This is a genomic window from Xanthomonas sp. NCPPB 1062 (assembly GCF_041481705.2).
Classification (GTDB): Bacteria; Pseudomonadota; Gammaproteobacteria; order Xanthomonadales; family Xanthomonadaceae; genus Xanthomonas; species Xanthomonas euvesicatoria.
Map to the genome: position 1 here is coordinate 1,487,622 of NZ_CM192987.1, position 55,484 is coordinate 1,543,105.

Genomic DNA, 55,484 nt, shown 5'->3' on the forward strand with positions numbered 1-55,484 from the left:
TGGCACGGCCGGGGCTGCAGCCGGCACGCTGACCTTCATCGTCGGCGGCGCTGCCGATGCGCTGGAGCGCGCCCGCCCGGTGCTGCAGGCCATGGGCAAGAACATCTTCCATGTCGGCGACAACGGGGCAGGGCAGGTCGCCAAGCTATGCAACAACATGGCCCTGGGCGTGATCATGGCCGCCACCGGTGAAGCGCTGGCGCTTGGCGTCGCGCAGGGCCTGGACCCTGCGGTGCTGTCGCAGATGATGGCGGTCAGTACCGGGCGCAGTTGGGCCACCGAGGTGTGCAACCCGTGGCCCGGCGTGCTGCCCAATGCGCCGGCGTCGCGTGGGTATAGCGGCGGCTTCGGCAACGACCTGATGCTCAAGGATTTGGGCCTGGTTGCCGAATCGGCGGTGCAGGCCGGCGTCTCGATTCCGCTCGGTGAGCTGGCGCGCAACCTGTATGCGATGAACAGCCAGGCAGGCAACGGGGCGCTGGATTTTTCCAGCGTGGTCAAGCTGGTCGCCAAGATATAACAGGCGATCCGCTCGCGCCGCGGAGTGTTGGATTGGCGGTGCGAGGGGGCATGCTTCCAGAGCGTGACTTCTTTCGCCCCGCAAATAGCGCAACCACTGCGCCTTGTGCGGCCCGCCGCACGGCTCGCGTGATGTGATGTCATTACGCGCAGGTGTAATAGTCTCCGCCATCGCGTGCGCCTAAGGTGCGCGCATTGCAGCAGGCCACGACACCCATGGGACACGACCACAACCACGCACCCAGCGAAATCCGTCACGAAGCCCCCTTGTGGTGGGCACTGGGGTTGACCGCCACTTTCCTGCTGGCAGAGATCATCGGCGCATTCGTGACCAACAGCCTGGCGCTGCTGTCCGACGCTGCGCATATGGCCACCGACACCGTCGGCCTGATGATCGCGCTGGTCGCGGTGCGCTTGAGTCGTCGTCCGGCCGACGCGCGTCGCACCTATGGCTATGTGCGGCTCGAAGCGCTTGGCGCACTGGCCAATGGCGCGCTGTTGTTCGTAGTGGGTGGCTACATCCTGTGGGAGGCCGCGCAACGCTTCCGCGCTCCGCAGGACATCGCGTACAGCGGCATGCTGCTGATCGCCGGCTTCGGCCTGGTGATCAATCTGGTCGCCATGAAGCTGCTGCACGCCGGCAGCGGCGAAAGCCTTAACGTCAAGGGTGCCTATCTGGAGGTCTGGAGCGACATGCTCGGCTCGGTGGCAGTGATCATCGGTGCCCTGCTGATCCGCTGGACCGGCTGGCAATGGATCGACCCGGTGCTGGCCGTGCTGATCGGCCTGTGGGTATTGCCGCGCACCTGGGTGTTGCTGCGCGAGGCGATCAACGTGTTGCTCGAAGGCGTGCCCAAGGGGATCGACCTGGCCCAGGTGCAGCAGGCACTCACCAGCCATCCCGGCGTCGAAGACGTGCATGACCTACACGTCTGGGCGCTGGCCTCCAGCACGCCCGCGCTCACAGCGCACGTGGTGGTCAATGAGGCCACCGACCGCGACCGCCTGCGTGATGCGCTCGGCGCCCTGTTGCACGACCGCTTCGACATCGCCCACGTCACCTTGCAGGTGGAAAGCGGCCACTGCGGCACTGAACCCTGCGGCACACCAAAGCCGGCTGCAGACGCTGGCCATGACGCGCACCATGGGCACAGGCATGCGCATGGGCATTCCCATCATTAACCTCTGGTAGCAGCAGGTCGGCAGGTCATCGAATCAGCGCGTTTCGACCTGCGCAATCCACCGCACCTGTCCGGCCCTGGCGCGACATATCCAGATCGACTCCGACTGCCAGGTAATCGGTGCCAGCATCTGCACGCTGCGGCCCTGACGCAAAAAGAAGGCTGCCAACGGCAGCCTTCTTGCAAATCAGACTTGTCGATAGATGCCTGCCGGCCTCAGGCCACCGCTTCCCGCAACAACGGCGAGTCCCAACCCGGGCGCGGCGCGAAGCGTTCGCCATAGCGTGCATGCAGCGCGTGCAGGCGCTCCAGCAGCGCGTCTGCGCCGACGCTGCGGATGTACTGGATCGGGCCGCCACGGAAAGGTGCGAAGCCTGTGCCGAAGATGACCCCGGCGTCCAGCAGGTCTGCGTCGGCCACCACGCCATCGTGCAGGCAGGCCACCGCTTCGTTGAGCAGCGGCAGGATCAGGCGGTCTTCCAGATCCGCCGGTGCGGTGTAGCCGCTGGCAACCTCGGGTTTGACGGCGCGTCCGTTCTCCCACTTGTACAGGCCCTGGCCGTCCTTCTTGCCGCGCTTGCCGGCTTCCACGGTCGCCAGTGCCGCCGGGATGGGCAAACGCAGGAACGGCGCCAGCTCCGCGCCTACGCCCGCCGCCACATCCAGGCCCACGGTGTCGATCAGTTCGATCGGCCCCATCGGCATGCCGAACTTCACCGCCGTCTTGTCCAGCACCGGGCCAGGAATGCCTTCGGCATACGCGGTGGCCGCCTCGAGCAGGTAGGGGAACAGCACCCGGTTGACCAGGAATCCCGGCGTGCCGGCCACCGGCACCGGGAACTTGTCCAAGGCCTTGCAGAACGCAGCCAGGCGCGCGACGTTGGCCGGATCCAGACCATCGTGCTGCACGATTTCCACCAGCGGCATCATCGCCACCGGGTTGAAGTAGTGCAGGCCGGCAAATTGCGCCGGGCGCTGGATGTGGCCACGCAATTCGGTCAGCGGAATCGACGAGGTATTGGTCGTCAGCAAGGCATCCGGCTTGAGTTGCGGCTCGATCGATTGGTACAGATCGCGCTTTGCCTGCGGGTTTTCGATGATCGCCTCGATCACCAGGTCGGCCTGCGTCACGCCCGCGCCGGCCAGGTCGCCGCGCAGCCGCGCGGCCACTGCCGGCCGCTTGGCATCGTCCTTGACGCGCTTGGCGAACAGCTCGCCACCACGTGTCAGCGCCGTATCGATAAAACGCTGCTCGCGGTCCTGCAACGTGACCTCGAAGCCCTTGTAAGCCGCCCAGGCCGCGATATCACCGCCCATGACGCCGGCGCCGATCACATGCACATGGCGAATCGGGGCCGCCGCACCGGCTGCGTCCTTGCCGCCCAGCGCTTTCAGGCGCTCGGTCAGGAAGAAGATGCGGATCAGGTTGCGTGCGGTCGGCGTGCTGGCAAGTTTGACCACCGCCTTGCGCTCGGCCGCCAGGCGCGCCTGGATGCCGCTGCCGCCCGCCCGCTCCCAGACGTTGATCAGGGCGTAGGGCGCCGGGTAATGCTCCTTGCGCGCCTTGCGCGCCACCTGCTTGCGCATCTGCGGCGCCAGTAGTTTGCGCGCGAGCAAGGTATTGGTGGCCCACGCAGTGGCGCGCTGCTTGAACGCACGCGTGGTGCCGGCGAGCGCCAGGCTGGCTGCCACATCCACCAGCACGGCAGGCGCGGCGACCTTGTCGACCAGCCCCATCGCGCGCGCAGCCTTGGCCGATACCGTGCGGCCGGTGAGCATCAGATCCATCGCGGCCGGCGCACCGATCAGGCGCGGCAAGCGGGCGCTGCCGCCCCAGCCGGGAAAGATGCCCAGCTTGGTCTCCGGCAGCCCGATGCGGGTGCTGCCGTCATCGGAGGCCACGCGGTAGCGGCAGGCCAGCGCGATTTCGGTACCGCCGCCCATGCAGAAGCCATGAATCGCCGCGACGGTCGGGCAGGGCAGTTCGGCCAGCTTCTGGAAGACCTGCTGCCCGCGGTGGATGGCATCGTTGACCGTCCCCTTGCGATCGAATTCCTGGAATTCCTTCAGATCGGCGCCGGCGATGAAGCCGTTGGGCTTGCCCGAGCGCAGCACCACGCCCTTTGGCGGATCCAGTGCCAGCCGCTCGACCACGGCGCCCAGCTCCAGCAGCACCTCCTGCGAAAATGCGTTGACCGGTGCGCCCTGCCGATCGAGGCTGAGCACCACCACGCCGTCCTCGCGCAGATCGGCCTGCCAATGGCTGAATCGGAGCCCGTCGAAACCTGGAAGCATGCGTCTGGCCGTCCGGCAATAGAAGGAAAGGTCGTTATCATCCAGAGGTTGTTTCCTTCACGTCAAATACCCATACCTGTCGACAGGGGAGATCCGCGCGTTGCGCGCGGCGTCGCCAGCGGTGCATCGCTGCCGCTACCCTGATGCGTGACGGTCGTACGGATCGGTATGAACTTTTCTTTTCAACGGCGGTCTCATTGCCCGACTTCGGTGGGCTGACAGGAGTGCGGCCCGACATGGCCGAAGTCGATACACCTCAGGAGCTGGACCTGGAACTGGTCCGGCGCGTGCAGCGCGGCGAAAGCGCGGCGTTCGATGTGCTGGTGCGCAAATACCAGCATCGGATCGTTGCCTTGATCGGGCGCTACATCGCCGACTGGAGCGAATGCCAGGACGTTGCCCAGGACACGTTCGTGCGCGCCTACCGCGCGATCAACAGTTTTCGTGGCGACGCCCAGTTCTACACCTGGCTGCACCGCATTGCCGTCAACACTGCCAAGAACCATCTGGTTGCGCACAACCGCCGCCCGCCCACCGACGACATCGAGATCAGCGATGCCGAGCAATTCGATGGAGCGACCCGGTTGCGCGACACCGATACCCCGGAGCGTGAATTGATGCGACAGGAGCTGGAACAAACGGTGATGCGCGCGGTCCAAGCGCTACCGGAAGAACTTCGGTTGGCCATCACCCTGCGCGAGGTGGAGGGCCTGAGCTACGACGAAATCGCGCAAAAGATGGATTGCCCGATCGGAACGGTGCGCTCGCGCATCTTCCGGGCGCGCGAGGCCATCGACATCGAGCTGCGGCCTCTGCTGGAGACCGAAAGCGCTACCCGTGAGCGACACCGCGTATGAACCAGAACCCTGCCATGTCCACCACCGACAAATTCGAGCTTCACTATCGCCAGCAGCTGTCTGCGCTGGTCGACGGCGAGTTGAGCGCCGACGAGTCGCGCTTCCTGCTGCGCCGTCTGGCCCACGACGAAGAATTGGCCGGCTGCCACGAGCGCTGGCAGTTGTGCGGCGATGTGCTGCGCGGTGCGGCCAGTGCGCCGGCGCCGCTGGATTTTGCGGCGCGTGTGCGCAGCGCCATTGCCGAGGAGCCGGCACCGCAAGCGCAACCGGCGACCCGCCCTGGTGCACGTTGGCGCTGGGGCGGCGGTGCAGCGATTGCCGCCTCGGTCGCGGCGATTGCCTTGTTCCTGGCGCGCGAGCGCCTGCCCGACACCACCGCGCCGGGTGCTGCAACAACCCCCGTCTATGCCACCGCTGCGCAGCTTCCGCCCGCCTCGCAAGCGCCGCAGGGACCTGAGGCACCGAAGGTGCCGGCCGCACCGGCTCCTGGGACGCCGGATGAGGTGGCCGCGCTTGCTGCAGCCGTGCCTGCCGCTGCGCTGGCGTCTACCCGGCGCGGCGCGGCAACCCGCAATCAGCAAGTCGCACGCAGTGCGGCTGCGCGTCAGCAGCAGGCGCCGACCCGTATGGTCGCTGCGGCAGCACCGGCATCCACGGGCACCGCATCTACGGTTGCGGCGACGCCGTCCCCGTCCAACCCGTTCACGCATCCGGATACCACGCTGCAGGCACGCCCGTGGCCGCGCGCGGCCTTGTCCGGGGCTGGCGAAAGCTCGCTCAATGCCAGTTTCCGCCAGAGCCAGCCCGGCACGGCGTTCTATCCGTTCGAACCCGCGCCACAGAGCGTTACCAGCCCGGCGCCGAACCGGCCGGCGCCGGCGCAGGCCCCGCAGGACTGACCCTGTCGCCGGCCTTCATCCGTTCGGCAATCTCCCTCCCGTTATCGTGCCGGGCCCGTGTTGCTACGCGGGTTCTGGCCCCTGTCGCCCTGCCATCGGAGGCAACCTGATGAACCATCGCATCCGCAACCAGATGTTCGGCCTGATCGCCATGACCCTGCCGCTGGCCGCCTGCGCGCAGCAGCCCGCACCTGCTGCCAAGGACCTCGCCCCGATTGCCGCCAACCGCAGTGCCACGCCGGCGCCGCAGCTGGTGGCGGGGCTGCCGGACTTCACCAATCTGGTCGAGCAGGTCGGCCCGGGCGTGGTCAATATCGAAACCACCATCACCCGCAAGGACGCCATGGCGCGTCAGCAGCGCAGCGGCCCGGGTGGTCGCGGTGGCGGTGCAATGCCGGATGACGATCAGATGCCGGAATTCTTCCGCCGCTTCTTCGGGCCGGATTTCCAGATGCCGGGCGGTCCGCGGCAGGGGCCGGGTGGCGGCGATGACGACGGCGGCATCGCCGGCAAGTCGATGGGCTCGGGCTTCATCATCTCGGCCGACGGCTATGTGCTGACCAATCACCACGTGGTCGATGGCGCCAGCGAGGTGACCGTCAAGCTCACCGACCGCCGCGAATTCAAGGCCAAGGTGGTGGGGAGCGACGAGCAATACGACGTGGCGCTGCTGAAGATCGAGGCCAAGGGCCTGCCGACCGTGCGCCTGGGCGATTCCAACACGCTCAAGCCGGGGCAGTGGGTGGTGGCGATCGGCTCGCCGTTCGGTCTGGATCACTCGGTCACCGCCGGCATCGTCAGCGCCACCGGCCGTAGCAATCCCTACGCCGACCAGCGCTACGTGCCCTTCATCCAGACCGACGTGGCGATCAACCAGGGCAATTCCGGCGGCCCGCTGCTCAATACGCGTGGCGAGGTGGTCGGCATCAATTCGCAGATCTTCTCCGCGTCGGGCGGCTACATGGGCATCAGTTTCGCGATCCCGATCGACCTGGCCTTCAGCGCGGCCGAGCAGATCAAGGCCACCGGCCACGTGAGTCGCGGCATGCTGGGTGTGCAGGTTGGCCCGATCGACTCGCTCAAGGCCCAGGGTCTGGGCTTGCCGGACAGCCGTGGTGCCTTGGTCAACGACATCCCGGCCGGCAGCCCGGCAGCCAAGGCCGGCATCGAGGTGGGCGACGTGATCCGTGCAGTGAACGGCAAGTCGATCGATGTCGCCAGCGATCTGCCGCCAATGATCGGGCTGATGGCGCCTGGCACCAAGGTAACCCTGGACGTCTTGCGCGACGGCAAACCGCGCAAGGTGACGGTCACCCTTGCACCGCTGCAGGACGGCGGCGAGAACGCCGCACCGCGCACCGCCGCCGATGAGGCCAAGCCCAGCGCTCCGGCCAGCGTGGAATTGCTCGGCCTGCAAGTTGCCGACCTGACCGCCGCCGAGCGCAGCCGCCTGGGCCTGGAGGCGGGCGAGGGCGTGCGCATTGCGGCGGTCACCGGCGCGGCGGCGCGCAGCACCCAGCCGCCGCTGTCGCCGGGCCTGATCATCGCCCGCGTCGGCCGGACCAAGGTCGGCAGCGTCGCCGAACTCAACCGCGCCCTGTCCAGCTACAAGAAGGGCGACGTGGTCATGCTGCTGGTGACTGACGGCAAGGCAACCAGCTACGTGGCCTTGAAGGCCGGCGGCTAAGGGCGGCCGGGATTGGGGATTTGGGATTGGCAGCAGCGGGTCCGCGCTACGCGGCCCCCCTGCTTTTGCGATTCCCGAATCCCGATTCCCCAATCCCCGGCCCCAGAGGGGTCGGCCGTGCGATAATGCTGCGTTACCCTGACGACGGCTGCGCCGGCGCCCACCTCAATGTCCTCTGATTCAATGCGGAATATCCGCAACTTCTCCATCATTGCCCACGTCGACCACGGCAAATCCACCCTGGCCGACCGCATCATCCAGCTGTGCGGCGGCCTGCAGGCGCGCGAGATGGAAGCCCAGGTGCTCGACTCCAACCCGATCGAGCGCGAACGCGGCATCACCATCAAGGCGCAGTCGGTGTCCCTGCCGTACACGGCAAAGGACGGGCAGACCTACCACCTGAATTTCATCGACACCCCCGGGCACGTCGACTTCTCCTACGAAGTCAGCCGCTCGCTGGCTGCATGCGAAGGTGCGCTGCTGGTGGTGGATGCCGCGCAGGGCGTGGAAGCGCAGTCGGTGGCCAACTGCTACACCGCGGTGGAGCAGGGGCTGGAAGTGGTGCCGGTGCTCAACAAGATCGACCTGCCCACCGCCGATGTCGACCGCGCCAAGGCCGAGATCGAAGCGGTGATCGGCATCGATGCCGAAGACGCGGTCGCTGTCAGCGCCAAGACCGGTCTGAACATCGATCTGGTGCTGGAAGCGATCGTGCATCGCATCCCGCCGCCGAAGCCGCGGGAGACCGACAAGCTGCAGGCGTTGATCATCGATTCCTGGTTCGACAACTACCTGGGCGTGGTCTCGCTGGTGCGCGTGATGCAGGGCGAAATCAAGCCCGGCAGCAAGATCCTGGTGATGTCTACCGGGCGCACCCATCTGGTCGACAAGGTTGGCGTGTTCACCCCCAAGCGTAAGGAACTGCCTGCGCTGGGCGCCGGTGAAGTGGGCTGGATCAACGCGTCCATCAAGGACGTGCACGGCGCCCCGGTCGGCGACACCCTGACCCTGGCGGCCGACCCGGCGCCGCACGCCTTGCCCGGTTTTCAGGAAATGCAGCCGCGCGTGTTCGCCGGCCTGTTTCCGGTCGATGCCGAGGATTACCCGGATCTGCGCGAAGCGTTGGACAAGCTGCGCTTGAACGATGCCGCGCTGCGCTTCGAGCCGGAAAGCTCCGAAGCGATGGGCTTCGGCTTCCGCTGCGGCTTTTTGGGCATGCTGCACATGGAAATCGTGCAGGAGCGCCTGGAGCGCGAGTACAACCTGGACCTGATCAGCACCGCCCCCACCGTGGTGTATGAGGTGCTCAAGACCGATGGCACGGTCATCAACATGGACAACCCGGCCAAGTTGCCGCAGTTGAACCTGGTGCAGGAAATCCGCGAGCCCATCATTCGCGCCAACGTCCTCACGCCCGAGGAGTACATCGGCAACATCATCAAGTTGTGCGAGGAAAAGCGCGGCACCCAGATCGGCATCAACTACCTGGGCAGCCAGGTACAGATCAGCTATGAGCTGCCGATGGCCGAAGTGGTGCTGGACTTCTTCGACAAGCTCAAGTCGGTCAGCCGTGGCTATGCCTCGCTGGATTACCACTTCGTGCGGTTCGATGCCGGCCCGTTCGTGCGCGTGGACGTGCTGATCAACGGCGACAAGGTCGACGCGTTGTCGTTGATCGTGCACCGCAGCCACGCCGATCGTCGCGGCCGCGAGCTGTGCGAAAAGATGAAAGACCTGATCCCCCGGCAGATGTTCGACGTGGCGATCCAGGCCGCGATCGGCTCGCAGATCATCTCGCGCTCCACGGTCAAGGCGATGCGCAAGAACGTGCTGGCCAAGTGCTATGGTGGCGACGTTTCGCGCAAGAAAAAGCTGCTGGAGAAGCAGAAGGAAGGCAAGAAACGCATGAAGCAGGTCGGCCGCGTGGAGATTCCACAGGAAGCCTTCCTGGCCGTCCTGCAGATGGACAAGTAGCAGGGATTCGGGATTCGTCATTCGGGATTGGCAACGGCTTGCCCATCCTCTTGCTCTTACTAATCCCCAATCTCAAATCTCGAATCCCGTTCCGAAGGAACATCAATGAAATGGTTTGAAATCATCCTGGTTGTCCTGACGCTGGGCAGCGGCTTCATCTGGCTGCTGGACAAGCTGTTTCTGGCCAAGCGCCGTGCGGCGCGTGCCGGGTTGCTGGACAGCGAGCCGGCGATCATCGATTACTCGCGCGCCTTTTTCCCGGTGCTGGCGGTGGTGCTGATCCTGCGCAGCTTCGTGGCCGAGCCGTACAAGATTCCGTCCAGTTCGATGATGCCCAACCTGCTGATCGGCGATTTCATCCTGGTCAACAAGTTCGCCTACGGCTTCCGTCTGCCGATCACCAATACCAAGTTCATTCCCACCGGCGAGCCCAAGCGCGGCGACGTGGTGGTGTTCAAGCCGCCGCACGCGCCGGACCAGAACTGGATCAAGCGCGTGGTTGGCCTGCCGGGCGACAAGATCGGCTTCCACGGCGATACGCTGTACATCAACGACAAGCCGATGCATTACACGGTCAAGGGCGAGTACATCGGCAAGGGCAAGGGCGCCGAGATGACCGGCACCACGCTGCTGGTCGAGGACCTGCCGGGCCGCACGCACACCGTGCTGGAATGGCTGGACCGCAACATGCCGGCCGGGCAGGGCGACTGGACCGTGCCGGCGGACAGCTATTTCGTGATGGGGGATAATCGCGACAACAGCGAGGACAGCCGGTTCTGGACCCAGACGCACTTTCTGCCGGAAGCCAATCTGCGCGGCAAGGCGTTCCTGATCTGGCTCAATTGCGAAGGGTGGTTCTGCAAGGGGAGTTTCGATCCATCGCGGATCGGGACTGGAATCCAGTAAATGCACGCACGGCGTGCCAGGGGAAGCACAATGAAGCGCAAGCAAAGCGGTATGACGTTGACGTCGTTCGTGGTGGTGCTGGCGGTAGTGGGGTTCGGTTTGTACATCGGGATGAAGCTGTTCCCGATGTATCAGGAATATTACGCAGTGCGTACGTCGATGAAGGGCCTTGCCAACGAGGCTGGCAGTGCAGACATGGATCCTTCCAAATTGCAGGACATGTTCTTCAAGCGGCTCGATATCAATGCGTCCGAAAGCGTGAAGCGCGAGAACGTCAAGTTCGAGCGGATCGAAGGTGGCTGGCGCATGAAGGTCAATTACGAAGTCCGCCGCGAGCTGGTTGGCAATCTGGATGTGGTCGGCAAGTTCGATACGGCACAGGATCTGACGAAGCGCGGTGTCGAATAGAACCTTCCAACGCGGTGATCTGATCGGGCACGCATTCGCCGATCCGGCTCTGCTCGCCCAGGCGCTGCGGCACCGCAGCGCCGGGACGCCGCATAACGAGCGACTGGAATTTCTCGGCGACGGCATCGTCAACCTGCTGATCGCCGAGGCGCTCTATCAACGGTGGCCCAAGGCCGACGAAGGCGCATTGACCCGTGCACGTGCCGAGCTCGTGCGCGAAGGTGCGCTGGCAGTGATCGGACGCACGTTAAACCTCGGCGAGCGCCTCACGCTGGGGCCAGGCGAGCTGAAGTCCGGAGGTCACCGGCGCGATTCGATCCTGGCCGATGCGGTCGAGGCGATCGTCGCAGCCATCTATCTGGACTGCGGTTTCGAGCGTTGCCGTGCAGTGGTGCTGCCGTGGTTCGAAGCGTCGCTGGCGGCATTGCCGGTGGGCAAGGCAGAAAAGGATCCCAAGACCCGGCTGCAGGAATGGCTGCAGGCACGGCAACTGCCGCTGCCCACCTACGCGCTGATCAGCGAGAGCGGCGACGAGCATGCCAAGCAGTTCCACGTCGCCTGCATTCTGGAGCAGCCCGTCGCCCGCGCCGAGGGCCAGGGCACTTCGCGTCGCCTCGCAGAGCAACAGGCGGCGACTCTTGTCATCGCACAACTGGATTCAAACACGTGAGCGAAACCTCTTCCCCCCACCGCAGCGGTAGCGTTGCGGTGATCGGCCGGCCCAATGTCGGCAAGTCCACCCTGACCAACGCCCTGGTCGGCGCGAAGGTCAGCATCGTCTCCAACCGGCCGCAGACCACGCGTCATCGGTTGCTGGGCATTGCCACCTTCCCGGAAGGGCAGCTGGTGCTGGTCGACACCCCGGGCCTGCACCGCGAGCAGAAGCGCGCAATGAACCGGGTGATGAATCGCGCTGCGCGCGGCTCGCTCGAGGGCGTGGACGCGGCGGTCCTGGTGATCGAAGCCGGCCGCTGGGACGAGGAAGACACGCTGGCGTTCCGCGTGCTCAGCGACGCCGGCGTGCCGGTGGTGCTGGTGGTCAACAAGGTCGACCGGCTCAAGGACAAGACCGCGCTGTTCCCGTTCCTGGCCCAGGTCAGCGAGGGGCGCACCTTCGCCGCCGTGCATCCGGTGTCCGCGCTCAAGCGCAAGGGCCTGGACGCGTTGGTCGGCGACCTGCTCAAGCTGGTGCCCGAAGCCGAGGCGATGTTTGGCGAAGACGAGATCACCGACCGCAGCCAGCGCTTTTTGGCTGGCGAACTGGTGCGGGAACAGCTGATGCGTCAGCTCGGCGAAGAGCTGCCGTACGCCACCACTGTCGAGATCGAGCGCTTCGCCGAAGATGGCGCGCTGCTGCGCATCGGTGCGGTGATCTGGGTCGAGCGCGAAGGCCAGAAGGCCATCGTGATCGGCAAGGGCGGCACCCGTTTGAAAGAAATCGGCGGCAAGGCGCGCCTGCAGATGGAGCGCCTGTTCGGTGCCAAGGTGTTCCTGGAAACCTGGGTGCGCGTGCGCGAAGGCTGGTCGGACGACGAGGCTGCGCTGAAGGCGTTCGGCTACGAATGAGGCCGGGAAGGCCGGGACCCGGGACCCGGGACCAGGGTCCCGGGAAGAGCTGGATCAGGCAGGTGGTCTGCATACTGCGGGGGAGGCGGCTTTTCGCATTTTTCAGATTCGCGTGCTGCGCTGACGGCATTGGCTCGGCCCCCCGTCGCTACCCCGCGCGGCCCTCCGATGGCCGATCCGGTGCTTTTCCCGGGTCCCGGGTCCCGTGTCCCCGGTCCCGGCTCTTCCCCCCATGCTGATCGAGCACGAGCGCGGGTTCGTCTTGCATGTACGGGCCTGGCGCGAGACCAGCCTGCTGGTGGAAGTGCTGACCGAGCAGCACGGGCGGGTGGGACTGCTGGCGCGCGGTGTGCAGGGGCCGCGCAAGCAGGCGCTGCGCGCGGCCTTGCAGCCCTTGCAGCTCATCCAGTTCAGTGCCGTGCAGCGCGGCGAGCTGGCCCAGCTGCGCCAGGCCGAAGCGCTGGACACCGCGCCGCGCCTGGTCGGCGACACCATGCTGGCCGGTTTCTATATCAGCGAATTGCTGCTGCGCCTGGCCCCGCGTAACGATCCGGTGCCTGAACTTTATACCTGTTATGCGCAGGCACGCACCTACCTGGCGTCCGATCTGCCGTTGGCGTGGGGGCTGCGCCGGTTCGAGCGCGACGTGCTGGACGGGCTGGGGTTCGCCTTCGATCTGCAGCATGACAGCGACGGGCAGCCGATCGACCCGGCGGCGCGGTATCGGCTGGATCCGCAGGAGGGCGCCTTGCGCGTGTTGAGCGAACGGCTAGCCCAGGACCGCCGCGAAACCGTCACCGGTGCGGCGCTGCTGGCGCTGGGCGAAGACGTCATGCCGGATGCCGACGACATGCCAGGCCTGCGGCGCAGCATGCGCGGGGTACTGCTGCACCATCTGGGCGGGCGTGGCCTGAAATCCTGGGAAATGCTCGAGGACCTGGCGCGCCGTCGTTGATGGCGCGGAGTGCTGGAGGCCCATGCGTGATAGCGCTGGACAAAAGTCCAGCAGCGACCGGCGATCCCACGAGCCAGCAGCGAATTGAGCGAAGCGGGCGCTCGGAAAACCGGCAGGCAGCACCCGTGCCCGTCGGTTTAGAAAGCCCTTCGCCTGCCCTCGACCACGAGCGCTACTCGCGTCACCGACATGGACCGGGCGAGCAGCAACTGCATATGCCCTGCGTCGAGCTGTAGATCATCCAGGCAGTCAAACGCCAGCAACTGGAGCCGGTGCTTCCTGCCATACGCAGCTTGATCGGCAGGACGACGATGCATCGACCTCGGCGGCGAGCCGGAAGCGCACCGGCACCGGCGTCCGGCACACCTCGCCTGGCAAGGAGGTGCTGCGCTCGATTCGCTCAATGCAGCAATGCAGCCACCGCCGCGTGGAATTGGGTGCGTGCGGTCCGCGAGTGCGGGTCGCCGCGCAGCAGGCGCACTGCGCCGGCAAGCCGCGCCGCGCCGACGAAGCCACAGCTGGCCTGCAACCGATGAAGATGGCTGCGCAGTGCCTGTTCGTCGCTGATCTGCAAGGCCGAATCCACCGCATCCCGGGTGCCCGGCAGCTCGGCCAGGAACAGCTCGCGCAGGGCATTGAGATGATGCTGCTGGCCGTTGAGCGCGCTCAGCGCAGCGGTCTCGTCCCAGTCGCTGGCGGCGATGTCCAGCACGCCCACCGGGGCCACGCTATAGCGACCGCGTGCCAGGCCGCGCCGCACCGCCTGCAGCAGGCGCTCGGAGGTCAGTGGTTTGACCAGCATTTCCAGGAACCCGTCGGACTGCAGGCTGTGCTGCATCGACATGGTCGCGTCGGCGGTGTGCGCCAGTGCCGGCACGTCCGGGTGCAGCAGGCGCAATGCACGCAGTAGCCCGCTACCGGTGCCATCGGGGAGGTTGACGTCGATCAGCCAGAGGTCGTGGCGACGTTCGCGCGCGCGGTCGAGTGCGGAAGAAAGGGAATCGGCACAGTCGACCGTGGCCGGAAGACTTTCAAGCACAGCCTGCAAGAACCCGCGGCTGATCGGGTCGTCTTCCACCAGCAGTAGGCGTGGGTGGGGTTCCTGGCGTGTGGCCATGTTCATGCTGCCTCCTTGTCAGCGATGCCGCGTCCTGATTTGTCGCGCGCAGCGGAAGTTTGCCTGTGTTTGCGGGGCGCGACAATTGTTGCGCTGACCGGCGCGGCCTCCGTCGGTCGCATCTGCGACAATACGCACCCTTTTTGCCCGCAGCTTGTCGCCACGTGGCCAGAACCAGAAACCGTCTCGACCGTACCCCCTTCCAGACCGCGGTCACCGACCTGAGCCATGACGGCCGCGGGGTCGCCCGCCGCGACGGCGAGGGCGGCAAGGTCACCTTCATCAGCGGCGCCTTGCCGGGCGAGTTGGTGCGCGCCGAACCCACCGCCCGTAGCCGGCATTTCGATGAGGCCAAGACCGTGGAGGTGCTGGAGGCCTCGCCGCAGCGGGTCACCCCGCGCTGCCCGCACTTTGGCGTCTGCGCGGGCTGCGTGTTGCAGCATCTGGAGGAGTCGCAGCAGATCGTGGCCAAACAGCGCGTGCTGATGGACAACCTGGAACGTATCGGTCACGTCACTCCGCAAGCCGTGCTGCCCGCGCTGACCGGCGACAACTGGGGGTATCGGCGCAAGGGCAGGTTCTCGGTGCGTCGCGTCGAGAAGAAGGACAAGACCTTGGTCGGCTTTCGTGAGCTGGACCCGCGGTTCGTGGCCGATCTGTCGATCTGCTACACGGTGATTCCGCAGATCGGCGAGAAGATCCCCTTGCTTGCCGCGCTGATCGAAGGCATGGACGGCAAGCGCGACATTCCGCAGATCGAATTCATCGCCGGCGACGATGCGGTGGCCTTGACCATTCGGCATATGCAGCCGCTTAGCGAGCGCGATCGCCAGGCCTGGGTCGCCTTTGCCCAGGAGCACGGCTTTGCGATTTTCCTGCAGCCCGGCGGGGTGGACAGCGTGCATCCGCTGTGGCCGCAGGACGTGCCGCTATCGTTCCGCTTGCCGCAGTGGGAGGTGGAACTGGCGTTCCGGCCGCTGGATTTCATTCAAGTCAACGCGTCGCTCAATCAGAAGATGATCGCCCATGCGGTTGCGCTGCTGGAGGCCAAGCCCGACGACCGCGTGCTGGACCTGTTCTGCGGCCTGGGCAACTTCACCCTGCCGCTGGCGCGCGTGGTGCGTGAGGTGGTGGGGGTGGAAGGCGACGCCGGACTTGTGGCACGGGCCAAAGAGAACGCCCAGCGCAATGGCCTGGACAATGCGCAGTTCCACGCCGCCGACCTGACCCAGGATCAGCGCAGCGCACCCTGGATGCGCCAGGGCTTTGACAAGCTGCTGCTGGACCCGCCGCGCTCCGGCGCCCTGGAAGTGCTGCAGCAGCTGCCGTTGAAAACGTTCGATCGCATCGTCTATGTGAGCTGCCACCCGGGCTCGCTGGCGCGCGACGCCGGCTATCTGGTCAACGAGCAGGGCTTCACGCTGGTTTCGGCAGGCGCGATGGACATGTTCCCGCACACCGCGCACGTGGAAAGCATCGCGGTGTTTGAGAGGCGGTGAATCGGGAGGAGGCAATCGGGAATCGTAACGGCGAACGGCTTATGCTTTTGCCATTCCCGACTCTCGATTCCCGATTCCCATGCCTGTAGAGATAGAACGCAAATTCCTGGTTACCGGCGATGGCTGGCGCGACGCCGCGCATGCGGTGATTCCGATGGCGCAGGGCTATATCAACGACCAGGCGGCGCTGCGCAGTGGCACGCAAAATGCCTCGGTACGGGTGCGGATTCAGGGCGAAAGCGCATTTCTCAATCTGAAATCGCGCGAGGTAGGGCATACGCGGCAGGAGTTTGAATATCCGATTCCACTGGCTGATGCACGCGCATTGCTGGCGCTGTGCATAGGCGGCCTGATCGACAAACGCCGGCATTTGGTCGCCTACCAGGGACATGTGTGGGAAGTGGACGAATTCATCGGCGACAACGCCGGCCTGATCGTGGCCGAGATCGAACTCGAACGCTCCGACGAAGCATTCGCCACGCCGGAATGGATTGGGGCCGAAGTCACCGACGACGTGCGCTATTACAACCTGGCCCTGGCCTCGCATCCATTCAAGCAGTGGAAAGAGGATTTGTGATGCGGGATCTGGACTCGCAAAGGCGGACACGCAGCCCGGTGCCTTGGAGGCCTGATGCGTGAGGTGGATCGCTGATGCGTAGAACAGATGAGTGCGCGGCGCCAGGCCGCCTTGCTTGATCATCGCTTCCCGGTTCGGCATTGGCAAACGCTTTGCGATTGCAGAATCCCGTCTATGCTCTGCCAATCCCAATCCCACAAACGAATCCCAGCTCATGCGCATCGACATCTGGTCCGACGTAGTGTGCCCCTGGTGCTGGATCGGCAAACGCCGTTTCCAGGCCGCCCTTGCGGCACTTGGCGCGCAGGCGCCGGCCTTGGACATTCATTACCACGCGTTCCAGCTTGATCCGGATGCCGGCCTGGAGCCCACGCCATTGCGCGCGGCCCTGGCGTCGAAGTTCGGCGGTACGGCACGCGTCGAACAGATCCTGGCGCAGACCCAGACCACCGCGCAGGCGGAAGGCTTGCCGCTGGATTTCGGCCGTGGGCAGGTGCAGGTCAGCACCCTGCGTGCGCATCGTTTGATCTGGCTGGCCAGCCACGAGGGCGATGTGGATGCGGTCATGGAAGCGCTGTTCCATGCGCATTTTGCCGAAGGCCAAAACGTGGGCGCGTCCGACACGCTGGTGCGTGCCGGTGAGGCCGGTGGCCTTACGGCGGCGCGTGTGCAGGCGATGCCGGAATCGGACGAAGGCACCGTCGAGGTGCAAGCGCAGCTAGCGCAGGCCGCCGCGTTGGGCATCCGTGCAGTGCCCAGTTTCGTGATCGACGGCCGTGCGCTGATCCAGGGCGCGCAACCGCCGGAAAGTTTTGCGCAGGCGCTGCTGCAGTTGGCGGCCGAATCGACGCCAGTCGGCGGGCCCGATGCCTGCGGGCCTGACGGCTGCGCGGTGTGACCCGCATGCCTGCCGCATGCCCCGGCACGTGCGCGATGGCATGACACTGCCCGACCGCGCACAGACGATCGCCGTGATCGGCGCCGGGCTGGCGGGGTTGGCCTGCGCGCAGCAACTGCAGATGGAAGGCCATGCAGTGACGGTGTTCGATCAGGCGCAGACCCCGGGCGGCCGCATGCGCCACTACAGCGCCGAGCAGTGGCAATGCGATCACGGAGCGCAGTATTTCACTGCGCGCGATCCTGCATTTGCAGCGGTCGTGGATGCCTGGATCGATGCCGGTATTGCCGCGCCCTGGCAGGCGCGCATCGCAAGCTGGGACGGCACGCAGTTGCGCCGATCCCAGAGCGCGCTGATGCGCTATGTGGGTGTGCCCGAGATGACCGCGCCGGCGCGTACGCTTGCCGCGCAGCTGGATGTGCGTCTGAGTGCCGAGGTGCGCGCGCTGCGGCGCAGCCGGCAGGGATGGCGCCTGTCGGTGTCGCAAGCCGCTGCAGAGCATCTGTTCGATACGGTGTTGCTGGCCGTCCCGGCGCCGAGTGCGGCTGGGTTACTCGCGCAGGCTGCGCCTGCGTTGGCGACGATTGCCGAGCAGGTGCGCATGCAGCCTGCGTGGGCGGTGATGGCGCACTTCGATGCGCCCATCGATCCGGGCTACGATGCGCTGTTCGTCAATGCCGGCGCGTTACGCTGGGTGGCGCGCAACTCCAGCAAGCCCGCGCGTGCGGGTGCGGAGACCTGGCTGGCGCATGCAACGGCCGAGTGGAGCCAGGCGCAGTGCGATGCCATGCCTGGGCACGTCAGCGCCAGCCTGGTGCCGGAGCTTGCAGCGCTCGGGTTGCCAGTGCCGCAGTCCTGCGATGCTTTTTTTTGGAAGGTTGCCAGCAGCGACCCGGCATTGCAGCTTGGCTGCGTCTGGGATGCGCAGCTGGGCTTGGGCATGTGCGGCGACTGGCTGGCCGGCGGCAAGGTGGAGGGCGCATGGCAGAGCGCAATGGCGTTGGCCCGGCGCGTGTCTGCCGGCGATGTGCTGTACAGCGCTGGCCACTGACGCTGTGCCAGGCAGCGCAGAACTAAAGGGCAGTGCGATGCAAGTCCATACCGCGGTCATGGCAGTCGTTGGTGCATGCGTTGCCGGTGATTCGAGTGTTTTTTTCGGGTCCAAGGCATGCCCATGCGCCGCGTCGGCACGGACGCGCCCATGCGCCCCGCATCATCGGGCGTCACTTTGATGCATGATTCCAGCGCACTTGTCGCGCAAACCACCCAACAAACGCCGGCCCATACGCTGCGTTTGGTTCTGGGCGACCAGCTCGATCCGCAACACAGCTGGTTCGCGACGCGCGATGCAGGCGTGGTCTATGTATTGATGGAAGTGCGGCAGGAAACCGACTACGTGCTGCATCACGCGCAGAAGGTCCTGGCGATCTTCGCGGCCATGCGCGCGTTCGCTGCCGGCCTGCGGCGTGCCGGGCATCGGGTGCGCTATGTGACGATCGACAATGCCAGCAACCGGCAGTCGATCCCGCACAACCTCGAGGCGTTGATGGCGCATTACCGCGCCGGCCATCTGGAGTACCAGGCCCCAGACGAATGGCGGCTGGACGAAGCACTACAGCACTGGAGCGCCGCGCAGCCCTTTGCCACGCGCATGCTCGGCAGCGAACATTTTTTGACCGCACGCAGTGAAGTCGCCGGCTGTTTTCGCGCCGGCAGCCCGTGGCGCATGGAAGTGTTTTATCGGCGCATGCGGCGCCAGCATGGCATCCTGCTCGATGCCGCGGGCGAGCCGGAAGGCGGGCGCTGGAACTTCGATCACGACAACCGTGCGCCGTGGCCGGGCGACCCGCCTGCCCCACAGGATTGGCGCACGACCCACGACCACAGCGCGCTGTGGCGCACGATCGAAGCCGCCGGGGTGCGCAGTTTTGGCGCACCGAATGCGCACGCCCTGCCATGGCCGCTGGATCGCGACGAAGCCTTGCAGCATCTGGACGCTTTCATCGCGCATGCATTGCCCAATTTCGGCCGCTACGAAGATGCGATGAGCACGCGTAGCCCGCGCCTGTTCCATTCGCTGCTTTCGTTCGCGCTCAACGTCAAGATGCTGCACCCGCGCGAAGTGATCGCGCGCGCCGAAGCGGCATGGCGGCAAGGGCATGCGCCGTTGGCGGCGGTGGAAGGCTTCATCCGGCAGATTCTGGGCTGGCGCGAGTACGTGCGCGGTGTGTATTGGTCGCAGATGCCCGGCTATGCGGACTCGAATCATCTCGATCAGCATGCAGCGCTGCCACACTGGTTCTGGGACGGGCAGATCGGCATGCGCTGCCTGGCAGATGCGATCGGCAATTCGTTGGCCAATGCGCATGCGCATCACATCCAGCGGCTGATGGTGATCGGTAATTTTGCGCTGCTGGCGGGGCTGGACCCGCAGGCGCTGCATCGCTGGTACCTGGGCGTGTATATCGACGCCTTCGAGTGGGTGGAGCTGCCCAATACGGTGGGCATGAGCCAGTTCGCCGATGGCGGCCTGCTCGGCAGCAAGCCGTATATCAGCGGTGCGGCCTATATCGATCGCATGAGCGATTACTGCGGTGGTTGCCGGTATCAGCGCAAGTTGCGGGTCGGGCCGAACGCCTGCCCGTACAACGCGTTGTACTGGGACTTTCTGCAGCGCCAGCGCCTGCTGTTGGGCGCCAACGAACGCCTGGCGCTGCCGTACCGCCAGCTCGACGGTATGGCCCCCGAAGTGCTGGCACAGGTGCAGGCCCAGGCCGCGCATTGGCGCGCCCACCTCGAGGTGCTGTAAGCCTGCCCGCCGCGCCCGCAGGGCACGCACCTGAATGCGCGATCTGACGCTGCCACGCGCATCTGCGACAATGCCGCGCTGCGCCACCGTGGCGCCTGGCCCGGGAGTCCCCAACATGCTTCTGATCGGCGTTGCCGGTACCGAACTCAGCGCGCAGGAACGCGATTGGCTGCAGCACGATGCGGTTGCCGGCGTGGTGCTGTTCAAGCGCAACTTCGCCTCGCGCACCCAGGTGGCCGAGCTGTCGGCTGCCATTCGCGCCGCCGCGCCACGCCCGGTGCTGGTCTGCGTGGACCAGGAAGGTGGGCGCGTGCAGCGGTTTCGCGAAGGATTCAGCGCGCTGGCGCCGCTGCAAAGCTTCGGTGCGCAGTACGCGCAAGACCCGGAGTCTGCACTGGCCGCCGCGCGCGCGCATGCGCAGTTGATGGCCAGCGAGGTCCGCGCCAGCGGCGTGGACCTGAGCTTTGCCCCGGTGGTGGACCTGGGGCGCGGCAACCGCGCCATCGGCGATCGCGCCTTCAGCGACGACCCGCAGATCGTGGCGACCTTCACGCGCGCCTATGTACAGGCGCTGCATGGCGCCGGCATGGCTGCCACGCTCAAGCATTTTCCCGGCCACGGCACGGTGCTGGAAGACACCCACGTCGATCACGCCAGCGACCCACGGCCGCTGGAGGTGCTGCAGGCCGAAGACCTGGTGCCGTTCGTGGCGGGGATCGAGGCCGGCGCCGACGCCGTGATGATGGCGCACGTGGTCTACCCGCAGGTCGCGCCGGAGCCGGCCGGCTATTCGCAGCGCTGGATCGAGCAGATCCTGCGCGGCCAGATGGGCTTCCGCGGCGTGGTCTTTTCCGATGACATCGGCATGGCTGCCTCGTTCAGTGCCGGCGGGGTGGCGGGCCGGGTGCATGCGCATCTGGATGCCGGCTGCGACGTGGTGCTGGTGTGCCATCCGGAGCTGGTCGCCGAATCGCTGCAGGCCGTGCAGGGCCGCAGGCTCAATACCGCTGCATTGATCGGCCTGATCGGCCGCGGCGCACTAGGCTGGGATGGCCTGCTTGCCGGCACCGACGCCTCATTTACCACTCCTCCTTCTGCCCATTTCGGAACAACTGCCTGATGTCCACGCTCACCATTTCCCAGGCCCTGGCCCAAGCCGATCTGCTGGTCGACCGTCCGGCCATCGATGCCGCCGTTGCCACCATCGCCGATGCGATCGCTCGCGACTATGCCGGCGAAGTGCCGGTGTATCTCACCATCATGCACGGTGCGCTGCCGTTCTCCGGCCAGCTGGCGCTGGAGCTGGGCGCACGTGGCCAGGACCTGCAGTTCGATTACCTGCATGCCACCCGTTACCGCGGCGAAACCACCGGCGGCGAACTGGTGTGGAAGCACCGCCCGGCCACCGCATTGTTCGGCCGCCGCGTGATCCTGGTCGACGACATTCTCGACGAGGGTTACACGCTGCAGGGCGTGCGCCAGTGGTGCCTGGAGCAGGGCGCCACTGACGTGCGCGTGGCGGTGTTGACCGTCAAGCGGCACGACCGGTGCGTGCCGGGCGTGACTGCCGACTACGTGGGCGTGGAAGTGCCCGACCGTTACGTATTCGGCTTCGGCATGGACGTCAACGAGCAGTTGCGCGGCATTCCTGCCATCTATGCGATGAAGCAGTAACGCTGCAAATCCATGCCCGCATCGTTGCGGGCAGCCCGGCGCGCACGCCTGCGCGCCCCATCATGTCTTTCGCTGCAGAGGTCGGTTGTGTCCGCAAATTCCATCGCATTGGCCGTCATCGGCGGCACTGGTGTCTACAAGCTCGCGCAGCTGGACGATGTGCAGTCGCACGACATCCAAACGCCTTACGGCGCGCCGTCCGGGCCGATCCGCGTCGGCATGCTGCTCGGCCACCGCGTCGCCTTCCTGGCACGCCATGGCGAAGGCCATTCGCTGCCGCCGCACAAGGTCAATTACCGCGCAAACATCGCTGCATTGCAGCAAATCGGCGCCTCGCGCGTGCTGGCGCTCAACACCGTGGGGGGTATCACCGAACAGTTTGGCCCGCGCGTGTTGGCGTGCCCGGATCAGTTGATCGATTACACCTGGGGCCGCGTGTCCACCTTCTGCGAAGAGCCCGGCAGCGAGGTACAGCATGTGGATTTCGGCCATCCGTATTCGCCGATGTTTCGCAGCAAGGTCATTGCGGCAGCCAAAGTGACCGGCGTCACGCTGGTGGCCGGCGGCTGCTATGGCGCAACGCAGGGGCCACGACTGGAAACGGTTGCAGAGATCGCCCGCATGCGTCGCGACGGCTGCGATCTGGTGGGCATGACCGGCATGCCCGAAGCGGGCCTGGCGCGCGAAAAAGGCCTGGAATATGCGTGTTTGGCGATCGTGGCCAACTGGGCGGCCGGCTGTGGCGACGCGCTGGAAATCACCATGGCCGAAGTCTTGGCCAACGTCGATGCGGCGTCGTCCGGGCTGCCCGAGCTGATTGGCGAACTTGCACGCGGGTGATTGTCATCGGGGCATAAGCTTTGCATACTCGGCGCGTACGCACCGCCGTACACCACCCATTAATTATTGCAAAGGTCTCGCATCACCATGCCGAACGGTACCGTCAAGTGGTTCAACGACGCCAAGGGATTTGGCTTCATCTCACCGGAGGACGGCAGCGCCGATGTCTTCGCGCACTTCTCCGCGATCAATTCCAAGGGCTTCCGCAGCCTGCAGGAAGGCCAGCGCGTCAGTTATGACGTGACCCAGGGCCCCAAGGGTGCCCAGGCTTCGAACATCACGCCGGTCGAGTAATCTGACTCGATTGTGCGGTTGAAAAACCCCGCCACGGCGGGGTTTTTTTTGCGCCGGTTGTGCGCGGGCAGCAATAGCCAAACAGAGCAGGGACGATGCAACGAGCATTACGTATTGCAGTGGTGGGCTACGGAACCGCAGGGCAGGCATTGGCCGTGCTGCTGGGCGCCGATGGGCATCAGCTGGAGGTATTCGAGCGCGCAGCTGCACCCGGGCCGGTGGGCGCCGGTTTTCTGCTGCAACCCAGCGGGTTGCAGGTGCTCTGGAACATGGGCTTGCTGCCGCAGGCGCTCGCGCATGGCGCGCCGGTGCGCCGCTTGTATGGCGACACGCCGTGCGGGCGCGCGGTGATGGACATGCAGTACCGCGATCTGGATACGCGCCTGATGGGTGTGGGCATGCAGCGCGGCGCGTTGTTTACGCTGCTGCGCGAGGCCTGGCCGCAGCACGCGCAACTGCATGTGGATACGCAGATCACCGCGATCGATCACGCGGGCGTGCGCGTGCAGGATCAACGTGGGCAGTGGCATGGCCCCTTCGATCTGATTATCGCCGCCGATGGCTCGGCTTCCACGTTGCGTGCGCAGGCACAGGGAACGCAGCTGGATCGGGTGTATCCATGGGGGGCGCTGTGGTGCCTGCTGCCGCGCGAAGACTGGCCGTTTGTAGACGAATTGCGCCAGCGCTATATCGGCGCACGCAAGATGATCGGTCTGTTGCCGGTGGGCACGCGCCCGGGCGACGACACGCCGCGGCTGAGTTTTTTCTGGAGCCTGCCATGCAGCGATTTCGTTGCGTGGGAACAGCGCGGCATTGCCGCCTGGCGCGATGAGGTGGCGCAGATGTGGCCAGAGGCGCATGCGCGGCTTGCTACGGTGCAGGTGCATGGAGCTCTGGCGCGCGCGAGCTATCGCGATGCGGTGGTGTCGCGCTGGCATCGCGGCCGTTTCGTGCTTGCAGGCGATGCCGCGCATGCGATGAGCCCGCAGTTGGGGCAGGGCGTGAACATGGCGCTGCTGGATGCGTTGGCGATGCGCGATGCCTTGCGCGCCGGCGCCGATCTGGACGCTGCCTTGCAGCGCTACCAGCGCGAACGCCAAGCGCACGTGGCGATCTATCACCGCTGGAGCCGCTGGCTGACGCCGCTGTTCCAGTCCGAACGCGATCTGTGGGCACATGGCCGCGACCTGCTGCTACGCCCGATGGGGCGCGTGCCGGGCGGGCGCGGGCACATGCTGCGCGTGCTCAGCGGCACCCAGCATGGTTGGTTCGGCAAGCTGGCGCTGGCGCCGGAATTCGTCGAGGCTTTGGCGCGACCAGTCGCGCGGCTGGCCGACGCTAACGCCGAAGCAGCTGCGCAGTCGTAGCATCGGCCGGTGCGTGCGTCATTGGCTACGCATCGGCAGTGCCAGCGCATCGCCTTCCACGCAGGCAACCAGGCGCTCGCCTTCGGCCAGCGTCGGCACGATGCCTGCGGTGAACTGCGAGAACGCCGGCAGGATGGTGACGCGCTCGCGCAACCAGAACGCCGGCCAGCGCCGTGACAGCCCCGGTAGCTTGACCAATGGATGCAGATGCCCGCACAGCACGTGGCCGCTGGGATGCGGCAACGGGTCGTGGCGCAGCACGAACGGGCCATCTTCGACCTGTTCGCCGGCCGCTTCGATGTGCAGCTCCGCACCGGCCAGGGCGCGGTCGTGATTGCCGCGAATGGCGATCACGCGTAACGCGCAATGCCGTTCGCGCCATGCGCTCCAGCGTCGGTGCCAGGCCGCGCGTGGGGCAGGGCCGTGCAAGAGGTCGCCCAAAATCCATAGCGCCTGGACATCGCGTTGATCGAGCAACGCATCCAGCCGCTCCAGATCGTGCGCGGTGCCGCCGGCCGGCAAGCCGATGCCGGCACGTCGGAACACATCGGCCTTGCCCAGATGCAGATCGGCGATCAACAGCGCACGTTGTGCCGGCCGATACAACGCGCGTTCGCCGAGCAATTCCACGGTTTCGCCGGCCAGCTGCAGCTGCACGCTATCGCCCATGCTTGCGCTCCAGTTGTTGGGCAGCGCGCAAGACGCGGGCCTTCCAGTCTTCGGTACTCAGTTGCCCACGCACGCGTTCTGCCCACAGCGGAAACGATAATGGTGTGAGGCTGCGCGGTTTGCACAGGCGCAACGCGCGGCGCGCGCAGTCTTCCAGCGCATGTGCAAGCCGCGCCAGTTCGAGCTGGCCTTCGAACACTTCGCGTTCGGCTTGCGCAAGCAGCAAATGATCGGGGTCGAAGCGCTGCAACACGTCGTACAGCAAGCCGCTGGAGGCCTGCAGCTGACGCAGGCTGCGCGGCGCACGCCCAGGCAACGAGGGCGACAACAATCCCGCCACGCGCGCGATCTCGCGAAATTGCCGGCGCGCCAACTCGCCCAGATTGAGGCTGTCGCGCAGATCGTCGAACAGGCCCACCGGCGAGAGCAGGGCTTGCAGTACATCGGCATCGATGTCGACATCCTGCGCCGGCGACAGCACAAATCCATAGTCATTGGCAGCGAAGCTGAAGGTATTGCGTTGGCGCCGGCCCCAGCGTGCCGCGAGCAACGCGGCTAGGCCTTCGTTGACTTGCCTGCCGGCGAACGGGTAGACGAAGACGTGGCGGCCGTCGCGCGCCTTGACGCTTTCCACCAGCAGATGGTCCGGCCCCGGCAGCGAAGAAAGCGAGCCTTGCAGGTGCAGCAACGGCGCCAGGGCCTGCATCTCCGGCGCATCGCCAGGGTCGGCGAACACCGCTTCCACCTCGCGGCCCAGCGCCGACGACAACGGCATGCGCCCGCCCATCCATTTCGGCACCACGCCACTGCCGCCCTTGGCCACGCGCACGTAGGCGGTCATGTCTTCCAGGCGCACCAGTTCCAGCAGGCGGCCGGCGAACTGGAAGCGGTCGCCGCGGCGCAGGCGGCCGATGAATTGTTCTTCCACCGCGCCCAGCCGCCCGCCGCGCAGGAACTGCACGCGCACGCTGCCGTCGCTGGTGATCGTGCCGATGGACAGCCGGTGCCGCAGCGCGACGCGTCGGTCGATCACGCGGTACAGACCCTCGTCGTCGCGTACCACCTTGTGGAAGTCCGGATAATGCGCCAGCGCGCTGCCGCCTTGCACGATGAAATCCAGCACCGCGTTCCAGGTGGTTTTCTCCAGCGCGGCGAAGGCATCGGTACCGCGCACTTCCTCGAACAACGCATCGGCGTGGAAGCCGCCGCCGAGGGCGAGGGTGACGCAGTGCTGCGCCAGTACGTCCAGCGACAACCGTGGCGGTGGACGCGCTTCGATATGTCCATGCACCAGCGCGCGACGTGCCGCGGCGTATTCGACCAATTCCAGCGCATGCGAAGGCACGCACACCACGTGCCCGGATTCGCCGGGGCGATGGCGTGCGCGCCCGGCGCGTTGCAGCAGGCGCGCGATGCCTTTCGGGCTGCCGACCTGCAGCACCTGATCCACGGCCGGGAAGTCGACGCCCAGATCCAGGCTGGAGGTGGCCACCACGCAGCGCAGGCTGCCGTCGGCCAGCCCGCGTTCGGCGGCCGCGCGTAGCGATGGATCCAGCGAGCCGTGATGCAGCGCCAGCGTGGCCAACTCCTCCGGCCACACCGCGCTCAAGGCCTGATGCCACAACTCGGCCTGCGCGCGCGTATTGGTAAACACCAGGCTGGTGCGCTGTTGCATGATCTTTTGCAGCACGCGCGCCAGTTGCGCCAGACCAAGGTGGCCTGCCCAGGGAAAGCGCTCGCCACTGTCCGGCAGCAAGGTTTCAAGCGTCATCGTGCGCGGTTTGACGCCGGAGACCAGCGCCGCCTCGGGGCGATGCGGCAACAGCACATCGCGTGCCTGCGATAAGTTCCCAAGCGTCGCCGACAGCCCCCAGATGCGCAGGTGCGGCGTCCATCCGCGCAAGCGCGCAAGACACAACTGCAGCAACACGCCGCGCTTGTTGCCCAGCAGCTCGTGCCATTCGTCGACGATCACACAGCGCAATGCCGACAGCTGCGGCGCGGTATCCGGATACGACAATAGCAATGCCAGCGATTCGGGCGTGGTGACCAGCACGTCGAGCTTGCCGCTGCGTGCCAGCCGCTTGTCGCGCGCGCTGGCATCGCCGGTACGCAGGCCCACCTGCCAATCCAGCCCCAATGCGTCCACCGGCTCGCGCAGCGCGCGTGCGGTGTCGGCGGCCAGTGCGCGCAGCGGCGTGATCCACAACACTTGCAGATTGCGTTGCGGCTGGCGGCGCGCAGGGGAGGTGGGTTTGCCCGGTTTGCGCGGGGATTTGCGCCCACGCGTGGCCAATGCCTCCAGTAACGGACCGCCAAATGCCGCCAGCGTCTTGCCGCTGCCGGTGGGCGTATGCAGCAGGCCCGATTCGCCGTCGAGATAGCGCTTCCACACATCGCGTTGGAACGGCAGTGGCGCCCAGCCGCGCTGCGCGAACCAGGCACGCCACTGTTGCAGTGGCGTGCCATACGTGTGCTGCGTGACGCTCACCGCGCCAGTGCCTGCAGGGTGCTCAGATGATCGGCTTCGGCCATCGGCTTGTCGTGACGCCAGCGCAGGATGCGCGGGAAGCGCACCGCGATGCCGGACTTATGCCGCGCGCTGCGGTTCACCGCTTCAAACCCAAGCTCGAACACGTGATGCGCGGTGACCGCGCGCACCGGGCCGAAGCGCTCGGTGGTGTTGGCACGGATCCAGCGATCCAGTTGAAGAATTTCCTTGTCGTCCAGGCCCGAATAGGCCTTGGCGATCGGCACCAGTTGGCCCTCGTGCCATAGCCCGAAGGTGTAGTCGGTGTAGAGCGTGCTGCGTCTGCCGTGGCCGGCCTGCGCGTACAGCAGCACCGCGTCGATGGTCAGTGGGTCGATCTTCCATTTCCACCAATCGCCGCGACGGCGACCGGATTGATACACCGAACTGGCGCGCTTGAGCATCAGCCCTTCCACGCCGCGTTCGCGCGCTTCCACGCGCACCTGCGCTGCGGCCTGCCAATCGCTGACCTGCACCAGCGGCGAGGCAACGATGCGCGGATCTGCCAGCGTGGCGAGCACGCCTTCCAGCAGTGCGCGCCGCTCCTGCAACGGGCGCTCGCGCAGGTCTTCGCCCGCCAGTTCCAGCAGGTCGTAGGCCACCACGCGCGCAGGTGCGGCGGCCAAGGTCTTGGGCCCGGGCTTGAGCCGCTGGATGCGCGTCTGCAACGCAGTAAACGGCATTGGCAGGGGCTGTTCGGGTTGCCAGGCCAGCAGCTCGCCATCGATGACGGTGCCGTCCGGCAATTGCAGTGCGGCGTGTTCGATTTCGGGGAAACGTCCATCCAGACGCTCTTCGCCGCGCGACCACAGCGCCGCTTCGCCGGCGCGGCGAATCAGCTGCAGGCGGATGCCGTCCCATTTCCATTCCAGCAGCCAGTCGTCGATGGGGCCCAGCGTGTCGACCTCCGCTTCCAGCGGCGATGCCAAAAAGAACGGATAGGGCTGCTGGCGGTCGCCGGGCAGTTCTTCGCTGGTCAACAGGTCTGCAAGATAGGTTGGATGCGGCCGCCAACTGCCGAGCATGCGCTGCGCAATGCGCGCGATATCCACGCCCGACAATTCGGCCAGCGCCTGCTGCACGAGCCGTTGCGACACCCCAACCCGCAATGCGCCGGTCAGCAGCTTGTTGAACACCAGCCGCTCGTCGAAGGCCAGGCTGCGCCACGCCTGCACGATGCAGGCCTTGCGGACTTCCACGTCCTGGTTGGCGATCGGCAGCAGCCGCTGTTCGATCCATTCTGCCAACGGCAGATCGGCCGCCTCGGTGACCGGGTCGTCCAGCAGCAAGGCCAGGGTTTCGGCCAGATCGCCGACATGGTCGTAGCTGTCGGCGACCAGCCAATCGGCAACGCCGGCGGTGTCGGTGATCCATTCACGCAGTTCGCCGCTGCTGGCAATGCGCATGCGCGCGCTGGCCACCTTGCCACCGGCCAGCAGATACAGCGCCCATGCCGCGTCCAGCGCGGGCGCATCGCGGAAATACGCAACCAGCGCAGCGCGCTTGTCGAGCGTGCCGGTGCTGCGGTCCAGGGTGCGGTACAACGCCGCGAAACGCTTCACGGCAGCGCCTGTGTCGCTGCGCGCCTGTCGGCAGCACGCAGCTCCAGTGCGCGTCGGGTAAACGCGGCAAGCACGCGTGGGCGCCGCAGCGGTCGCGGTGGGCCGATGGTGGCCGCTGGCGCGTTGCGATGCACGCAAAACGCCAAGGCATGACGGCGGAACGCGAGCGCACCGCTCAAGCGAATGCGCGGACGCGCGCGAACATAACGACGTGCGGGCAGCGGGTTCATTCCTCGGCTCCGAAATCGGTGCGGAAGGCTTCTGCTGCGACGCCGCGTTCCCGCAAGTGTTGGATCAATGCATCGGTATTGCCATGGGTGGCAATGACGCGCTGTGCGCCGGTTTCTTCGATGGTGCGCAGCAGGTCGGGCCAGTCGGCATGGTCGGAGACCACAAAGCCCCGATCGTAATTGCGCCTGCGGCGATTGCCGCGGATGCGCATCCAGCCCGAGGCAAAACCTTGCTGTGCGCTGCGAAAACGGCGGATCCAGGCGCTGCCGGCCGCCGATGGCGGCGCGATGACCAATTGCCCGGCATAGTCGGCGCCGCGCGCATGCTCGCTGACCGGCTGGGTATCCAGCATCGGGATGCCCGCCTGGCGATAGACCTCCACACCCACCGCGACCGCGCCATGCAGCAATGCCGGCTGCGTCTCCCACGCGCGCAATTCGGCCAATACGCGCTGCGCCTTGCCCAGCGCATAGCAGTACAGGATGGCCGCTTCGCCGCGTTCGGCGCATTCGCGGCGCCAGGCAGAAATGTCGGCCGCAACCTGGGAGGTGTCGGGCCAGCGGTACACCGGCAGGCCGAAGGTCGCCTCGGTGATGAAGGTGTCGCATGGCACCACTTCGAACGGCTTGCAGGTGGGGTCGGGTTGGCGCTTGTAGTCGCCGGAGGCGACCCAGACCTCGCCATCCACTTCGATGCGCACCTGCGCCGATCCCAGCACGTGTCCGGCCGGATGCAGCGACACGCGCGCACGCCCCAACTGAAACGCTTCACCGTCCGCATGCGTGTGATAGACCTGTTCGCCCAGACGCCATTGCAGGATGGACAGGCTCTCGCGCGTGCAGTGGTACTCGCCCATGCCGCTGCGGGCGTGGTCGCCGTGACCATGCGTAATCACCGCGCGCGGCACCGGCCGCCACGGGTCGATATGGAAATCGCCTTGCGGGCAATACAGGCCCTCCGGCCCGAGCACCACCAGATCGCCGCGTGTGTGAGATGTCTCATCGTTGCCGTTGCGCATGCGGCAACTCTGGCCAAGCCGGTGTGCAGATCCTGAGAATGGGAACCGCGTGCGGCGGTGCCTTCGCGCGACGCGCGCTTACCGGCAGGTGCCACTCCCTCGCGAGCAGCCGCCGGACAGGCGTGGACGGCGCACAGAGGCTACGGGTGCACGCACGGCACATGCCGATCAACTCACCGCCACGTTCGTCCGGCAGTGCGCGTTTAGTGTTGGCAGCCGCGTGGATCGTGGACGCCTCAGAGCGGCCAACAAAACGTAGCGAGCGGCCGTCAGGTGGCGTGGACGCTACGAAGGAACCGCGGTGTACGCGTGGGACATGCCGATTCTGAGCAACGGCCGCGCCCGCCTGGCGGTTGCGCAGTCGTTTTGTCAGCTGTTCTTAATGCCGCGTACGCCGCCCGGGCGAACGCACCGCGATCGCTTCCACCGCCAGGGTGAAGCCGCGTTCTTCGCCGCCGTGCATTGCGCCGACATCGACCACCTGGCGACGGATCTCCTCGCCCTTCCCGTTACGCACCACCACCACCACCGTGTATTCCCACGGATCGCCGTCGGCCGGGTGGCGGATGGTGCCGTCGACCTTGAGCGGCACGATCGGCGCCGGCTGCGCGTGTTGCGCAGCCGCCGAATCGAAGCGCAGGTGGTGCTTGCACGCAGGGCAGACGCTGGCGCTTTCCAGGATCGTCGCCTTGCAGTGCGGGCAGCTGCGCGTGGCGCCGGGCGTGCCCGGGCGAGGTGCACTCATGTGGCGTCGCTGTCTCCGCTGACCACCGGCTTGCTGGCAGTGACCGGCTTGCCGCCATCATCGCCCCAGCCGAAATCGGCCTGGCCGCGCATGCGCGCACCCGAGGCCACCGTGAGGCTGCCGGCCTTGACGTCGCCGACCAACACACCGGACGTCTGCAGTTCGACCTGCGCGGCAGATTCGATGTTGCCCTCCAGCTCGCCGGCGATGATCACCTTGTTGGCGCGCACGCCGCCATTGAGCTTGGCGCCGCGTTCGATGGTCAGATCGCCCTTGACGTTGACATCGCCCTTGAAGCGGCCGGCCAGACGCACATGGCCGGCGCCTTCGATCTTGCCTTCGATGCTGATGTCGGCAGCGATCAGCGACTCTTTCGCTTCGCTGTGACGCTGCGTGGCTACAGCTGCCGGCGCGACGCTGGGCGCTGCGGCGGCGGGCACCGGCGGCGCGGGGCTGGCCTCGGCGGTGAAGAGCCTGCCATCGGCCGCAGGAACCTCGGGGGTGACCGGAACGCCGTCTTTCTTATTGGGACCTTGATCGCGCCACATCGACATCGGACTGCCTCGCTTTAGGGGTCGAGGCCGACTATCGCTGCGCAACTGGATCTTTTGTGTGACGGACTCCGCAAACCGGGATGGGCGGCGCGCGTTACGAAGCTGTCGGCAAACGCTGCGAGCAGCCGTCAAGTGGGTGCGCGCGGCGCACCAGGGCCACAGTCTCCGCGTGCTACCTCCCGGCTTCGTGCGCAGCCGCGCCTGGCTGGCGGCCGCGCCGTGGCCTTGTCAGCTGCCTTCAGTCCGCACTGTCCGTAGCAGCACCGTATCGCTCGACCCGGTTGCGCCCAGCATGCTTGGCACGATACAGCGCTGCGTCGGCTTTCTGGATCAGGCTCGCACCCTGTTCGCCATCGGCAGGGAAGCTGGCCACGCCGATCGAGGCCGTCACCTTCGGCAAGGCGCGCGCACCGTCGCTGACCGCCAGCGCGGCGATGTAACTGCGAATCTGCTCGGCCACGCGCATGGCTTCTTCGCCATCGGCTTCGGGCAGAAGGACGGTGAATTCCTCACCGCCGTAGCGGCATGCCACGTCCTCGGCGCGCAGGCGGGTCAGCAGCAATTCGCCCACCGCTGCCAGCAACAGGTCGCCGCCGGCATGGCCCTGGCTGTCGTTGAACTGCTTGAAATGGTCCACGTCCAGCATCAAGACCGACAACGGCAGACCACGCCGTGCGCACCGCGCCAACTCGTGGCTCAGCGATTCTTCCAGATAGCGGCGGTTATACAGCCCCGTCAGCGCATCGCGGATCGACTGCCGGCGCAGCGACTCGCGCAGACGCAGGTTGCTCAGCGCCAACGACAACTGTTCGGCGGCCGCCTCGGCGATTTCCAGCCGCGGCATCGGCCCCGGGCCGGCGGCAGACAGGAACAGAAACCCGAGCTGGGTGCCTTGCGCCGACATCGGCAGGCACGCGGTGGTGACGGATGCATCGTGTGCGGGTTCTTCGATATGCGCACACAGCGCATCCCGGCCCAGGTCTTGGACGATATGCGGCTGGCCGCGGCGCAGCGCCCAGCACTGCTCGGGCGACAGATGCGGCGCGCTGCGCACCAGCGGCTCGCCCCAGTGGCTGATCGCCTCGGCGCGGTCCTGCGAGGCGCGCAGCAGGTACACGCTTCCCGCCACGCCCGGCAGCAGGCCGGCCAGGGTACGGCTGCTGACCATCAACGCTTCTTCGGCACTGATGCAGCTCTGCAGCAGGCCGGTGTAACGGCTGAGCAGGTTGAGATCGGCGGTACTGCGCTGCAGTGCCTCGATGCTCTCGCCCAACTCGCGATTGGCCTGCGCCGCCAGCTGTTCTGCCTGCGCGCGGTGGCGCAGTTCGCGCATCAACAGCGCATAGACCATGCCCACCACCAACAGCCCGAACGGAATGCCGGCCAATGCCAGTGCCAGCAACAGGTTGGCGCTTTGTTCGCTGCTTCGCGCGCGTTGTGCCAGCAGCTCCTGTTCGCGCTGCACCATCGTCAATGCCTGCTCGCGGATGGCGCTGGTAGTGCGGAATGCGCTCTGCCGGATGTCGGCACGTGCCGGCTCCAGCCCACCTTGCGCATAGAGGTCGAGCACGTGCTGAATCTGCCGCAGGCGGGTTTCCACCAGCCGTTGCAACTGCGCCAGGTGCTGCTCCTGTGCGGGGTTGTCGACGATCAGGCGGCGCAGGTTGTCCAGCAGGATCGGCAGACGTTCGACACTGGTCTGGTAGTCCAGCAGGTAGGCGTCGTTGCCGGTGAGCAGGAAGCCGCGCTGCGCCGATTCGGCATCGAGCACGCGCGCCTGGATCTCGTCCACCCGCCCGATCACCTCGTGGGTGTGCGACACCAGCGCAGCGTCGGCCAGCGAACGGCGGGCACCGACGAAGATGCCGATTCCGATGACGACGAAGATCAGCGCAGAAAAAATCAGCGCCAGCTGGTTGCGCCGGCGCGACGTAAAAGAAGAGGACATATGCGAATGCTAGCCTGCCGGCCTCGACAACACGAGCCACCCGTCGGCCGAGACAAGCGCGCCGGCACATGGCCGGCGCGTTGCGGGTGCTGCGAGAGGGGAGCGACTCAGTGCTGCGCGTGGTCGGCGTCGTGCTTGTCGGCGTTCTGTTCGGCCTTGTTGGCCATTTCGCGCGTCTTGTCGGCAGTGGCATCGGCCGCATTGGCGGTGGCGCGGCTGGCGTCTGCGGCCAACTCGCGCGCAGCCACGCGTGCATCGGCAGTTGCGGCCTTCGCTTCCACTGCCGCACGGTCGGCGGCCTGTTCGGTCGCGGCGGCGGCGTGCTTGGCGGCAGAAGCGGCATCGCGGCGCGCCTGCTCGGCATCCGGGCCCTGACAGGCAGCAAGGGTGAGGGCGGCGATGGTGCTCAACGACAGCATGCGGATCGTCTTCATGGGTGGTCCTGTTCCTGTTCCGGTGTTGGAAGCCGGAGCTTATGCAGGAGGCGATGCAGTCTGCGTCAATGCGTCGCTGGCCATTCAGCCGCCGGGGAGACAGACGCAATCGTGCAGGTTGTTCGTGTCCTTGCTGCTGTCACGGTGTGCGAGGCTTTGATTGGCAGACAAAGAAAAAGCCGCTGGAAACCAGCGGCTTTTTCCGAACTCGCTTGGAGTCAAGAAGTGATTACTTCTTGGCTTCTTCTGCGGTGTCCTTAGCAGCCTTGGCGGTGTCTTCAGCCGTCTTGGCAGCGTCGGCAGCCTGGTCAGCAGCAGCGTCGGTTGCGGCGCCGGAAGCAGCCTGAGCAGCGTCAGCAGCGGTGTCGGCCGAAGCAGCAGCGGTGTTGGCAGCAGCCTGAGCGGCGTCAGCCGACTGCGAGCCCGAGGCAGCAGCCTGGTCGGCAGCGGTCTGAGCGTCGGCAGCAGCTTCGTTAGCCGAAGCAGCAGCGTCCTGAGCCTGTTCCGGCTTCGAGCAAGCGGTCAGGGCCAGGCCCAGAGCCATTGCGATCAGCAGCTTGTTGATGGTCATTGTTTCAATCCTCGTCGTTAGATTAGGCAACGCGCTATTGCGCGCCCCCGACATGATGACGGCCACAAGACGAGTGTCAAGCGCGCGCGCATTCAGTTTTGCAAAATCGCCGTTAAATATAATTAAATCAATTCGATAGCGATGGCGGTCGCTTCGCCGCCGCCGATGCATAGCGTTGCGATTCCGCGCTTGCCTCCGCGGCTGCGCAACGCGTTCACCAATGTCACCACCAAACGCGCGCCGGATGCGCCGATCGGATGGCCCAGTGCGCAGGCGCCGCCATGCACATTGACCTTGTCGTGCGCGATGCCAAGTTGCTTGATTGGCGCCATCGCCACGACGGCGAAGGCTTCGTTGATTTCGAACAGATCCACATCGTCCAATCGCCAGCCGAGCTTGCTGACCAGCGACTGGATCGCAGCGACCGGTGCGGTGGTGAACCACTCCGGTTCCTGAGCGTGGGTGACGTGGCCAACGATGCGTGCCAGCGGCGTCACGCCACGGCGTTGCGCGTCGTCCGCGCTCATTAGCACGGTGATTGCCGCTCCATCGGAAATACTCGAGGAACTGGCCGCGGTCACGCTGCCGTCTTTCTTGAAGGCTGGCTTCAGCGTCGGAATCTTGGCCACGTCGGACTTGCCCGGCTGCTCATCGCTGTCGACGACGACGTCGCCCTTGCGCGTGGTCACCGTCACCGGCACGATTTCGTCGGCAAACGCGCCGCTGCGCTGCGCCGCCTGCGCGCGTTCCACCGAGGCGATGGCGAACGCATCCTGGTCGGCGCGGCTGAAGCCGAACTTCTCCGCAGTGGCTTCGCCGAACACGCCCATGGCCTGGCCGTCATACGGATTGGTCAGACCGTCCCAGGCCATGTGATCGACCGCCTGAAAATTGCCGTAGCGGTTGCCGGTGCGCGAGTTGGGCAGCAGATGCGGGGCATTGCTCATCGACTCCATGCCGCCGGCCACCACGATGCTGGCCGAGCCGGCCTTGATCAGGTCGTGCCCCAACATGATCGCCTTCATGCCCGAGCCGCACACCTTGTTGATGGTGGTGGCGCCGGTCGAGGTTGGAATGCCTGCGGCAATCGCGGCCTGGCGCGCAGGTGCCTGGCCGAGATTGGCCGGCAGCACACAGCCGACGATGACTTCGGAAATATCGGCAGGCGCGATACCCGATTGCGCGAGCGCCCCCCGGATGGCAGCCGCGGCAAGCGTGGGTGCCGGCACCGCGTTGAATTGGCCGAGGAACGAGCCGATGGCAGTACGTTTGGCAGCAACGATGACGATGTCGGACATGAGCAGATACCGTTTAAAGTGAAACGATTATCTGCCTCATGGCGGCGCCGCGCCAGCACGCGCCCCACGCGCACGCTTTCCGATTAAAGTAAGCAAAGCGTTATTCGGGCCCGATTGGGCCCCATCCATGGAATGGGTTCGGGGAGAACACCAATGAAGAAGCAAGACGTCGCCAGGACCGTGCTGGCCTCGGCGCTGGCTGTTGCGTTGACCGCGTGTGGCGGTGGTGGTGGCGGAGGTGGTATCCGTCCAAGCACCCCGGCCGCACCGCCGGTGACCTCGCCACCACCGCCTCCGCCGCCAACATCACCGCCGCCACCGGTGACAACGCCAACGACGCCGGAGCCGGCGATCGATGCGCATCTGGCGCTGACCAACGCGCGTGCGGCTCAGGCGCTTGGCTTTACCGGCGCGGGGTACCGCATCGGTGTCATCGATACCGGCATCAATGCCAATCATCCGGCGTTGCAGGGACGCGTCAGCGACAGCTTCATCTATGTGGATCCACGCACCAACAACACCGCAGTGGGCGATGTGGTCGGGCACGGGACCGTGGTGGCCGAGCTGGCCGCCGGGCGTGCGGTCGGGCAATGGCCCGGCGGCATCGCGCCGGGTGCGGGCCTGGTGTCTGCGCGCATCATCAGCGACCGTGCGCCGGACGATGACGGCAGCGGCGACGGCAACGAGGTCGATGGACCGCTCGGTCTGGGGCCGGTGCATGCCGATCTGATCAGTGCCGGTGTGCGCATCATGAACAATTCGTGGGGCGGCCTGTATTGGAACGACCCGACGGTGACCAATCAGATTGCCCAGGAATACCGCCCTTTCATCCTCAGCAACGATGGGCTGGTGGTGTTCGCGTCGGGCAATGAATCGCGCTCGCAGCCCTCCGATACGGCGGCGCTGCCCAGTCAGCCTGGCCCGAACGGGACGCTACCGGCGGCCGATCTGGAGCGCGGTTGGTTGGTGGTCGGCGCGCTGGATACCGCCAACCCGACGCAACTGGCGTCGTACTCCAACGCCTGTGGTGTGGCGATGCGCTACTGCCTGGTCGCGCCAGGCACTTCGCTGTTCATCGACCCGGACGCCACTGCCGGCAACATCCGTTATTTCTACGGCAGCGGCACCTCGTTCGCAGCGCCGCTGGTCTCCGGTGCGGCTGCGCTGGTGTGGCAGGCATTTCCGTATTTCAACAATGATCTGGTGCGCCAGACCTTGCTGGGAACCGCCACCGACTTGGGGGCTGCTGGCGTGGATCCGGTCTTCGGCTACGGCCTGCTCAACGTCGGCAAGGCAGTATTGGGGCCGGCACGCTTTGATTGGGGCACGGTGGATGTCAATGTCACGACCTTGCGTTCGACTTGGGCCAACGACATCAGTGGCACCGGCGGCCTGACCAAGCGCGGCACCGGCACCTTGGTATTGAGCAGCACGGCCAATACCTTTAGCGGCGACACCCAGGTCCTTGGCGGCACCTTGCAGACCGCCAGTTTGCAGAGTGCGCGGGTGAGCGTCGCCAATGGCGCGCGCCTGGTTGGCGCGGGCAACATCGGTGGTCGGGTCGACAACGCCGGAACCTTGCAGGTCAACGGCGCGACCGCCTCCATTGCCGGCAACTACACGCAGGCCAGCAATGGTCGCCTGGCACTGAATGTGGGTGACCGGTTGAATGTCGCGGGCACGGCGACCATCGCCGGCGACCTGCAATTGCTCGGTCGGCGCGACTATGTCGCCAACAACACGACCTACGCGGTGCTGCAGGCGACCAATGGCTTGCAAGGCACATTCGACACGCTGAGCAGCGGGCCGGCGGTGACCTTTCTGAGCGCCACGCGCAGTTACGACGCCAACACCGCGTATGTGTCGCTGCAGCGCATGGATGTCACCGCGGTCGCTGCGTCGCTGGGCGCGATCGGCACCGCGTCGATGGATTCGGCCATCCGCGTCGAGCAGGCGTTCCAGCAGGTCGATGCGCAGCAGTTCCAGGGCAATGGTGCGCTCAGCGGCGGCTTCATTCGCGCTGCAGCTGCCTTGCAACAATCGCCAACCGCCAAGGTCGCGGCGGATTCGCTGCGCAGCCTGTCCGGCCGTGCGCATGCCGACTCTGCGGCGATGACCTTCGACACCATCGATCTGGGTCGCCGCGCGCTGGCAGCGCATTTCGATGGGCTCTCGCAACAGCCGCGTCTGTTGGGCAACTGGCAACGGGCACTCGGCGGGCCGGGCGAGGGCGGTGCAACCACTTCGGGCTTTGCCACCTCCGGCTGGATGATGGGCAACGATGTGCGTCTGGCTTCCGGTGCGGCCACCGGTTTTGCGTTCGGCGAAACGCGCTCCAGCAGCCTGGGCGACCTGGATGGGGCACGCGGGCGCGATCGTCAGGTGCAGGCGCAGCTGTATTGGGGCACGACATTGGGCGCTGCGTACACGCTGGGCCAAGTGGGCTTTGGCAACGTCAATCGGCAGATCGAGCGCATCCTGCAGCTGGGCGAAGACCGCAGCAGCGCCTTCAGCGACTACAGCGGCAGTTACCTCAGCAGCAATCTGGAAACCGGGTACCGCCTGGGTGGCGCGCATGCAAGCCTGACGCCGTATATGGGCCTGGATTACGTGCGTTTGCGCAGCGACGGTTTCCGCGAAAGCGGCGGCGATGGCTTCGGCTTGCGTGCCGACGCGAGTACGTCATCGCGCACGCAGGCGCTCGCCGGTGTGCGATCGGCGTATCGCTGGCGCGGTATCCAGCTGGGCGGCTATGCGGAATGGCAGCAGGCGCTGAGCAGCGATGGCTTGACGCTGGATGCCAGCTTCGTGGGGGTGGATGCGTGGGCACCGCTGCGTGGCATGCAACCGGCACGTTCGGGTGGTCTGTTCGGCATCACCGCTGCAGCACCGCTTGGCCAGCAGAGCCAGCTGCGTTTCGGTTACGACCAGCGGGTGGGCGAGCGCGGCGACGACCGTGCGTTTAGCCTGAAGTACAGCGCCGATTTCTGATCGGCGTGCATGACGCCCGGGCGCAATGCCCGGGCGTGGCGTTTTCAGCGGCAATCTCGTACTGCGCTGATCGCTACGCCCAATCTATCTGTTGCCAGTTACTCGCCGCGTAGTTTGTGCAGGAAGCGCGGCGCAGTACGACCCAGCGGCAGCTTGAGTTTGCTGATGGCCTCAATGCGCGCTTCGGCAATCTGATCGGCCGCCTGCTGCGGCGAAACGTCCAGCTGCGTGGATAGATCGAAGACCTTTTCCAGGTTGTGATAGATGCTGCGGATCAGCCGCATCGCACGCTCACGGTTGTAGCCGTCGATCTCCAGCGACACATTCATCACCCCACCGGCATTCACCACGTAATCGGGTGCATACAAAATGCCGCGCCGGTGCAGCTCTTCGCCGATGGCGGCGCTGGCAAGCTGGTTGTTGGCGGTGCCGCAGATGATCTTGGCCTTGAGCTGCGGCAGCGTGTCTTCGTTGATGGCGCCTTCCAGCGCGCAGGGAGCAAATACGTCGGCCGATACCTGATGGATTTCATCCGGGCGCACCGCTTCTGCGCCGTATTCGGCCACTGCGCGGTCCACCAGCGCCTGATTCAGGTCGGCCACATAGAGTTTTGCGCCGCGCTCCTTGAGCAGCTTCACCAACTCCATGCCGATATGGCCCAGCCCCTGGATCGCAATGCTGGCCTTGCCGACTTCTTCGTGGCCGAGCTTGCGGTTGAGCGAGGCCATCAGTGCCTGCAGGGCGCCGTAGGCCGTGAACGGGGCAGGGTCGCCGGAGCCGCGGTGCACCTGGTGCACACCGGTGACGTACTCGCTTTCCAGGTAGATCTGCTCCATGTCATTGACGTCCGTGCCGACGTCCTCGGAGGTGATGTAGCGCCCGCCGAGGGTATCGACGAACCGGCCGAACGCGCGGAACAGCGCTTCGGTCTTGTCGGTCCGAGGGTCGCCGATGATGACCGCCTTGCCGCCGCCGACATTCAGGCCGGCCAGGGCGTTCTTGTAGGTCATGGTGCGGCTCAGCCGCAGCGCGTCGTTGAGTGCCGCCTCGCTACTGGCATAGGGGCGCATCCGCACGCCACCCAACGCTGGCCCAAGGCGCGTGCTGTGCAGGGCGATGATCGCCTTGAGCCCGGCGTCGCGGTTGTGACAGAAAATCACCTGCTCGTGGCCGGTGGTATCGAGGGTTTCGAAAAGCATCGAAGGCTCCGCGGGGCTGCGTGATGTGCCTTCCCTGAAGCCGGGCGTGCACCCGTGCCGTGGGAAACAAAAAACGCGACGTTTGCAGATCCTGTCCGATCACGTCGCGCTGCAACATTTTAAACCACGTCGGCAGGGGGGTGTGTATGAATCTGTTCACCAATCCCGGTAGCGTTGCTGGCGGAACCACAGCGTCCCCAACCATTTGCTGCCTGCCGTGACCGGCAGGCCGGCGTGCAGCGAATCGGCGTCCGGGCGGCCATCGGCATGCAGGTTGTCGAAGCAGACCAGTGTGCCGGGACGTGGCCGCACGCGAACGCCGGCGACCGGGAATTCGGTCTCGCCACCGGCGCCGACGTCGTTGAGATAGACGCAGACGGTGCGCTGGCGGTTGCCGGCGGTGGGGCGGTCGGCGGCGATCGTTCCGGGCGGCAGGTAGTCACGGTGCGCGCGGTACTGCTCGCCCGGTGCGTAACACAACACCGAGAGTGGTTCTGCGTGGGCGAGCGGGAGCTGCGCGCAGGCCGCCAACCGCGACTGTGCGGCACGCGCGGCGAAGTCTTCGATGATGGGGTCCAATGTCGCGCCGTGGCTGGTGCGGACCGGCGCGCGCCCGGTGCTGGCATCGTTGGGATCGATCACCTTCGAGGCACGCAGATGCGGTCGCGCCAGCAGCATGAGCAAGCGGCATTCGTCGGCCGACAGGACTGCGGCATATTCTTCGATGCGTGGGGCTGTGTGGCGTCGCACCGGGCCAACACGCGGCGCGAATGCGATGCGGTAACCGGCGGTGTCGTCTGCGGGGTCCGGCGGCGCGACGTCCACCGGCGGTAGCGCGGTCATGCCCAGGGGCTGCAACTGCTGCAAGAGCTGTGCAGCGGCATCGGGCTGGGGCGGCACGCCTTCGCCGCGCAGCAGGCGCTCGGCCAACAGGGCGGCCGACACGGCATCGCCGCCGGCCGCCGCGCGTTCCAGCAAGGCGACGCACTGCCGTTGCCGCTCCGGATGCGCCACACGTCCGTGCTGGATGGCGATGGCGCGTAGTGCTGGCGGGTAGTCGGCATTGGCTGCCGACTGCAGTCGATCCTGCGCAGTGCCGGCCAGGGTCAGCGGCTGCTCTCCCACAGCCAGGGTCGCCAGCAAATAGCGTGCTGCTGCCGCGCCCTGCCGCTCGGCCAGCTCCCAGTGCGCACGCGCCTGACCGACGTCCACCTCGCAACCGACGCCATAGGCCCGCATGCGCCCGGCTTCGATCTGCGCCAGGGCATCGCCGGCGGCCGCGCTGCGCAAATACCAGGCAAGCGCTTCTTCCGGTTGGCCGGCACGCACCAGCGCCTGGGCCAGCGCGTTGATCGCGCCGGGTTGCTGGCGTTGCGCCGCGCGGGTGAGGTCTGCAAGAGAGGAGGGCTGCATGCGCGCATCCTAAAGTGGTCAACACCACGTGGCGAGCGGTCGTCAGGTGGAGGTGGGCGGCGCGCTCGGAACTGCAGTGTACGAGAGTGTGCGAAGGAGACTTGCCGATTCCGGGCACCGGCGGCGTGCGCGCCCGCCTGTCGGTGAGCGCAGTGGTTCGGTCAGCCGCGCCAAGTCCTGCGCGTGTCCTGCACGCTCAGCGATCGGCAGACAGGGCTAATTGCGTCAGATACAGGCGCAGATCGAATTCCAGCTGATGGTAGTCCGGGGTTATGTGGTTGCAGAGCTGGTAGAAGGCCTTGTTGTGATCGGCCTCCTTCAGGTGCGCCAGTTCGTGCGCCACGATCATCTGCAAGAACGGCTCCGGCGCGTCGCGAAACACCGATGCGATGCGGATCTCGCGGCTGGCCTTCAGGCGGCCGCCGTGCACGCGGGAGATCGCCGTATGCGTGCCCAGGGCGTGCTTGACCACGTGCAGATGATTGTCGTACGTCGCCTTGTGCAGGGTCGGCGATGAGCGCATGTAGCGCTCCTTCATCGCCTTGACGTACTCGTAGAGATGGCGATCGGTGCGGATCGCGTGCCGGTCGGGGTAGCGTCGCGCCAGTACGGTGGCGAGTTTGTCCTGGGCGATCAGCTCGCGCACCTGATCCAGGACGGCGGGCGGGTAGCCGGTGAGGTAGCGAAGAGTGTCCATGGCGATCTGTCGCGGGCAGGCGCGCATGATCGCCGATGTGTCGGCCACTGACCAATCCATCCGTGCAGATGCGTGACTACGAACCAGTCGCGCATGCGCGCTGAGAGTCGACGTGGCAAGCGCGTGCATCTGTTGCGCCCAGTGCGGCTTGCACGATGCCATGCGCATGTGGTGTTTCGTCGTGCAAGGACGGCCCCGCGCGCAGCTGCGATGATCCCTCCAGGGGCGCGTGCGCTCGCGTGGACACGGCGCTTCCTCTCTGAATGCAACGCGTGTATTGCAGTGTGTGTCAGGCGTATTCACGAGTGCGGCACATTCGAATCGGTAGCGTGCGGTGCATGTTCTGCGGCGCTGCGCCGCAAGCACACGATCGAACAACGGCACGGTGCCGATGAGGAGACAACATCATGATCAAGTGGGCCATTATTTTCGCAATTATCGGCTTGATCGCCGGTGCGCTGGGCTTCGGCGGCATGGCCGGCGCGGCGATGGGTATCGCCAAGTTCCTGTTCTGGGCGGGCATCATCATCGCCATCGTGCTGTTCGTGCTGGGCATGACGATTGCCAAGAAAGTGACCTGACGCAGGTTGCACGGCCGGGCACGCGCGTGGCTGCCCGCTGTCCTGCCTGCGATGCAAAGGAGCGGCCCATTGGCCGCTCCTTTTTTTCACCAATGCGCTGGCAAGCATGTCAGCTGCAGGCGATCTCAAGCGTGGCGCACGCGAGCGCGCGCCTGGCTCAAACGCCGGTATCGTCGGCAGTGGTATGCAGGGCGATATTGAGCTGATCGATGGTCACGATCCAGTCGGCATCGTCGAGGCGTTCTTCACGCAATAGCTGGGATTGGGCAGGCGTCCAGAACGGCGCTTCTTCCAGGCGCATATCGCCCGGCAGCGGGGAGTGCTCGGCAATGAAGCTGCGAATGCTGGCTTCGTCGGACGGCAGGCCAAGCTGGGCGAAGAGTTCGGAAAACGGGTGGACGGGCTGTTCCATTGCTGTTCCTTCGTGGGTGCGGATGGCGGAGTACTGGTCACTGCCGCGCGCGGCGGCCGGCGGTGTTGATTTGATGCTAGTTCAACCAGCTTGAGCGTACTGTGCACACGCGGCTTGGATTTGCCTGCGCGAGTGACCATATATGTGTCCAGACCAGCGAGGTATGGCGATCATGGCGACCGGATGGGCGGGTGATGGAGCGGTACAGGACCAGATCGATGCCACTGTCGACGATGCGATCAAGCGCGCGCGGAGTCAGTTGCATCACGGCCCGAGCCTGACGCACTGCGAAGAGTGCGAGGCACCGATTCCCGAGGCGCGCCGCAAGGCAGTGCCCGGCGTGCACTTGTGCGTGCACTGCCAAGAGGCGCATGACCTGGAGCAGGCTGGGCAAAGCGGCTACAACCGTCGCGGCAGCAAGGACAGTCAGCTGCGTTGAGTGGCTGATGGTTCATGCCCGCGATGCGACCGCGACTGCAATCCCCGCAGACGGCGCCGCTATCGCAAGCGTGCGCCGCAGTGGAGCCTGCTGCGGTCGTCGAAGGTTGCCGCTTGCCGATATCGCCGTGTATGGGTTCTGCCACTGGCGAACTCGCCGCAGTACCGCGTCTTGGCCTTGCGCCTAGTTGGCGTTGAAGCTGCCGGTCTCGCGCCAGCGACGCGTCGTGCGCTGGAAAAACAGGCTGTTGGGAACTTGCAGTACGCTGCCGGCACGCTCGCCGGTTTCTTCCAGCGTGGTGTAGATCACGTTGATATCGATCACACGTCCCTTCAAGCCGGGCTTGTCGCCGCCTTCGAGAACCTCGATGTGATCGTGCAGGCGAAATGGCCGCGTGGTGATGATCAGGAATGTGCAGAAGATATTGGACAGCACGCTCCATGCAGCGAAGAACGCCACTGCGCCGACGGCTGCGAACCCGGTGAATGCGGTCCACAACGTGCCGCCCGAGACGCCGATGACCCGTAGCACCATCAGCAAGGCACTGACCGAAATGACGAAGCTGCCGACGCGGCGGATGCCGATCATCATTTCGGCGGGCACGCTGTAACGCGTGCACAGCCGCCGCAGCAACTGCCGGAGCAGCAGGCGGACCAACGCGGCAACTGCCAGGATCAGCACGATCTTGACCGTCGGTACCGCAATCGCCAGCCATTCGGGATTCCAATGGGGCAACAGGCTGCGGATCATGGCGGGCAACGCATCGGAGGCAGACATCACGGCGTGCAGAATCAAAGGGGAATCCATTGTAACGGGCCAACTCTGCGCTGTCGGTGTGCAAAGTGAATGCATGCTCGTCTGCGAATGCAGAAGTGCGGCACGTTGCATGCGTTCAATGCATGCCTACGCGCGCATGCAGATGGAGTCGTGGGTACACGCCTGGAGTTTTGCGCGGATGCAGCGCAAGGCGCCGACGCGTCCGCAGCGTTCGGTTGCCACGCATCGGCGGCCTGTGCGAAGTCATTGTGCGGGTCATCGCCAGAAGCGACACGAGGTCGCATTGGAGTTGCAGTCCTGCGCGATGCGTATGAATGACATCGGCGGACGCCAGACACAAACATGCCACCTTGCGGTGGCACGTTGATACAACAATCCAACTTCGCGGCAACATGCATTGCAACCTGCCGCGGTGTTGGTGGCGTTAGGCGCTCTTGTCGCCGTCGTTGCGCGCCGGGCCGAAGTTGGTGGTGAGCACTTCGATCCGGCCGCCGGTCTTGCGGAACGCGGCGATGTCGGCAGCGATGCGCTCACGACTGAGCGGCTGCGACTTACCTTCGCTGCGAGCGATGCTGGGCTGGGATTTCTGCTTGGTCGCGGGACGTGCCATGTGGCCTCCTGTAGCGGGGAAGTGCGGTGACACCGCGTGCGGCTAGGGTGGCGCGCGCGGAAGCGGTGTCGAGAGTGCGGCGGCGTTCGGTGCGCCGTCGCGGCGGCACGGTGTACGTGCCGTTGCAGGCAAGACGGCTGAGCGTCGAGCAGCAACCGCCCATTATAGGGGATGACGTTGCAGTGCGTGTTAATCGTCCGACGAGTGGGCTACCTGCGCGGCAGCCCAGGCCAGTCCCTGGACCACACCGAATGACGGATCGCCATGCACCAGGCGCGATTCGGGGAACGCAGCGGCCACGGTCTCGCGGATGTAGCCCGCCCGCGACATGCCGCCGGTGAGGAACACCGTCGTCGGTGCGGCGGCCATGTCGGCGCGCACCTGTGCCAGCAGGCCTGCCAGTTCGGCCAGATAACTGGAAGCGGACGCAACCAATGCATCGGCGTGCACCTCCACGCCCAGGCCGCGCTCAATGAAGTCGAGCGCGGCCTGGTGCCGATCCAGCTCGCTGAGCGCGATCTTGCAGGTTTCCACGCCGCGATACAGGCGCGCGGTGTTGCCGGTGTCCTGCAGGGCCTGCAGGCGCTTGTCGAAGGGGGCGGGCACGTCCTGGTACTTGTGCAGGCGGAATTCGCGCTGTCGCGTCATGTCTTGCACCATCGCCGCCTCCACGTAATGGTGGGTGGGCACGCGCGTGATGCCGCGGCCGAACAGGGGCATGTAGGCCGCCAGGCTCAACGCCAGATCGATATCGGTGCCGCCACGCGCGATGCCCCAGGCACGGTGTACCTGCGGCGCAGCGCTGCCACCGACGCTGGCATGGGCAATGTCGGTGGTGCCGCCGCCGATATCCACCACCACGGTGTCGTGGCGGCTGTCATGGCTGACGTGGTAATGCATCGCCGCCGCTGCAGGTTCTTCGAGAAAGTCCACGCTGTCGAAACCGGCGGCGATCGCGGCGGTCTGCAGGATCTCCAGCGCCTGCGCATTGCCGGCCTCACCGATCGAACTGCGAAATTGCACCGGCCGGCCCAGCGTGGCGTGACGGATGTTGATGTCGAACTGGCGCGAGGCAGTCAGCCGGATGTGTTCCAGCACATGGGTGGCGATGCCGGTAATGGTCTGGCGTGCGCGCGGATGCAGGTTGTAGCCCAGCATCGACTTGGGGCTTTGCACCAGGCTGCCTTCGCCTTCGAGAAAATACGCATCCAGCGCTTCGTCGCCGTAGACGGCGTTTTGCAGCAGGGCGGCGGAACTGCGTGGCTCACGCACCTGCTCTTCCATCCACTGCCGCCGCACGATGCGGATCGCATCGCGGCGCAGGCGGTCGGTGTTGGGGGTGCGGCCGGCGGCCAATGCATCGCGGCGGCCCGAGTCAATGAGCCGCTCAACCTCGTACTCCAGCGCTGGCGTCAGGCTGAAATCGTCCGGGTCGCGCATGATCTCGGGAAAATACACCGTGGTGCGGAACTGCAAGGCCTCGCCGAAGCGCACCGGCACCACTTGCCCATCGACGATCGCCGCGGCGGCGGAGTTGCTGGTACCGAAGTCGATGCCGAGTTTCATGCAGACAGGCCTGGGAGCGGGCCGCGCACTTTACTACGCCCGCCGCACCTGCCGTCGAGATCGGCAGCGTCGGTGACGCCATGGCCCAGCGCGAGCGCTGTGTTGCGCACTGGCCCGCGCCGCAGCCAGGAGGGCGCGCGGCGCGCGCCGGGTCAGGCGGCCAGCTCGGCCACGTGACCGTCGTTCAATTCCTGCGTGGTGGCCTCGCGCACTGCCACCACCTCGACCGCGAAGTGCAGGGTTTGCCCGGCGAGCGGGTGGTTGCCGTCCACGGTGACCTGATCGGGGCCAACCGCGGTCACGGTGACCAGGACCGGGCCTTGCTGCGTGCGCGCCTCGAACTGCACGCCGGGTACCACGTCGACATCGGTCGGAAACGCATCGCGCGGCACCTGCTGGATGAGCTGCTCGTGGCGCGGGCCATAGCCCTGTTCGGGCACGACGTCGGCGGTGAGCGTATCGCCCAGCCGCTTGCCTTCCAGTGCCTGCTCCAGGCCGGGCACGATGTTGCCGGCGCCATGCAGATAACTCAGCGGAGTATCGGGCGTGGAGCGGTCAAGCACTTGGCCGTTGTCGTCGGAAAGGGTGTAGTGGATGGTCGCAACGCGACCCTGGCTGATTTCCATTGGAAACCTCCATGAATGGGTGATCGAGGGGAATGCATCGGCTGATTCACGATGCGAAGAGGTGCCGCACGCACACCGTAGGCAATCGCACCGGATCATGCAACCGCAGCCAGGTTTGCGGTTGAGGCGGGGATCAGCTTGGCGGCACGACCGCCACGACCAGGCTCGCGCCGGCTGCCTCAGCGCGAAGACGGAGTGGAGCGTGGAGTGCGTTGGGCCGACCGTCTGCAGCGCGCAATGGACCAACGCGCAGCGACGCGGTGACCCACGGGCATGCTTCACGACATCTGCATGCCGCACGCTTCGGTCTCCCTCAGTCCGGCGCTGCTCCGCTCTCGATCTGCGCACGCCGTGCACGCCAGGTTTCCGGGGTCTGCGGCTTGATGAACAGTGCGGTGAGCTCGGGATGTTGCTGCTTGGCAGCGGCTTCGATCCGCCCGACGCAGGCCTCGATCTGCGGTGTGGTGCGGCTGTCTTCGAACTCGGCGCTCAACGCCGCCACCACCTGGTTGGGGCCCATTTGCATGGTGAGCACGCCATTGGCCGCACGCACGTCCGGGTCGCTGGCGGCAATGCGCAGCAGCGAGTCGGTAACATGCGCATGCGCCGGCTCGCCGATCAGCAGGCCCTTGGTTTCGCGCGCCAGCAGGAACGCGGTAAACGCCAGCACGCCGGCAATGCCGATCGAGGCGATGCCGTCGAGTTCGGGCATGTCGAACAATTGCGCTCCGGCCAGGCCGAGCAGTGCCATCAGCAGGCCGATCAACGCAGCGCTGTCTTCCAGCAACACGGTGAAGGTGGTGGGGTCCTTGCTCTGGCGAAATGCCTGGAAATAGCCCATGCGGCCTTTCTTGGAGCGAAATTCGCGCACCGCCACCACCCATGAAATGCCTTCGAACACGATCGATACGCCGAGCACGCAGTAGGCAATCAGATGGCTCTTGGCCGGCTCGGGGTTGCGTAAATGCACGATGCCTTCGTACAGCGACACGCCTGCACCCATCGCGAAGACCAGCAGGGCGACGATGAAACTCCAGAAATACAGCTCGCGCCCGTAACCGAACGGATGGGTCGGGGTGGGCGGCTGCGCAGCGCGGCGCAAGCCATACAGCAGCAGCACTTCGTTGACGGTGTCCACCAGCGAATGCACGCCTTCGCTGAGCATGGCCGAGCTGCCGGAAATGCCGGCGGCGATGAACTTGGCCACGGCAATGGCCAGATTGCCCGCCAGTGCCACGTACACCACCACGTGCGAACCCTTGGGCTTGCCTGGGCCATTGTCGCTGGCGGCGGGTTCGCTTTGTTGGGTGTGAGGGGAGGGCGGCGTTGTGCGCGGGGGAGTGGACACTGGCTGATTGGACACGCGCGACCTGCGGGGCATTCGACAAGCGCCGCACTATCGCCCCATCCCCGTGCCGGGTGCGTGATCGCGCACCCGGGCGGCTACAATCCACGCCCGCTTCGATCAAGGAATTGCATGCCTACCGTCCCCGCCTGTCCGCAATGCGGACTGGAAAATACCTATGCCGATGGCGCGATGTCGATCTGCGCCGACTGCGGCTTCGAATGGAGCGCAGGCGATGCCGCGGCAGACACGACGGTGGTGCGCGACAGCAACGGCAACGTGCTGCAGGCCGGCGACACGGTGACCGTGATCAAGGATCTCAAGGTCAAGGGCTCTTCGATCCCGCTCAAGCAGGGCACGGTGATCCGCAACATTCGCCTGGTCGAAGACGATGCCGAGCACATCGAGGGCAACTCGGAAAAGATCAAGGGCCTGGTGTTGAAGACCTGTTTCCTGCGCAAGGCGTAAGCGCGGTGACCCAGTGGCGCGGCAGTGTGCGTTGGCGGAAGCCGGGGCGCGCTCGCCCCAATGCGCAGCGCACCTGCGGATAGGGCAGTGCAGGCCCGTTGCGCTAATCGCGCGGATACACCGCCGCCACCATGCAGCCCTGTCGCATGCGCGAGAGCCTTGGCAATGAGATAGCTGCATCATCGGCAGCGTTGGCGTACTGGCAATCGCGACGGTAAGCGCGCATGCGCCGCTGCGAAATCACGTGTGGTGATGGGGTGGCGTTGCGGATCAGATGATGCAGGGTGACGAGTGTCGGGCGCGCATGGCAACCGGCAAAAAACTCGATGCCAATAACGCACGACCAGGTGCGCGCAGGCGATGCGCAGGATGCCGGCAGCGGTCCGCCTGGCAATCACCGAGCGGCCGCATGGCCAGCGGCGCGCATGCAAGACCGGTCGCTGCTTATCGGCCAACAGCAGGCATGCAGTGCATCGGCGTCACCCACGGCAACCGCACCGTGCCAGCCGGCAGGTGCGGTCGCGTGGTCAGCGGCCGATCAGGCGATTACTCCGGCAAAGCGGGGTAGTCGGTGTAACCCTTGGCACCGCCGCCGTACATGGTGGCCTGGTCGATCTCGGCCAGCGGCGCGTTCTCGCGCAGGCGACGCACCAGGTCCGGATTGGCGATGAACGGGCGGCCATACGCGATCGCATCGGCGTAGCCGCTGCTGATGGCCTGTTCGGACATGCCGCGGTCGTAGCCGTTGTTGGCGATCCAGGCGCCGTCGAACTTGGCGCGCAGCGCGGCATAGTCGAAGGCGATGTTGTCGCGCGGGCCGCCGGTGGCGCCCTCGATCACGTGCACGAAGGCCAGCCCGCCGATCAGGTTCAGGCGCTCGACCGCACGTTCGAACAGCGGCTGCGGGTCGGAGTCGTGCGCGCCGTACACCGGGGTCACCGGCGACAAGCGCACGCCGGTGCGCTCGGCGCCGATTTCATCGGCAATCGCCTGCACCACTTCGGCAAGCAGGCGGGTACGGTTTTCGATATCGCCACCGTAGGCATCGGTGCGCTGGTTGGAGCTGTCGCGCAGGAACTGGTCCAACAAATAGCCGTTGGCCGCATGCACTTCCACGCCGTCGAAGCCGGCATCGATCGCGTTGCGCGCCGCGATGCGGTAGTCCTCGATCAAGCCGGGGATTTCATCCAATGCCAGCGCGCGCGGCTCGGACACGTCCTCGAATCCGTTCTTGGTGAAGGTCTTGCCTTCGGCGCGAATGGCGCTGGGCGCAACCGGCACTTCGCCCGGCGGCAGCACACTGGTGTGCGAGACGCGGCCAACGTGCCACAGCTGCAGCACGATCTTGCCGCCGCGGCGATGCACTTCGTCAGTGACGGCGCGCCAGCCCTCGATTTGTTCCTTGGTGTAGATGCCGGGCGTATCGAGGTAACCCTGGCCCAGCGGACTGATCTGGGTGCCTTCGGCCACGATCAGGCCGGCGGTGGCGCGCTGGCCGTAATACTCAGCGGCAAGCGGCGAGGGCACCTGGCCGGCGACCGCGCGATTGCGCGTCAGCGGGGCCATGATCACGCGGTTGGCAAGCTCCAGCGCGCCCAGGCGCACCGGCGAGAACAAGGGGGATTGTGTGGATTTGGACATCAGCAACCAGTCGAAATTGATCACGCGCCAAGCGCGACGCCGCGCCGATCGCGGTGCCCGGTAGCGATGGTGGCGGACTCAAGCAGATTCGAGCGACGCAGATAGGACACAGCGTCCCTGTCGCGTCGAATGCGCTGCAACTGTGATGGAGTGGGCGCTGGCACTGAACCGCCCCTGGTGTCGCGCTTTCCTGCTCTGCTGCATTGCACAATAATAGACCGCCCGCCACTCTGGAGTCGGGCATGACCGATACCGACCTTTCTTCGCCACGCGTGTCCCGGCGCGATTACGTGCTGATCCTGCTTGCGCTGGCGATGGGCGGCTTTGCGATCGGCATCAGCGAATTCTCCACCATGGGCCTGATGACGCAGATTGCGCAGGGCCTGCAGATCACCGAGCCGCAGGTCGGTCACGTCATCAGCGCGTATGCGTTGGGCGTGGTGGTGGGTGCGCCCTTGCTGGCGATCCTGGGCGCGCGCTGGCCGCGGCGCACCTTGTTGCTGCTGTTGATGGTGTTCTATGCGCTGGGCAACGTGGCCAGCGCATTGGCACCGAGCTACCACGCCATGCTGCTGTGCCGCTTTATCGCCGGACTGCCGCATGGCGCCTACTTCGGCGTCGCGTCGCTGGTGGCCGCATCGATCAGCCCGCCCAATCAACGTGCCACTGCAGTGGGGCGCGTGTTGTTGGGTCTGAGCGTTGCGCTGCTGGTGGGCAACCCGCTGGCAACCTGGCTGGGGCAAATCGTGAGCTGGCGCTGGGCCTATGCGTCGGTGTCGGTGATTGCGCTGGGCACGGTCGCCGCTGTGGCGGTCCTGTTGCCGCCGCAGCCGGAGGAGCCGCGCCAGCAGCCGCTGCGCGAATTGCGCGCGTTCAATCAGCCGCAGGTGTGGCTGGCGTTGGCGATCGGGGCGGTGGGTTTTTCCGGCATGTTCTGCGTCTTCAGTTACCTTGCGCCGACCTTGACTGCTGTGACCGGCGTGACCGCAGCGCGCATCCCGTTGGCGATGGTGGCATTCGGCGTGGGCGGGGTGCTGGGAAGCATCCTGGGCGGTTGGTTGTTCGATCGCATGCAGTTCCGCGCCGTACCGGTGTTGCTGCTGTGGTCGGTGGTGGTGATGTTGACGTTTCCGCTGGCAGCGCAGTCAGGCGTGTGGGTGTTCGTCTCGATCGTGGCGGTCGGCACCATGGGGGCGTTGGCGCCGGCCTTACAGACGCGCTTGATGGACGTGGCGGCAGAAGCGCAGACCCTGGCCGCAGCGTCCAACCATGCAGCGTTCAATACGGCCAATGCATTGGGTCCATGGCTGGGCGGCATGGCGATCACGGCAGGCTGGGGTTGGACCTCCACCGGCTACGTCGGCGCGGCCACCGCGCTCGGCGGGTTGCTGGTCTATGCAGCGGCGGTGTGGCAGGAACGCCATCGGCAACGTGCAGTGCTGACGAATTGCTGAGTTGCCGGTGCCGCAATGCGTCAAGCGCCCGCGGCGCCGTTTCGCTCCGGTGGCAGCTTGCGCCGCCATGCAGCGATTCGCACGGCCCATGTGCCATCACGACAGCCATCTCACGGGGCGCCGGCGAGACTTCGCGTTCCATCAAGCGGACCGAACAGTGCCATGAACGAGTTCACTCCACCGCCGTGGAAGCGCTCCAATCCCAAGGGCAAGGCGAAGTCGACACCGTTGACCGATGCGCAAAAAGCAGCCGCCAAGCAGCGCGCCGAAGAGGCGGGGCGGCCGTATCCGAATCTGGTCGACAACATGTGGGCTAGCCGCCAGCCGAAGTGATCTTGACCCGCTGTTGGCATGGATGAATTGCAATTCATCGCCTGCATGATGGCGTGAGGACGATGCCCGCATCGCTCACATATCGATTATGCGGGCGACTCGAGGATGAGGCCGTACACAACGCGACGGCACTGCAATCAACCCATCGATTGACTCAACCCGCCGCACGCGCAGTCATCGCACCGCGCGGCGTCGGTCCATCCAAACAAGGAGCCACACATGAGCATTCAGAGCAAAACTGAGCATAGCCTCAACGACCTCATCGCCATCTCGCGCGACGGCAAGGACTTCTACGAAGAAGCCGCGGCCAAGGTGGGCGACGCGGAGCTCGCGACGCTGTTCCGCCGCATCGCCGGCGTCAAGACCGACATCGTCAGCAGCCTGAGCAGTGTGGTCGCCGCCGCCGGTGGCACGCCGGAACAGCACGGCACCATGGTGGGCAGCATGCAGCAGTTCTACGGCAAGGTTCGCGCAACCCTGGGCGACACCAAGTACGGCTATGTGGCCGAGTTGGAAGAGTCCGAAGACCGTCTGTTGAAGGCGTTCGACGAGACCATCGCCGACCAGGACACCCCGGCCGCTGCACGCGAAGCCGCGCTGCGCCTGCTGCCTGAGGTACGCGCTTGCCATGACGTCATGCGCAACCGCAAGCATGCGATGAAGAGCGCCGCATAAGCTGCGCGTTGAACCGAGTGCATCGTCACCGATCCGATGCAGCTCCGGAGTAAGACGATAAAGGCGGAAACGGGCAGCGCATGCTGCCCGTTTCTTTGTGTGTCGCCGCAGGCGCGCATGCATGGCGCAAGGCCGCAATCGCAGTTCCACGCAATGCAAGAGGTTCCACACCCGCGCATGCATGCCGGCATGTCCGGCACGCGTTGGGTCTGCTAGTATCCGCCGCCCTTCTTCAGGCAGGCCCGCGTTGCGCGGTCGCGGCATCCACCCATGAAGCAACAGTTCCTGTACCTGTCGTCGGCCGAGGCACAGCTGTCGCTCGGGCTTGGAGAAGAGAAGACCACCGAACGTCTGTTTTTCGCGGTGATGGCCGATGCGTCCACTGCCGAGCATGCAGCGCGCATTGCCGACCGCCTGTTGCAAGGCGGGCACGCCCAAGGCAAGGCGCTTGCGCGCGAACGGCTGCATGTGACCCTGCATCATCTGGGCGATTACGCCGGTGGTCTGCCGCCATCGTTGGTGAGCCGCGCCAGCCAGGCCGCGACGCGCGTGCAGATGGACGCGTTCGAGGTGGAGTTCGATCGCGTCGGCACCTTCGGCGGCAGGCGCTCGCAACTTCCCTGCGTGCTGCGTGGCGAAGAGCAGGTGCGCGGGCTTTACGAGCTGCAGGGCGCATTGGGAAGGCAGCTGGCGCATGTGGGCATTGCCGGCGACGCGCAATACACGCCGCACATGACGCTGCTGTACTGCAATCAGGCGGTGCCGCAGCGGCGCTGCGATGCGCTAGCCTGGACCGTGCGCGATTTCGCGCTGGTGCGCAGCTTTCTTGGCCAGTCGCGCTACCAGATCGAAGGCCGCTGGTCGCTGCGCTGATGTGCATGGCCGCGCGTACGCGGTAGCCTGCGGACATGGACATCGCCACGCCATTGCCATTGCAGGCCGACCACCTGGCCGCGCTCGAACAGGCCTATGCCGCCCCGCCGCGCGCTTACCACCACTTCGGCCACGTTCGCGCGGTGCTGCAGCACTACGCCGAGGTCGCGGCCGGGCCGGGCTGGCGCCAGCCGACAGAAGTCTGGCTGGCGGTGCTGTTCCATGATGCGGTGTATCAGCCCGGACGCAGTGACAACGAGGCGCAATCGGCACTGATGGCGGCCGAAGCCATCCCGCGCTGGTGGCCGCAGGCGCGGGTGGATGTCGAGCGGGTGCAGGCGCTGATCCTGCTCACGGCTCGGCACGGGCACGTGCTGCCGCAGGACGTGGATGAAGACGCCGCGCTGTTCCTGGACTGCGACATGGCGATCCTGGCCGCGCCCGCAGCGGTGTTCGATGCCTACGATCAGGCCATCGCCGAGGAGTATCGCGGGCACGTGCCCAGCGTGCTGTTCCGGGTCAATCGCCGCCGGTTCCTGGCCGGTGTGCTCAAGCAGCCGCGCATCTTCCTGAGCGACTACTTCCATACCCATTACGACACCGCGGCGCGCGCCAATCTGCGCCGGCGGCTGGGGCGCTGAGCCTACGCCCCAGCCGGCTGCATGTCCGGCTGAGTCCGATGCGCACGCTACAATGGCCGCATGCACGACAGCGCTGCTTCCCGCCCAGACCCACGCCCGATCGCCCCGCAGCCGCCTGCGCCCAACGAATGCTGTGAGAGCGGCTGCCCGCTGTGCGTGCACGATCTGTATGCCGAGGAGCTGACGCGTTACCGCCAGGCCCTGGCAGCGTGGGAAGCGCGCCAGCCGGCGGTCAGCCGCCCCGAGGCGCAATGAGCCAGGTCCTGCGCTTCGCGCTGCAGTCCGGAACGATTATCTTTGAACCACTTTTCCCGATGGTGCGACATGCGACGACTTGAAATGTGGAGCGCGCTCTGCGGCGCGGCGATGTTGACGCTGTCGGGCATGGCCGCCGCGCAGGCGCCGGAACCGGTCAGCCACGGCCGTTTCGAGCAGGTGCCGGTGCTGATGCCCAAGGGCGAGCCGCAACGGGTGGTGATCTGGCTGGCCGGTGCGGGCGATGCCGCCAAGCGCCAGGCCCAGGCAGAAAGCCTGCGCGCCGACGGTGCGATGGTGGCGGTGGTGGACACCGCGCACCTGTACGCAGTGCTGCGCAAGGCTGGCGGCACCTGCACGTTCTCGGTCGGCGACGTGGAAAATTTCTCGCGTTACGTGCAGGCCTTCTATCACATCCCCACCTATCGTCTGCCGCTGCTGGTGGGCGATGGCGAGGGCGCCGCGTTGGCCTACGCGATCGCGGCTCAGGCCAAGCCGCACGTCCTGGCCGGCGTGCTCACCGACGGGCTCTGCCCGGCCACCGTGTCCAACCAGGCAATCTGCCAGCCGGGTGTACGCCCGGGGACCAACACGCTGTTGCCGGTG

General features: G+C 66.0%; 55 protein-coding genes and 2 other RNA genes (2 of these 57 cut by a window edge). 32 read left to right on the forward strand and 25 right to left on the reverse strand.

The genetic code is table 11. From position 1 onward, the window contains the following. On the forward strand, positions 1–520 hold the 3' portion of the coding sequence (mmsB, locus tag ACCQ16_RS06470; RefSeq protein WP_031421779.1) for a 3-hydroxyisobutyrate dehydrogenase. Its footprint begins 383 nt before the window's first position; 520 of the gene's 903 nt are visible here — the last part of the coding sequence; the start codon falls outside the window, past its left edge; its stop codon occupies positions 518–520. A 215-nt stretch (positions 521–735) separates the two neighbouring features. Then, a complete protein-coding gene (locus ACCQ16_RS06475) occupies positions 736–1,701 on the forward strand; it encodes a cation diffusion facilitator family transporter (protein WP_008574302.1) in 966 nt (321 codons plus the stop codon). Positions 1,702–1,916: 215 nt separating this feature from the next. Here ACCQ16_RS06475 and ACCQ16_RS06480 read toward each other — a convergent pair whose 3' ends face one another. Beyond that, entirely contained in the window at positions 1,917–3,995 is a 2,079-nt protein-coding gene (locus ACCQ16_RS06480; RefSeq protein WP_014089681.1) for a 3-hydroxyacyl-CoA dehydrogenase NAD-binding domain-containing protein, read from the reverse strand. Between the two features lie 236 nt (positions 3,996–4,231). Here ACCQ16_RS06480 and rpoE point away from each other — a divergent pair, with 236 nt between their 5' ends. The 9 genes from rpoE to recO all read left to right on the forward strand — a co-directional run bounded on the left by rpoE (position 4,232) and on the right by recO (position 13,247). Then, positions 4,232–4,852 carry an RNA polymerase sigma factor RpoE gene (gene rpoE, locus ACCQ16_RS06485; RefSeq protein WP_003488227.1) on the forward strand — a complete coding sequence of 207 codons (621 nt, stop codon included), beginning with the start codon at positions 4,232–4,234 and terminating at the stop codon, positions 4,850–4,852. Further along, on the forward strand, positions 4,849–5,751 hold the full coding sequence (locus tag ACCQ16_RS06490) for a sigma-E factor negative regulatory protein (protein WP_127165615.1): 903 nt from the start codon (positions 4,849–4,851) through the stop codon (positions 5,749–5,751). Before rpoE ends, ACCQ16_RS06490 begins: the two co-directional genes overlap by 4 nt. A 109-nt stretch (positions 5,752–5,860) precedes the next feature. Further along, the gene (locus ACCQ16_RS06495) at positions 5,861–7,438 is read left to right on the forward strand and encodes a DegQ family serine endoprotease (protein ID WP_218560052.1); all 1,578 of its coding nucleotides are present in this window, start codon (positions 5,861–5,863) and stop codon (positions 7,436–7,438) included. 183 nt (positions 7,439–7,621) lie between these two features. Continuing rightward, positions 7,622–9,412, forward strand: a complete 1,791-nt coding sequence (gene lepA / locus ACCQ16_RS06500) for a translation elongation factor 4 (protein WP_008576898.1) — start codon at positions 7,622–7,624, stop codon at positions 9,410–9,412. A gap of 105 nt (positions 9,413–9,517) precedes the next feature. Beyond that, a complete protein-coding gene (lepB, locus tag ACCQ16_RS06505) occupies positions 9,518–10,318 on the forward strand; it encodes a signal peptidase I (RefSeq protein WP_007970507.1) in 801 nt (266 codons plus the stop codon). Continuing rightward, the gene (locus tag ACCQ16_RS06510) at positions 10,319–10,726 is read left to right on the forward strand and encodes a DUF4845 domain-containing protein (protein WP_014089684.1); all 408 of its coding nucleotides are present in this window, start codon (positions 10,319–10,321) and stop codon (positions 10,724–10,726) included. It abuts the gene before it with no gap. Continuing rightward, positions 10,716–11,396 (forward strand): ribonuclease III, encoded by a 681-nt coding sequence (rnc, locus tag ACCQ16_RS06515; RefSeq protein WP_277572858.1) that lies wholly within the window; start codon positions 10,716–10,718, stop codon positions 11,394–11,396. The genes ACCQ16_RS06510 and rnc overlap by 11 nt, the downstream gene beginning before the upstream one ends. Then, complete coding sequence (gene era / locus ACCQ16_RS06520; protein ID WP_014089686.1) at positions 11,393–12,292, forward strand: GTPase Era; 900 nt, start codon at positions 11,393–11,395, stop codon at positions 12,290–12,292. Before rnc ends, era begins: the two co-directional genes overlap by 4 nt. 232 nt (positions 12,293–12,524) lie before the next feature. Beyond that, positions 12,525–13,247 carry a DNA repair protein RecO gene (recO, locus tag ACCQ16_RS06525; protein ID WP_277572859.1) on the forward strand — a complete coding sequence of 241 codons (723 nt, stop codon included), beginning with the start codon at positions 12,525–12,527 and terminating at the stop codon, positions 13,245–13,247. Positions 13,248–13,647: 400 nt separating this feature from the next. Here the strand turns inward: recO and ACCQ16_RS06530 are convergent, their stop codons facing one another. Then, positions 13,648–14,370, reverse strand: a complete 723-nt coding sequence (locus ACCQ16_RS06530) for an Hpt domain-containing response regulator (RefSeq protein ID WP_008574276.1) — start codon at positions 14,368–14,370, stop codon at positions 13,648–13,650. 158 nt (positions 14,371–14,528) lie between these two features. Here ACCQ16_RS06530 and rlmD point away from each other — a divergent pair, with 158 nt between their 5' ends. The 10 genes from rlmD (at position 14,529) to ACCQ16_RS06580 (ending at position 24,322) form a co-directional block, all read left to right on the forward strand. Continuing rightward, the gene (gene rlmD, locus ACCQ16_RS06535; RefSeq protein WP_008574275.1) at positions 14,529–15,863 is read left to right on the forward strand and encodes a 23S rRNA (uracil(1939)-C(5))-methyltransferase RlmD; all 1,335 of its coding nucleotides are present in this window, start codon (positions 14,529–14,531) and stop codon (positions 15,861–15,863) included. A gap of 79 nt (positions 15,864–15,942) precedes the next feature. Further along, positions 15,943–16,440 carry a CYTH domain-containing protein gene (locus ACCQ16_RS06540; protein ID WP_122273141.1) on the forward strand — a complete coding sequence of 166 codons (498 nt, stop codon included), beginning with the start codon at positions 15,943–15,945 and terminating at the stop codon, positions 16,438–16,440. Positions 16,441–16,654: 214 nt separating this feature from the next. Then, positions 16,655–17,338, forward strand: a complete 684-nt coding sequence (locus ACCQ16_RS06545; protein ID WP_372380240.1) for a DsbA family oxidoreductase — start codon at positions 16,655–16,657, stop codon at positions 17,336–17,338. Positions 17,339–17,354: 16 nt separating this feature from the next. Then, a complete protein-coding gene (locus ACCQ16_RS06550; RefSeq protein WP_277572860.1) occupies positions 17,355–18,389 on the forward strand; it encodes an NAD(P)/FAD-dependent oxidoreductase in 1,035 nt (344 codons plus the stop codon). Between the two features lie 117 nt (positions 18,390–18,506). Continuing rightward, entirely contained in the window at positions 18,507–20,147 is a 1,641-nt protein-coding gene (locus ACCQ16_RS06555; protein WP_277572861.1) for a cryptochrome/photolyase family protein, read from the forward strand. A gap of 115 nt (positions 20,148–20,262) precedes the next feature. Further along, positions 20,263–21,267: a beta-N-acetylhexosaminidase gene (gene nagZ, locus ACCQ16_RS06560; RefSeq protein ID WP_029818974.1), complete on the forward strand. Its 1,005-nt coding sequence runs from the start codon at positions 20,263–20,265 to the stop codon at positions 21,265–21,267. Then, positions 21,267–21,821: a hypoxanthine-guanine phosphoribosyltransferase gene (locus ACCQ16_RS06565; RefSeq protein ID WP_003488192.1), complete on the forward strand. Its 555-nt coding sequence runs from the start codon at positions 21,267–21,269 to the stop codon at positions 21,819–21,821. Before nagZ ends, ACCQ16_RS06565 begins: the two co-directional genes overlap by 1 nt. Positions 21,822–21,908: 87 nt before the next feature. Beyond that, on the forward strand, positions 21,909–22,661 hold the full coding sequence (locus ACCQ16_RS06570; protein ID WP_029818976.1) for an S-methyl-5'-thioinosine phosphorylase: 753 nt from the start codon (positions 21,909–21,911) through the stop codon (positions 22,659–22,661). A gap of 87 nt (positions 22,662–22,748) precedes the next feature. Next, positions 22,749–22,955: a transcription antiterminator/RNA stability regulator CspE gene (gene cspE, locus ACCQ16_RS06575; RefSeq protein ID WP_003488188.1), complete on the forward strand. Its 207-nt coding sequence runs from the start codon at positions 22,749–22,751 to the stop codon at positions 22,953–22,955. Between the two features lie 95 nt (positions 22,956–23,050). Next, the gene (locus ACCQ16_RS06580; RefSeq protein ID WP_071117336.1) at positions 23,051–24,322 is read left to right on the forward strand and encodes an FAD-dependent oxidoreductase; all 1,272 of its coding nucleotides are present in this window, start codon (positions 23,051–23,053) and stop codon (positions 24,320–24,322) included. An 18-nt stretch (positions 24,323–24,340) separates the two neighbouring features. Here the strand turns inward: ACCQ16_RS06580 and pdeM are convergent, their stop codons facing one another. The 12 genes from pdeM to ACCQ16_RS06640 all read right to left on the reverse strand — a co-directional run bounded on the left by pdeM (position 24,341) and on the right by ACCQ16_RS06640 (position 35,882). Further along, on the reverse strand, positions 24,341–24,991 hold the full coding sequence (gene pdeM, locus ACCQ16_RS06585) for a ligase-associated DNA damage response endonuclease PdeM (protein WP_011346831.1): 651 nt from the start codon (positions 24,989–24,991) through the stop codon (positions 24,341–24,343). Continuing rightward, positions 24,981–27,482: a ligase-associated DNA damage response DEXH box helicase gene (locus tag ACCQ16_RS06590; RefSeq protein ID WP_277572862.1), complete on the reverse strand. Its 2,502-nt coding sequence runs from the start codon at positions 27,480–27,482 to the stop codon at positions 24,981–24,983. Before ACCQ16_RS06590 ends, pdeM begins: the two co-directional genes overlap by 11 nt. Next, positions 27,479–29,083 carry an ATP-dependent DNA ligase gene (locus ACCQ16_RS06595; protein WP_277572863.1) on the reverse strand — a complete coding sequence of 535 codons (1,605 nt, stop codon included), beginning with the start codon at positions 29,081–29,083 and terminating at the stop codon, positions 27,479–27,481. The genes ACCQ16_RS06590 and ACCQ16_RS06595 overlap by 4 nt, the downstream gene beginning before the upstream one ends. Further along, positions 29,080–29,313, reverse strand: coding sequence for a hypothetical protein (locus ACCQ16_RS06600; protein ID WP_029818981.1), 234 nt, complete (start codon positions 29,311–29,313; stop codon positions 29,080–29,082). The genes ACCQ16_RS06595 and ACCQ16_RS06600 overlap by 4 nt, the downstream gene beginning before the upstream one ends. Beyond that, the gene (locus ACCQ16_RS06605; protein WP_014089699.1) at positions 29,310–30,332 is read right to left on the reverse strand and encodes a ligase-associated DNA damage response exonuclease; all 1,023 of its coding nucleotides are present in this window, start codon (positions 30,330–30,332) and stop codon (positions 29,310–29,312) included. The genes ACCQ16_RS06600 and ACCQ16_RS06605 overlap by 4 nt, the downstream gene beginning before the upstream one ends. Before the next feature lie 243 nt (positions 30,333–30,575). Then, positions 30,576–30,650, reverse strand: a non-coding RNA gene (locus tag ACCQ16_RS06610) — sX9 sRNA. 61 nt (positions 30,651–30,711) lie between these two features. Continuing rightward, entirely contained in the window at positions 30,712–31,077 is a 366-nt protein-coding gene (locus ACCQ16_RS06615; protein WP_029818983.1) for a hypothetical protein, read from the reverse strand. Continuing rightward, positions 31,074–31,631 carry a bactofilin family protein gene (locus ACCQ16_RS06620; RefSeq protein WP_014089701.1) on the reverse strand — a complete coding sequence of 186 codons (558 nt, stop codon included), beginning with the start codon at positions 31,629–31,631 and terminating at the stop codon, positions 31,074–31,076. Before ACCQ16_RS06620 ends, ACCQ16_RS06615 begins: the two co-directional genes overlap by 4 nt. Before the next feature lie 238 nt (positions 31,632–31,869). Then, positions 31,870–33,579, reverse strand: coding sequence for a diguanylate cyclase (locus ACCQ16_RS06625; RefSeq protein WP_011346836.1), 1,710 nt, complete (start codon positions 33,577–33,579; stop codon positions 31,870–31,872). A gap of 107 nt (positions 33,580–33,686) precedes the next feature. Beyond that, positions 33,687–34,013 carry an XAC1346 family secretion chaperone gene (locus ACCQ16_RS06630; RefSeq protein ID WP_041469509.1) on the reverse strand — a complete coding sequence of 109 codons (327 nt, stop codon included), beginning with the start codon at positions 34,011–34,013 and terminating at the stop codon, positions 33,687–33,689. A 229-nt stretch (positions 34,014–34,242) separates the two neighbouring features. Continuing rightward, positions 34,243–34,584 (reverse strand): hypothetical protein, encoded by a 342-nt coding sequence (locus ACCQ16_RS06635; protein WP_003489455.1) that lies wholly within the window; start codon positions 34,582–34,584, stop codon positions 34,243–34,245. A 122-nt stretch (positions 34,585–34,706) separates the two neighbouring features. Beyond that, the gene (locus tag ACCQ16_RS06640; RefSeq protein ID WP_277572864.1) at positions 34,707–35,882 is read right to left on the reverse strand and encodes a thiolase family protein; all 1,176 of its coding nucleotides are present in this window, start codon (positions 35,880–35,882) and stop codon (positions 34,707–34,709) included. Between the two features lie 153 nt (positions 35,883–36,035). On the opposite strand from ACCQ16_RS06640, the gene ACCQ16_RS06645 reads away from it, so the two are divergent. Then, positions 36,036–38,873, forward strand: a complete 2,838-nt coding sequence (locus ACCQ16_RS06645; protein WP_277572865.1) for an autotransporter serine protease — start codon at positions 36,036–36,038, stop codon at positions 38,871–38,873. Positions 38,874–38,971: 98 nt separating this feature from the next. Here the strand turns inward: ACCQ16_RS06645 and ACCQ16_RS06650 are convergent, their stop codons facing one another. From ACCQ16_RS06650 to ACCQ16_RS06665, 4 genes are all read right to left on the reverse strand, one after another. Further along, positions 38,972–40,072, reverse strand: coding sequence for a Glu/Leu/Phe/Val dehydrogenase dimerization domain-containing protein (locus ACCQ16_RS06650; protein WP_005924809.1), 1,101 nt, complete (start codon positions 40,070–40,072; stop codon positions 38,972–38,974). Positions 40,073–40,228: 156 nt separating this feature from the next. Beyond that, positions 40,229–41,485, reverse strand: a complete 1,257-nt coding sequence (locus tag ACCQ16_RS06655; RefSeq protein ID WP_277572866.1) for a 2OG-Fe(II) oxygenase — start codon at positions 41,483–41,485, stop codon at positions 40,229–40,231. Between the two features lie 16 nt (positions 41,486–41,501). Continuing rightward, a non-coding RNA gene (locus tag ACCQ16_RS06660) (sX9 sRNA) lies at positions 41,502–41,579 on the reverse strand. 102 nt (positions 41,580–41,681) lie between these two features. Continuing rightward, on the reverse strand, positions 41,682–42,209 hold the full coding sequence (locus ACCQ16_RS06665) for a YgjP-like metallopeptidase domain-containing protein (RefSeq protein WP_372163336.1): 528 nt from the start codon (positions 42,207–42,209) through the stop codon (positions 41,682–41,684). Positions 42,210–42,589: 380 nt separating this feature from the next. Between ACCQ16_RS06665 and ACCQ16_RS06670 the strand changes: the two genes are divergently transcribed. After that, positions 42,590–42,763: a DUF1328 domain-containing protein gene (locus tag ACCQ16_RS06670; RefSeq protein WP_003489471.1), complete on the forward strand. Its 174-nt coding sequence runs from the start codon at positions 42,590–42,592 to the stop codon at positions 42,761–42,763. Positions 42,764–42,920: 157 nt separating this feature from the next. Here the strand turns inward: ACCQ16_RS06670 and ACCQ16_RS06675 are convergent, their stop codons facing one another. Next, positions 42,921–43,175, reverse strand: a complete 255-nt coding sequence (locus ACCQ16_RS06675; RefSeq protein WP_008578215.1) for a DUF2789 domain-containing protein — start codon at positions 43,173–43,175, stop codon at positions 42,921–42,923. A gap of 172 nt (positions 43,176–43,347) precedes the next feature. Here ACCQ16_RS06675 and ACCQ16_RS06680 point away from each other — a divergent pair, with 172 nt between their 5' ends. Continuing rightward, on the forward strand, positions 43,348–43,614 hold the full coding sequence (locus tag ACCQ16_RS06680) for a DksA/TraR family C4-type zinc finger protein (RefSeq protein WP_011346842.1): 267 nt from the start codon (positions 43,348–43,350) through the stop codon (positions 43,612–43,614). 183 nt (positions 43,615–43,797) lie between these two features. On the opposite strand, the gene ACCQ16_RS06685 is transcribed toward ACCQ16_RS06680, so the two are convergent. From ACCQ16_RS06685 to ACCQ16_RS06705, 5 genes are all read right to left on the reverse strand, one after another. Continuing rightward, positions 43,798–44,391, reverse strand: a complete 594-nt coding sequence (locus tag ACCQ16_RS06685; protein ID WP_209261007.1) for a mechanosensitive ion channel family protein — start codon at positions 44,389–44,391, stop codon at positions 43,798–43,800. Between the two features lie 424 nt (positions 44,392–44,815). Then, positions 44,816–45,001: a hypothetical protein gene (locus ACCQ16_RS06690; protein WP_008578219.1), complete on the reverse strand. Its 186-nt coding sequence runs from the start codon at positions 44,999–45,001 to the stop codon at positions 44,816–44,818. Positions 45,002–45,190: 189 nt separating this feature from the next. Then, positions 45,191–46,567, reverse strand: coding sequence for an Hsp70 family protein (locus ACCQ16_RS06695; RefSeq protein ID WP_277572867.1), 1,377 nt, complete (start codon positions 46,565–46,567; stop codon positions 45,191–45,193). Positions 46,568–46,719: 152 nt separating this feature from the next. After that, on the reverse strand, positions 46,720–47,193 hold the full coding sequence (locus ACCQ16_RS06700; protein WP_014089711.1) for an FKBP-type peptidyl-prolyl cis-trans isomerase: 474 nt from the start codon (positions 47,191–47,193) through the stop codon (positions 46,720–46,722). Positions 47,194–47,506: 313 nt separating this feature from the next. Continuing rightward, a complete protein-coding gene (locus ACCQ16_RS06705) occupies positions 47,507–48,556 on the reverse strand; it encodes a cation diffusion facilitator family transporter (RefSeq protein ID WP_029818996.1) in 1,050 nt (349 codons plus the stop codon). 114 nt (positions 48,557–48,670) lie between these two features. On the opposite strand from ACCQ16_RS06705, the gene ACCQ16_RS06710 reads away from it, so the two are divergent. Beyond that, positions 48,671–49,006 carry a zinc ribbon domain-containing protein YjdM gene (locus tag ACCQ16_RS06710; protein WP_011346848.1) on the forward strand — a complete coding sequence of 112 codons (336 nt, stop codon included), beginning with the start codon at positions 48,671–48,673 and terminating at the stop codon, positions 49,004–49,006. Positions 49,007–49,552: 546 nt separating this feature from the next. Here the strand turns inward: ACCQ16_RS06710 and ACCQ16_RS06715 are convergent. Then, positions 49,553–50,671, reverse strand: a complete 1,119-nt coding sequence (locus tag ACCQ16_RS06715; protein WP_031421809.1) for an alkene reductase — start codon at positions 50,669–50,671, stop codon at positions 49,553–49,555. A 218-nt stretch (positions 50,672–50,889) separates the two neighbouring features. On the opposite strand from ACCQ16_RS06715, the gene ACCQ16_RS06720 reads away from it, so the two are divergent. The 7 genes from ACCQ16_RS06720 to ACCQ16_RS06750 form a co-directional block, all read left to right on the forward strand. Then, a complete protein-coding gene (locus ACCQ16_RS06720) occupies positions 50,890–52,101 on the forward strand; it encodes an MFS transporter (protein WP_008578225.1) in 1,212 nt (403 codons plus the stop codon). A gap of 162 nt (positions 52,102–52,263) precedes the next feature. After that, positions 52,264–52,434, forward strand: coding sequence for a hypothetical protein (locus ACCQ16_RS06725; RefSeq protein ID WP_014089715.1), 171 nt, complete (start codon positions 52,264–52,266; stop codon positions 52,432–52,434). A 219-nt stretch (positions 52,435–52,653) separates the two neighbouring features. After that, the gene (locus ACCQ16_RS06730; protein ID WP_014089716.1) at positions 52,654–53,109 is read left to right on the forward strand and encodes a PA2169 family four-helix-bundle protein; all 456 of its coding nucleotides are present in this window, start codon (positions 52,654–52,656) and stop codon (positions 53,107–53,109) included. A gap of 270 nt (positions 53,110–53,379) precedes the next feature. Continuing rightward, the gene (thpR, locus tag ACCQ16_RS06735) at positions 53,380–53,982 is read left to right on the forward strand and encodes an RNA 2',3'-cyclic phosphodiesterase (protein ID WP_008578228.1); all 603 of its coding nucleotides are present in this window, start codon (positions 53,380–53,382) and stop codon (positions 53,980–53,982) included. 35 nt (positions 53,983–54,017) lie between these two features. Continuing rightward, positions 54,018–54,623, forward strand: a complete 606-nt coding sequence (locus tag ACCQ16_RS06740; protein ID WP_031421811.1) for an HD domain-containing protein — start codon at positions 54,018–54,020, stop codon at positions 54,621–54,623. Between the two features lie 60 nt (positions 54,624–54,683). Further along, positions 54,684–54,878 (forward strand): oxidoreductase-like domain-containing protein, encoded by a 195-nt coding sequence (locus ACCQ16_RS06745; RefSeq protein WP_008578230.1) that lies wholly within the window; start codon positions 54,684–54,686, stop codon positions 54,876–54,878. Positions 54,879–54,947: 69 nt separating this feature from the next. Next, positions 54,948–55,484: the 5' end (the start) of a virulence factor gene (locus tag ACCQ16_RS06750; RefSeq protein ID WP_218534242.1), read on the forward strand. 837 nt of this gene lie beyond the right edge of the window; 537 of the gene's 1,374 nt are visible here — the first part of the coding sequence; the start codon lies at positions 54,948–54,950; its stop codon lies beyond the right edge, outside the window.

What these genes read in the sequence shown, in the direction of transcription:
- ACCQ16_RS06665 (WP_372163336.1), bottom strand. Translation starts at nt 42,209, where the DNA reads ATGCGCGCCTGCCCGCGACAGATCGCCATGGACACTCTTCGCTACCTC.
- ACCQ16_RS06725 (WP_014089715.1), top strand. Translation starts at nt 52,264, where the DNA reads ATGAACGAGTTCACTCCACCGCCGTGGAAGCGCTCCAATCCCAAGGGC.
- ACCQ16_RS06555 (WP_277572861.1), top strand. Translation starts at nt 18,507, where the DNA reads ATGCCCATGCGCCGCGTCGGCACGGACGCGCCCATGCGCCCCGCATCA.
- ACCQ16_RS06550 (WP_277572860.1), top strand. Translation starts at nt 17,355, where the DNA reads ATGCCCCGGCACGTGCGCGATGGCATGACACTGCCCGACCGCGCACAG.
- ACCQ16_RS06720 (WP_008578225.1), top strand. Translation starts at nt 50,890, where the DNA reads ATGACCGATACCGACCTTTCTTCGCCACGCGTGTCCCGGCGCGATTAC.
- ACCQ16_RS06710 (WP_011346848.1), top strand. Translation starts at nt 48,671, where the DNA reads ATGCCTACCGTCCCCGCCTGTCCGCAATGCGGACTGGAAAATACCTAT.
- ACCQ16_RS06580 (WP_071117336.1), top strand. Translation starts at nt 23,051, where the DNA reads ATGCAACGAGCATTACGTATTGCAGTGGTGGGCTACGGAACCGCAGGG.
- ACCQ16_RS06605 (WP_014089699.1), bottom strand. Translation starts at nt 30,332, where the DNA reads ATGCGCAACGGCAACGATGAGACATCTCACACACGCGGCGATCTGGTG.
- ACCQ16_RS06530 (WP_008574276.1), bottom strand. Translation starts at nt 14,370, where the DNA reads ATGAACATGGCCACACGCCAGGAACCCCACCCACGCCTACTGCTGGTG.
- ACCQ16_RS06615 (WP_029818983.1), bottom strand. Translation starts at nt 31,077, where the DNA reads ATGAGTGCACCTCGCCCGGGCACGCCCGGCGCCACGCGCAGCTGCCCG.
- lepB (WP_007970507.1), top strand. Translation starts at nt 9,518, where the DNA reads ATGAAATGGTTTGAAATCATCCTGGTTGTCCTGACGCTGGGCAGCGGC.
- ACCQ16_RS06600 (WP_029818981.1), bottom strand. Translation starts at nt 29,313, where the DNA reads ATGAACCCGCTGCCCGCACGTCGTTATGTTCGCGCGCGTCCGCGCATT.
- ACCQ16_RS06625 (WP_011346836.1), bottom strand. Translation starts at nt 33,579, where the DNA reads ATGTCCTCTTCTTTTACGTCGCGCCGGCGCAACCAGCTGGCGCTGATT.
- ACCQ16_RS06685 (WP_209261007.1), bottom strand. Translation starts at nt 44,391, where the DNA reads ATGTCTGCCTCCGATGCGTTGCCCGCCATGATCCGCAGCCTGTTGCCC.
- ACCQ16_RS06640 (WP_277572864.1), bottom strand. Translation starts at nt 35,882, where the DNA reads ATGTCCGACATCGTCATCGTTGCTGCCAAACGTACTGCCATCGGCTCG.
- ACCQ16_RS06650 (WP_005924809.1), bottom strand. Translation starts at nt 40,072, where the DNA reads ATGCTTTTCGAAACCCTCGATACCACCGGCCACGAGCAGGTGATTTTC.
- ACCQ16_RS06545 (WP_372380240.1), top strand. Translation starts at nt 16,655, where the DNA reads ATGCGCATCGACATCTGGTCCGACGTAGTGTGCCCCTGGTGCTGGATC.
- ACCQ16_RS06510 (WP_014089684.1), top strand. Translation starts at nt 10,319, where the DNA reads ATGCACGCACGGCGTGCCAGGGGAAGCACAATGAAGCGCAAGCAAAGC.
- ACCQ16_RS06700 (WP_014089711.1), bottom strand. Translation starts at nt 47,193, where the DNA reads ATGGAAATCAGCCAGGGTCGCGTTGCGACCATCCACTACACCCTTTCC.
- ACCQ16_RS06680 (WP_011346842.1), top strand. Translation starts at nt 43,348, where the DNA reads ATGGCGACCGGATGGGCGGGTGATGGAGCGGTACAGGACCAGATCGAT.
- lepA (WP_008576898.1), top strand. Translation starts at nt 7,622, where the DNA reads ATGCGGAATATCCGCAACTTCTCCATCATTGCCCACGTCGACCACGGC.
- ACCQ16_RS06745 (WP_008578230.1), top strand. Translation starts at nt 54,684, where the DNA reads ATGCACGACAGCGCTGCTTCCCGCCCAGACCCACGCCCGATCGCCCCG.
- ACCQ16_RS06690 (WP_008578219.1), bottom strand. Translation starts at nt 45,001, where the DNA reads ATGGCACGTCCCGCGACCAAGCAGAAATCCCAGCCCAGCATCGCTCGC.
- ACCQ16_RS06740 (WP_031421811.1), top strand. Translation starts at nt 54,018, where the DNA reads ATGGACATCGCCACGCCATTGCCATTGCAGGCCGACCACCTGGCCGCG.
- ACCQ16_RS06495 (WP_218560052.1), top strand. Translation starts at nt 5,861, where the DNA reads ATGAACCATCGCATCCGCAACCAGATGTTCGGCCTGATCGCCATGACC.
- pdeM (WP_011346831.1), bottom strand. Translation starts at nt 24,991, where the DNA reads ATGGGCGATAGCGTGCAGCTGCAGCTGGCCGGCGAAACCGTGGAATTG.
- ACCQ16_RS06645 (WP_277572865.1), top strand. Translation starts at nt 36,036, where the DNA reads ATGAAGAAGCAAGACGTCGCCAGGACCGTGCTGGCCTCGGCGCTGGCT.
- ACCQ16_RS06730 (WP_014089716.1), top strand. Translation starts at nt 52,654, where the DNA reads ATGAGCATTCAGAGCAAAACTGAGCATAGCCTCAACGACCTCATCGCC.
- recO (WP_277572859.1), top strand. Translation starts at nt 12,525, where the DNA reads ATGCTGATCGAGCACGAGCGCGGGTTCGTCTTGCATGTACGGGCCTGG.
- rpoE (WP_003488227.1), top strand. Translation starts at nt 4,232, where the DNA reads ATGGCCGAAGTCGATACACCTCAGGAGCTGGACCTGGAACTGGTCCGG.
- ACCQ16_RS06675 (WP_008578215.1), bottom strand. Translation starts at nt 43,175, where the DNA reads ATGGAACAGCCCGTCCACCCGTTTTCCGAACTCTTCGCCCAGCTTGGC.
- ACCQ16_RS06475 (WP_008574302.1), top strand. Translation starts at nt 736, where the DNA reads ATGGGACACGACCACAACCACGCACCCAGCGAAATCCGTCACGAAGCC.
- ACCQ16_RS06490 (WP_127165615.1), top strand. Translation starts at nt 4,849, where the DNA reads ATGAACCAGAACCCTGCCATGTCCACCACCGACAAATTCGAGCTTCAC.
- ACCQ16_RS06565 (WP_003488192.1), top strand. Translation starts at nt 21,267, where the DNA reads ATGTCCACGCTCACCATTTCCCAGGCCCTGGCCCAAGCCGATCTGCTG.
- thpR (WP_008578228.1), top strand. Translation starts at nt 53,380, where the DNA reads ATGAAGCAACAGTTCCTGTACCTGTCGTCGGCCGAGGCACAGCTGTCG.
- ACCQ16_RS06655 (WP_277572866.1), bottom strand. Translation starts at nt 41,485, where the DNA reads ATGCAGCCCTCCTCTCTTGCAGACCTCACCCGCGCGGCGCAACGCCAG.
- ACCQ16_RS06635 (WP_003489455.1), bottom strand. Translation starts at nt 34,584, where the DNA reads ATGACCATCAACAAGCTGCTGATCGCAATGGCTCTGGGCCTGGCCCTG.
- cspE (WP_003488188.1), top strand. Translation starts at nt 22,749, where the DNA reads ATGCCGAACGGTACCGTCAAGTGGTTCAACGACGCCAAGGGATTTGGC.
- ACCQ16_RS06620 (WP_014089701.1), bottom strand. Translation starts at nt 31,631, where the DNA reads ATGTCGATGTGGCGCGATCAAGGTCCCAATAAGAAAGACGGCGTTCCG.
- ACCQ16_RS06630 (WP_041469509.1), bottom strand. Translation starts at nt 34,013, where the DNA reads ATGAAGACGATCCGCATGCTGTCGTTGAGCACCATCGCCGCCCTCACC.
- ACCQ16_RS06670 (WP_003489471.1), top strand. Translation starts at nt 42,590, where the DNA reads ATGATCAAGTGGGCCATTATTTTCGCAATTATCGGCTTGATCGCCGGT.
- ACCQ16_RS06695 (WP_277572867.1), bottom strand. Translation starts at nt 46,567, where the DNA reads ATGAAACTCGGCATCGACTTCGGTACCAGCAACTCCGCCGCCGCGGCG.
- nagZ (WP_029818974.1), top strand. Translation starts at nt 20,263, where the DNA reads ATGCTTCTGATCGGCGTTGCCGGTACCGAACTCAGCGCGCAGGAACGC.
- ACCQ16_RS06480 (WP_014089681.1), bottom strand. Translation starts at nt 3,995, where the DNA reads ATGCTTCCAGGTTTCGACGGGCTCCGATTCAGCCATTGGCAGGCCGAT.
- ACCQ16_RS06540 (WP_122273141.1), top strand. Translation starts at nt 15,943, where the DNA reads ATGCCTGTAGAGATAGAACGCAAATTCCTGGTTACCGGCGATGGCTGG.